The sequence below is a fragment of the Pedobacter nutrimenti genome (genome assembly GCF_032678445.1).
Lineage (GTDB): Bacteria > Bacteroidota > Bacteroidia > Sphingobacteriales > Sphingobacteriaceae > Pedobacter > Pedobacter nutrimenti_A.
Window position 1 is genome coordinate 346029 of the sequence record NZ_JAVTSQ010000006.1, and the last position, 57671, is coordinate 403699.

The 57671-nt window shown below is 40.0% G+C and carries 47 protein-coding genes and 1 tRNA gene (2 of these 48 cut by a window edge); 20 read left to right on the forward strand and 28 right to left on the reverse strand.

Annotation, left to right across the window (positions count from 1 at the left end; genetic code table 11):
* The 11 genes from R2S08_RS13005 to kynU all read right to left on the reverse strand — a co-directional run.
* Positions 1-178 carry the beginning of an acyltransferase gene (locus R2S08_RS13005; protein ID WP_316835590.1) on the reverse strand. 824 nt of this gene lie to the left of the window's left edge, so 178 of the gene's 1002 nt are visible here — the first part of the coding sequence; the start codon lies at positions 176-178; the stop codon falls past the left edge of the window.
* 25 nt (positions 179-203) lie between these two features.
* On the reverse strand, positions 204-1505 hold the full coding sequence (locus tag R2S08_RS13010; protein WP_316835591.1) for a nucleotide sugar dehydrogenase: 1302 nt from the start codon (positions 1503-1505) through the stop codon (positions 204-206).
* 12 nt (positions 1506-1517) lie between these two features.
* Positions 1518-2048 carry a UpxY family transcription antiterminator gene (locus R2S08_RS13015; protein WP_316835592.1) on the reverse strand — a complete coding sequence of 177 codons (531 nt, stop codon included), beginning with the start codon at positions 2046-2048 and terminating at the stop codon, positions 1518-1520.
* Positions 2049-2205: 157 nt separating this feature from the next.
* A complete protein-coding gene (locus tag R2S08_RS13020) occupies positions 2206-4467 on the reverse strand; it encodes a polysaccharide biosynthesis tyrosine autokinase (RefSeq protein WP_316835593.1) in 2262 nt (753 codons plus the stop codon).
* A gap of 25 nt (positions 4468-4492) precedes the next feature.
* On the reverse strand, positions 4493-5257 hold the full coding sequence (locus tag R2S08_RS13025; protein WP_316835594.1) for a polysaccharide biosynthesis/export family protein: 765 nt from the start codon (positions 5255-5257) through the stop codon (positions 4493-4495).
* 263 nt (positions 5258-5520) lie between these two features.
* Positions 5521-5865, reverse strand: coding sequence for a helix-turn-helix transcriptional regulator (locus R2S08_RS13030; protein WP_316835595.1), 345 nt, complete (start codon positions 5863-5865; stop codon positions 5521-5523).
* 91 nt (positions 5866-5956) lie between these two features.
* Entirely contained in the window at positions 5957-8383 is a 2427-nt protein-coding gene (locus R2S08_RS13035) for a glycoside hydrolase family 2 protein (protein WP_316835596.1), read from the reverse strand.
* Between the two features lie 259 nt (positions 8384-8642).
* Positions 8643-9047 (reverse strand): hypothetical protein, encoded by a 405-nt coding sequence (locus R2S08_RS13040; RefSeq protein WP_316835597.1) that lies wholly within the window; start codon positions 9045-9047, stop codon positions 8643-8645.
* Positions 9048-9104: 57 nt separating this feature from the next.
* Positions 9105-9425: a helix-turn-helix transcriptional regulator gene (locus tag R2S08_RS13045; protein WP_316835598.1), complete on the reverse strand. Its 321-nt coding sequence runs from the start codon at positions 9423-9425 to the stop codon at positions 9105-9107.
* Positions 9426-9845: 420 nt separating this feature from the next.
* Positions 9846-10811, reverse strand: coding sequence for a tryptophan 2,3-dioxygenase family protein (locus R2S08_RS13050; protein WP_316835599.1), 966 nt, complete (start codon positions 10809-10811; stop codon positions 9846-9848).
* A gap of 15 nt (positions 10812-10826) precedes the next feature.
* Positions 10827-12125 (reverse strand): kynureninase, encoded by a 1299-nt coding sequence (gene kynU, locus R2S08_RS13055; protein WP_316835600.1) that lies wholly within the window; start codon positions 12123-12125, stop codon positions 10827-10829.
* 332 nt (positions 12126-12457) lie between these two features.
* Between kynU and R2S08_RS13060 the strand changes: the two genes are divergently transcribed.
* Both R2S08_RS13060 and R2S08_RS13065 read left to right on the forward strand, forming a co-directional pair.
* Positions 12458-12952: a DinB family protein gene (locus tag R2S08_RS13060; RefSeq protein WP_316835601.1), complete on the forward strand. Its 495-nt coding sequence runs from the start codon at positions 12458-12460 to the stop codon at positions 12950-12952.
* Between the two features lie 187 nt (positions 12953-13139).
* The gene (locus tag R2S08_RS13065) at positions 13140-13727 is read left to right on the forward strand and encodes a GNAT family N-acetyltransferase (RefSeq protein ID WP_316835602.1); all 588 of its coding nucleotides are present in this window, start codon (positions 13140-13142) and stop codon (positions 13725-13727) included.
* Between the two features lie 71 nt (positions 13728-13798).
* Here the strand turns inward: R2S08_RS13065 and R2S08_RS13070 are convergent, their stop codons facing one another.
* The gene (locus tag R2S08_RS13070; RefSeq protein ID WP_316835603.1) at positions 13799-14926 is read right to left on the reverse strand and encodes a glycoside hydrolase family 76 protein; all 1128 of its coding nucleotides are present in this window, start codon (positions 14924-14926) and stop codon (positions 13799-13801) included.
* Positions 14927-15100: 174 nt separating this feature from the next.
* On the opposite strand from R2S08_RS13070, the gene R2S08_RS13075 reads away from it, so the two are divergent.
* Positions 15101-16072: a glycoside hydrolase family 43 protein gene (locus R2S08_RS13075; protein ID WP_316835604.1), complete on the forward strand. Its 972-nt coding sequence runs from the start codon at positions 15101-15103 to the stop codon at positions 16070-16072.
* A 37-nt stretch (positions 16073-16109) separates the two neighbouring features.
* Here R2S08_RS13075 and R2S08_RS13080 read toward each other — a convergent pair whose 3' ends face one another.
* The 6 genes from R2S08_RS13080 to R2S08_RS13105 form a co-directional block, all read right to left on the reverse strand.
* Entirely contained in the window at positions 16110-17453 is a 1344-nt protein-coding gene (locus R2S08_RS13080; RefSeq protein WP_316835605.1) for a TlpA disulfide reductase family protein, read from the reverse strand.
* Positions 17450-18970: a redoxin family protein gene (locus tag R2S08_RS13085; protein ID WP_316835606.1), complete on the reverse strand. Its 1521-nt coding sequence runs from the start codon at positions 18968-18970 to the stop codon at positions 17450-17452. The genes R2S08_RS13080 and R2S08_RS13085 overlap by 4 nt, the downstream gene beginning before the upstream one ends.
* A gap of 25 nt (positions 18971-18995) precedes the next feature.
* Complete coding sequence (locus R2S08_RS13090; RefSeq protein ID WP_316835607.1) at positions 18996-20459, reverse strand: RagB/SusD family nutrient uptake outer membrane protein; 1464 nt, start codon at positions 20457-20459, stop codon at positions 18996-18998.
* Positions 20460-20471: 12 nt separating this feature from the next.
* Positions 20472-23996 (reverse strand): SusC/RagA family TonB-linked outer membrane protein, encoded by a 3525-nt coding sequence (locus tag R2S08_RS13095; protein WP_316835608.1) that lies wholly within the window; start codon positions 23994-23996, stop codon positions 20472-20474.
* A 257-nt stretch (positions 23997-24253) separates the two neighbouring features.
* Complete coding sequence (locus R2S08_RS13100; protein ID WP_316835609.1) at positions 24254-25462, reverse strand: FecR family protein; 1209 nt, start codon at positions 25460-25462, stop codon at positions 24254-24256.
* Between the two features lie 71 nt (positions 25463-25533).
* Positions 25534-26130, reverse strand: a complete 597-nt coding sequence (locus R2S08_RS13105) for an RNA polymerase sigma-70 factor (protein ID WP_316835610.1) — start codon at positions 26128-26130, stop codon at positions 25534-25536.
* Positions 26131-26209: 79 nt separating this feature from the next.
* Between R2S08_RS13105 and R2S08_RS13110 the strand changes: the two genes are divergently transcribed.
* The 3 genes from R2S08_RS13110 to R2S08_RS13120 all read left to right on the forward strand — a co-directional run bounded on the left by R2S08_RS13110 (position 26210) and on the right by R2S08_RS13120 (position 31545).
* A complete protein-coding gene (locus R2S08_RS13110) occupies positions 26210-26665 on the forward strand; it encodes an NUDIX domain-containing protein (protein ID WP_316835611.1) in 456 nt (151 codons plus the stop codon).
* 253 nt (positions 26666-26918) lie between these two features.
* Entirely contained in the window at positions 26919-30074 is a 3156-nt protein-coding gene (locus R2S08_RS13115) for a TonB-dependent receptor (RefSeq protein WP_316835612.1), read from the forward strand.
* A 19-nt stretch (positions 30075-30093) separates the two neighbouring features.
* Entirely contained in the window at positions 30094-31545 is a 1452-nt protein-coding gene (locus R2S08_RS13120) for a RagB/SusD family nutrient uptake outer membrane protein (protein WP_316835613.1), read from the forward strand.
* A 50-nt stretch (positions 31546-31595) separates the two neighbouring features.
* Here R2S08_RS13120 and R2S08_RS13125 read toward each other — a convergent pair whose 3' ends face one another.
* Both R2S08_RS13125 and R2S08_RS13130 read right to left on the reverse strand, forming a co-directional pair.
* Positions 31596-32882 (reverse strand): MFS transporter, encoded by a 1287-nt coding sequence (locus R2S08_RS13125; RefSeq protein WP_316835614.1) that lies wholly within the window; start codon positions 32880-32882, stop codon positions 31596-31598.
* Between the two features lie 261 nt (positions 32883-33143).
* Positions 33144-33734, reverse strand: a complete 591-nt coding sequence (locus tag R2S08_RS13130) for a TetR/AcrR family transcriptional regulator (RefSeq protein ID WP_316835615.1) — start codon at positions 33732-33734, stop codon at positions 33144-33146.
* 178 nt (positions 33735-33912) lie between these two features.
* Between R2S08_RS13130 and R2S08_RS13135 the strand changes: the two genes are divergently transcribed.
* From R2S08_RS13135 to R2S08_RS13195, 13 genes are all read left to right on the forward strand, one after another.
* Complete coding sequence (locus R2S08_RS13135) at positions 33913-35217, forward strand: divalent metal cation transporter (protein ID WP_316835616.1); 1305 nt, start codon at positions 33913-33915, stop codon at positions 35215-35217.
* Between the two features lie 249 nt (positions 35218-35466).
* Positions 35467-36321, forward strand: a complete 855-nt coding sequence (locus R2S08_RS13140; protein WP_316835617.1) for a hypothetical protein — start codon at positions 35467-35469, stop codon at positions 36319-36321.
* A 191-nt stretch (positions 36322-36512) separates the two neighbouring features.
* Positions 36513-38249 (forward strand): glycoside hydrolase domain-containing protein, encoded by a 1737-nt coding sequence (locus R2S08_RS13145; protein WP_316835618.1) that lies wholly within the window; start codon positions 36513-36515, stop codon positions 38247-38249.
* Between the two features lie 107 nt (positions 38250-38356).
* Positions 38357-39262 (forward strand): LysR family transcriptional regulator, encoded by a 906-nt coding sequence (locus tag R2S08_RS13150; protein WP_316835619.1) that lies wholly within the window; start codon positions 38357-38359, stop codon positions 39260-39262.
* 84 nt (positions 39263-39346) lie between these two features.
* Entirely contained in the window at positions 39347-40090 is a 744-nt protein-coding gene (locus tag R2S08_RS13155) for a FadR/GntR family transcriptional regulator (protein ID WP_316835620.1), read from the forward strand.
* Positions 40091-40142: 52 nt separating this feature from the next.
* Entirely contained in the window at positions 40143-42284 is a 2142-nt protein-coding gene (locus tag R2S08_RS13160) for a heparinase II/III family protein (RefSeq protein ID WP_316835621.1), read from the forward strand.
* Between the two features lie 6 nt (positions 42285-42290).
* Positions 42291-42632: a cupin domain-containing protein gene (locus R2S08_RS13165; RefSeq protein WP_316835622.1), complete on the forward strand. Its 342-nt coding sequence runs from the start codon at positions 42291-42293 to the stop codon at positions 42630-42632.
* A 27-nt stretch (positions 42633-42659) separates the two neighbouring features.
* A complete protein-coding gene (locus tag R2S08_RS13170; protein ID WP_316835623.1) occupies positions 42660-43532 on the forward strand; it encodes an alpha/beta hydrolase in 873 nt (290 codons plus the stop codon).
* 18 nt (positions 43533-43550) lie between these two features.
* Positions 43551-44840, forward strand: coding sequence for an MFS transporter (locus tag R2S08_RS13175; RefSeq protein WP_316835624.1), 1290 nt, complete (start codon positions 43551-43553; stop codon positions 44838-44840).
* A 2-nt stretch (positions 44841-44842) separates the two neighbouring features.
* Complete coding sequence (locus R2S08_RS13180) at positions 44843-45595, forward strand: 3-oxoacyl-ACP reductase family protein (protein WP_316835625.1); 753 nt, start codon at positions 44843-44845, stop codon at positions 45593-45595.
* An 84-nt stretch (positions 45596-45679) separates the two neighbouring features.
* The gene (locus R2S08_RS13185; protein WP_316835626.1) at positions 45680-48727 is read left to right on the forward strand and encodes a TonB-dependent receptor; all 3048 of its coding nucleotides are present in this window, start codon (positions 45680-45682) and stop codon (positions 48725-48727) included.
* A 2-nt stretch (positions 48728-48729) separates the two neighbouring features.
* Positions 48730-50124, forward strand: coding sequence for a RagB/SusD family nutrient uptake outer membrane protein (locus R2S08_RS13190; protein WP_316835627.1), 1395 nt, complete (start codon positions 48730-48732; stop codon positions 50122-50124).
* Between the two features lie 153 nt (positions 50125-50277).
* A tRNA-Lys gene (locus tag R2S08_RS13195) sits at positions 50278-50353 on the forward strand.
* A gap of 111 nt (positions 50354-50464) precedes the next feature.
* On the opposite strand, the gene R2S08_RS13200 is transcribed toward R2S08_RS13195, so the two are convergent.
* Both R2S08_RS13200 and R2S08_RS13205 read right to left on the reverse strand, forming a co-directional pair.
* Positions 50465-51352, reverse strand: coding sequence for a TraB/GumN family protein (locus tag R2S08_RS13200; RefSeq protein ID WP_316835628.1), 888 nt, complete (start codon positions 51350-51352; stop codon positions 50465-50467).
* Positions 51353-51384: 32 nt separating this feature from the next.
* Positions 51385-51750 (reverse strand): helix-turn-helix domain-containing protein, encoded by a 366-nt coding sequence (locus R2S08_RS13205; RefSeq protein WP_316835629.1) that lies wholly within the window; start codon positions 51748-51750, stop codon positions 51385-51387.
* A gap of 74 nt (positions 51751-51824) precedes the next feature.
* Here R2S08_RS13205 and R2S08_RS13210 point away from each other — a divergent pair, with 74 nt between their 5' ends.
* Complete coding sequence (locus R2S08_RS13210; protein ID WP_316835630.1) at positions 51825-53222, forward strand: MFS transporter; 1398 nt, start codon at positions 51825-51827, stop codon at positions 53220-53222.
* 42 nt (positions 53223-53264) lie between these two features.
* Here the strand turns inward: R2S08_RS13210 and R2S08_RS13215 are convergent, their stop codons facing one another.
* From R2S08_RS13215 to R2S08_RS13240, 6 genes are all read right to left on the reverse strand, one after another.
* Positions 53265-53660, reverse strand: coding sequence for a hypothetical protein (locus tag R2S08_RS13215; protein WP_316835631.1), 396 nt, complete (start codon positions 53658-53660; stop codon positions 53265-53267).
* Between the two features lie 20 nt (positions 53661-53680).
* Positions 53681-54454 (reverse strand): class I SAM-dependent methyltransferase, encoded by a 774-nt coding sequence (locus R2S08_RS13220; RefSeq protein ID WP_316835632.1) that lies wholly within the window; start codon positions 54452-54454, stop codon positions 53681-53683.
* Complete coding sequence (locus R2S08_RS13225; protein ID WP_316835633.1) at positions 54421-55155, reverse strand: DUF2071 domain-containing protein; 735 nt, start codon at positions 55153-55155, stop codon at positions 54421-54423. Before R2S08_RS13225 ends, R2S08_RS13220 begins: the two co-directional genes overlap by 34 nt.
* The gene (locus R2S08_RS13230) at positions 55155-55529 is read right to left on the reverse strand and encodes a DoxX-like family protein (protein ID WP_316835634.1); all 375 of its coding nucleotides are present in this window, start codon (positions 55527-55529) and stop codon (positions 55155-55157) included. The genes R2S08_RS13225 and R2S08_RS13230 overlap by 1 nt, the downstream gene beginning before the upstream one ends.
* A 72-nt stretch (positions 55530-55601) precedes the next feature.
* Positions 55602-56351 carry a LytTR family DNA-binding domain-containing protein gene (locus tag R2S08_RS13235; RefSeq protein WP_316835635.1) on the reverse strand — a complete coding sequence of 250 codons (750 nt, stop codon included), beginning with the start codon at positions 56349-56351 and terminating at the stop codon, positions 55602-55604.
* A 1-nt stretch (position 56352) separates the two neighbouring features.
* A protein-coding gene (locus R2S08_RS13240) for a sensor histidine kinase (RefSeq protein ID WP_316835636.1) crosses the window boundary here: on the reverse strand, positions 56353-57671 show its 3' portion. It continues 292 nt past the right edge of the window; 1319 of the gene's 1611 nt are visible here — the last part of the coding sequence; the start codon falls outside the window, past its right edge; it ends in the stop codon at positions 56353-56355.

Consider the following 57671-nt stretch of genomic DNA (forward strand, 5'->3'; position numbering starts at 1 on the left):
AAATCACAAATCCGCTAATCATAAAGAACAGTTCAACGCCGTATTGACCATAGTCCCAATCGTAACTACTGGAATAGTGATGACCAAAATTGAGTCTGAATTTAGTTGTATAATGGAACAGAACTACATTTAACGCAGCTATACCTCTTAATACATCGAGTTCTTTTAAGCGTGGCATTTGACATTCAGATTTAGAGTATATTTTACAACCTCATATTCACCACAGCATCTGGCAATACAGATTTCAGATCATACACAACCGTGTTTTCTTTGCACATTGCCGAGATGTCCATACCCTTGAAATCTTCGTGTGCAACTGCCAATACAATAGCATCATAAGTTCTTGTTTTGGATTCTCCGTTTTGACAAATTACACCATATTCCTTTTCTACCTGACTTGGATTTGCCCATGGGTCATGGATCACGACTTTAATCTGGTATTCCCTTAGTCTCCGTACAATATCAATAACTTTTGTGTTCCGAACATCAGGGCAATTTTCCTTGAAAGTAAATCCAAGAATTAATACCTCGCTCTGATAATTGTGCCCCTTCGCGACCATTCTTCTAACCAATTCATCGGCTATATATGCGCCCATTGCATCGTTTACTCTTCTCCCTGCGAGGATGATTTCGGGGTGGTATCCCATCTCCTGTGCCTTCTGCGCTAGATAATAGGGATCGACACCAATACAATGTCCGCCTACAAGCCCTGGTTTGAATTTAATAAAATTCCATTTTGTTCCGGCAGCTTTCAATACTTCTCCCGTATCTATCCCAAGACGGTTAAAGATCATGGCAAGCTCATTAATAAAAGCGATATTAATATCCCGCTGCGCATTTTCGATAACTTTTGCCGCTTCGGCTACTCGTATAGAAGAAGCCTTGAACGTACCTGCTGCAATTACAGAATGGTAAAGTTCATCTACCTTTTCAGCCGCTTCCGGTGTAGAACCAGAGGTGACCTTTAAAATCTGGCTTACAGTGTGCTCCTTATCTCCCGGATTAATTCTTTCGGGGGAATATCCCGCAAAGAAATCTTTATTGAACCTCAAACCAGAATACTTTTCCAGTACAGGCACACATTCATCTTCGGTTACTCCAGGGTATACCGTAGATTCATAGATCACGATATCCCCTCTCTTCAGTACGCTTCCGACCATTTTGCTGGCCGCCATTAATGGTCTCAGATCCGGATGTTTGTTTTTGTCTACCGGAGTGGGTACTGTTACGATATATCTGCTGCATTTTCGCAGCATTTCAGGTTCGTTGGTACAAAACAATCCTTTTAGTGTGGTACAATCATTGGTGAGAACAGATTGCAGGATATGCTCCTCTACTTCTCTGGTTTGGTCAAAGCCTATTTTCAAATTTGCAATCCGTTCCACACTGGTATCAAAACCAAAAACCTTATATTTTTTGGCAAATTCTACCGCAAGGGGAAGGCCAACGTAGCCCAGTCCGATGATACCTATTTTTACCTGATCTGCTTCTGGTTCCTTTATCATGGTTATCGGTGTCTAATTAATCAGTTCGAGATTGGATACCGGTATTTTTGTAATCAGCGCACAATGCAAACAGTCTATAACGACCAGAACATTTTTGCCCCTTACCTGCAGGATTTCTCCCTGCTTCTGTGTCATTACACCTTCTTTAATAATAACGCGGTCACCGGCACTGAGCTGTTGTAAACTGACCGCTTCCAAACTTGGAAATAATTCGAGAAAGCATTTTATTTCGTCAATTACCACATCTCTGATCTGGGCAGGTTTTCCCATATAATAGACAAAATTCATAACCCCTGTAGTGGTTCTCACCTTCAGGTCTTCTTTAGCGTTAATTTTAACAAAAACATAAGAACTAAATAAGGGTAGCTCTACCTCCTTCACTCTGTCTGCCCATTGATTCTTGACCTTTCTCACTGGACAATATGCCGTAATTCCTGCCATTTGCAATTCCCTTTCAATCTTTTTCTCCCACCGCGCTCTGGTATAAATCACAAACCATTTTCGTTCATTCATGAGTTTGTTGATAGAATTTAAATTTTCCATAATATAATTTAGGTTAAGAAAGATCTGTTCTGCTTACACGGCTTCGCCACCTCACTTACATGAAAATTTTAATTTTAAAAAGATGATGTTTTCTCTTTCGTAAATCCCGAAGGACTACCTTGAACTGGGATGGTTATTCCCGGGTATCTGGTTATAATTATGCAGTATAGGCATATCTGCCATATCTGTACATGTTCTTGTTTTCTTTTCTGGCATCATTAAATACCAACAATGGATTTTTTAATTTTTTATGCTCGCAGATGTCCTTGAAAATTCCAAGGTCGGCCTTCTGTGTAAAATTATATCTTACCATATAAATACTCGCGTCGGCAAAAGTTGACAGACTGAAGGCGTCGGCGACATGGCCTACAGGGGATGTATCTACAACGATATAATCAAAACGTTTTCTCAATTCGGCAAACAACTCCGATACTTTAGGCCTCATAAGTAATTCTGCTGGATTGGAAGGAATTTTCCCACATCCGATCGTGTATAAATTTGGGGAAGATGGAACCTCCATTAAAATATCTTCCAGTCTGATTTCTGAAGAGCTTAAGTATTCTGAAAGACCGGTCGTGGCTTTGAGGTCTAAATTATTCAGCAGGTCTGGTTTACGCAGATCAAATTCGAGCAACACAACTTTTTTGCCAGACAGGGTGAGTGTAAGGCCGAGATTAGTTGTAAAAAAGGTCTTTCCTTCTCCTTTAGTACTGGATGTGACGAGTAAGACCTGGTTGCTATTGGTTTTGTCAATAAAATTGAGGCTGGTTCTGATGTACCGGAACAATTCAGCCATAGTGGTGCTCTGATCGCTGTGAACCAGTAGAGGGTCTTTTCGACCATTATGGCTGAGCTCTCCCAGGATTAAGGCATGCCCGGTGCCATATTCTACATCAGATAAATCTCTTACCTTATTGTTCAACTGAGTTCTTGCATACACAAAAGATACAGGTAGCAAGAGTCCGCATAAAATGCTGATCATGTAAATCAATTGAACTTTTGGTTTAGCTGGTGTAGAATTATATGCAGGTTTATCAATAACTTGTGATGTAGGGATTGTTGCAGAGAGCGAAAGTTCGGTCTCTTCTCTTTTTTGCAGAAGGTAATGGTAAAGCGTATTCTTAACGCTTTGCTCCCTGCTCCTTTCAATCAATCCCCTTTCAATAACTGGTGTTTGGTGGAGCCTGGATTCAAATTGTGCAGTCTTATTTCTCAGACTTGATCTTTCCAGATCCAGCCCCCGTTTAATAACCCCCAGATTTTCCAGGATTTTTCCTTTGAGACCGGTGAGCTGGTCTGAAATATTAACCACCAGGGGGTTATTTACTCTGACGGTTTTGAGTAATCTTTCTCTTTCTATCTGGAGGTTGTTGTATTTGTCGGTTAGGCTCATTAAAGTCGGGTCTTTTAATCCGAGTGTGGTGGGTACCAGATCAAATTTATGGTCGCCTCCGTTTAAATAGCCAATGATCGACTGTACCAGCGAAATCTGAACGTCGCTTGAGGCCAGTTGCTGTCCATATTCTCCGGAAGATTGAAGGTTCATCTGAGCATCGCTGTTCAGTTCTGTAACCCGGTTATTTCTTTTGTAGTTTTCTACGTCTTGTTCTACTCCTGTCAAGTCTTTAGTTAAATTTCCCAGTTTACCGTCTATAAATTTTATAGTATTTAATGCCATGATGTTTTTATTCATCACGTTTTCCTGATTGTAAGTGTCAATCAGCCTGGTGAGGATGTCGACGCCTCTTGCAGGGATTGCATCCAGTAAACTCAGAACAATTGTATTTGCATCTTTAACCACAGGTAAAACAGTTAGTGCATTTAAGCTGTAGGCTTCAGCGGATTTACGAAGATTGACGAAACTAATGTCCACCGGCTTATTCATGGTGTTGAAGGCCTCAGCTTTCGTGATCTTTATACTGTATTCTGGCCGACTGATGACCTGGTTATAACGGTACACAATTTTACTGCTACTGTCTCTAAGGACAAACTTGTCATCCGCAATGCTTTGTACAGAAAGTTTTTTTAGAAAGGCTGGCTCATTTAACCTAAGTACAACAACCTGGATGGGCAGTGTTTTACCATAGAGTTCCTTTTTCTTAAAGGGCAGCCGATAGCTATACTTCACCTCTAAGCCCAAATCGTATAAAACTTTGTATATTAAGTCTTTTGACCTCAGTACCTCCATTTCATTTTCAACTGTTTTAGATGACCTGAACATGTTTAGGTCGCTAAAAGCAGTACCTTTTAACAAGCCGTCTCCTTTGGCATCATCCTGGATCAGCAGAGTGCTGCTCACTTTATAAAAAGGTACTGTAGTTTGAAGATAAGCATAAGCAACTCCAATACATATGATTACTGAGATCAGAAAAATGTACCAGTATTTAATGCACCTGGTAAAGAGTTGATTCAAGGCCATGGTCTTTAAATTTTATATCAAAAACTTATCTGTGTAAAAATGCAGTAGCCAATACGGCAATTGCAGATATGGTGGCCACAATAAGTGGCATAGAACGGCTGCTATGACTGTATTCTACTGATTTGGCTTTGTCGGGCTCTATATAGAGAATATCATTTTGTTTTAAATAAAAATATGGGGAGTTTAGTACATTCTGATGATTGAGGTTAACCCTCACCATGGTACGCTTTCCATCAATTTCTCTGATGAGCAGCACGTTTTCTCTTTTACCATAAGGTGTCATATCGCCCGCAAGTCCCAAGGCTTCAAGTAAATTAATCTTCTCATTGGGAATGGTAAAAGTTGAAGGATGGTTAACTTCGCCAATAACAGTTACTCTGAAATTCATAAATTTTATATTGACAATGGAGTTGACCACATAACGGTTAAGTTCTTGTTCAACCAGGCTTTGGGCTTGTGCGATGGTGAGTCCTTCTACTTTGACCTCACCGAGCACTGGAAATTTGATCCGGCCACTCGCATTGACTCTATAGCCTTGCTTTTCATAGAACCCGTTCATATTGACCGACGTTGGGTTTGCAGCAAACATGACATTCGATTCCGGACTAGTACTATTCACGTCGATACTTAGTACGTCATTCTTTAAAATCTTGGGTTCACCGTCATTTACGATTGTGCTGATATTATCACCTTGCGTCTTTAAATCGCTGAAGTAGACCAGATTTCTTTGTCTCGCACAGCTGGTTAATAAAATTAACAGCAACGAACACCAGATATAGTTTGATTTCATAACATAAACCTCCTGTTGACATTAGTAGTTACACCGATTAAAAATCAATAATTAAATCTAAACACTAATTCGCTTAAAAAATTGAATTTCAAACAATTGTGAACCATATTGTAAATATTCTACAGGTAATTACACACTTTGTGTATAGATGTTTATACAACCTTGGAATGGATTACCTGGTCAGTGAGAATATATCCGGTATAAAAAGTGAAAAAGCCGTTGGTTAGGCGGCTTTTTCGATTGGTGGCCTGGTTGTGTTGTGGTTAATTTGCAACTTTTTTATACAGCAGGTTATTTTCCTGGAGTGTGACAATTAATTTTTCCTGCAATTCATTGACCATGGTTTCCATTTTCCTGAATTGTGCATCACGTAGTCTTCTATCCTCTTCCATTTTCTTTGTTTCTTCTGTATCCTCAAAAAATAGCGACGGACGAACGTCAAAATAATTGGCTATTTCTATAAGTCGTGCGGTATTAATATCGGTGATACCTGTTTCTATTTTAGAATAAGCGGGAATAGATATCCCAAGTGCCTCGGCCAGGTGCCGCTGTTTCTTTCTCGAATTTACCCTAAGCATTCTTATCTTATTTCCAATGTCTTTCATCATTTTAATTTAATTTGTATAACCGGCAGCATCCACTGCCGGTATATACGTTATCTAACTTATCATTCATAAAAAACTAACAATTCATAATCGCTTACTTGTGCTGGTCAATAGCTCCCTGAAACATACTTCTTTCTTGTTCAGGGATATTGGCTCCAAATTTCTCAAGATATGCTTTGGCAGCGGGAACATAGTTTGCCCAGTCCTGTTGGTTGTAGAATCCAACCGTTTTGGCCCTTAGTAGAATTTCTTCTCCGGGTGCTCCATAAGGTTTAACCCTCGCTTCTATTACAGTCCAATCTGTATTTCCCTGGTTCATCAATGGTTCCATTTCTCCCTTCAGGATCATATTCATCATTGCTACAGTATATTTACGGTCTCCCATCACCTTCTTGAAAGCATCAGCATTCGTATTCATCAGGTTAAACCCCGCATCTTTTGTACTCTTGGTAAACTGAACTACATTATTGATATCTTCCTCAGATAATGGCATCTTAAGCGAAGAAACATAAGCGGAACCTGCAAGCAGGGCTCCAGGTTTATCTCCTGCCTGCATAGCCATCATCGCCATTTTTTTCAGAAAGGAAAGGTCACGTTTTCCGCCGATATACTCCTGTAACATAACACTGTACGCGATACCCGGCTCGGTAAGATCTGCATTTTGAGCGGTAACACCATAATTGGTCGTCATCTCGAGGGAAGAATCGCGACGAGAGACCTTTAAATCAGGGTTTAGCTGACTATGGATCTTCCTCATTTCAGCAAATGGGATTTTAACCACCTCACGATCGTAGGTCATCAGTCCATTCTGTTCACCTTCCACGTCAAAAGGCTGCGTATAAATCGAACCGGATAACCCCTCCTTTTCCATCAACTGTAAATGCTGGTTCATGATGGTGTATTTTGCTTTGAGTGCTGCAGGTTTTTCCTGGATATAACCCCAGGCAGATCCTGTTAACCATTGGTGATCAGGGATGAACACCCCTATTCCTCCAAATTCTCCGCATACCTGTGCTTTTCCGGCTTGTTTAATGGGCATCATTGGATCCGGGTAGCTGTGTACATCGGTCATGTCTGCACTAACGTAAGCATTTGGAGACGGAGAGCGCAACTGCTCATTCACATAGAGCAATTCGCCGGAGTGCCCGTTAAGAATTCTGGACGGATCTGTCTTTTTTACCCATTCACTTAGACGTTGCTGATCATATTGCCCCCATTTCTCGTTGAAAAGTACCCAGGCAACGATCGAGGGATTGTTGTGCAACTGAGTCATTTCATCTAAAGCACCTTTTTCGAATTCCTCTTTACTACCTTCCGGCAAGCTCTGATTAGGATTCACAAAATCCTGCCATACCAACATACCAAGCTTATCTGCCCAATAATACCATCTGGCCGGCTCCACTTTGATGTGCTTGCGGATGGTGTTAAAGCCCATTGCTTTGATAGCCTTGATATCAAAAGCAAGGGCTTCATCAGTAGGTGCTGTATATAGGCCGTCTGGCCAAAATCCCTGATCAAGGGTACCCAGGTTATAATAAGGTTTGTTGTTCAAAAAGATCCGGTCTATGCCTTTTGCATCTTTACCAATGCTGATCTTACGCATCCCAAAATAACTCTTCACTTCATCCTTTCCCAGCTTTACTGTTAAGTCATATAAATAAGGGTTTGCGGGAGACCAGAGTTTTGCATTTGGTATTTTGAGCACTATGCTTCGAGTGCGATCGTCATCCTGAACTTGTTTCAGAATCTCGCACTCGCTACATCCCGAAACAACAGCCTTGATGGAGATCCCCGCCTGCGCCGGGATGACGGCAGAAGTGGTTACTCTTAAACTCAGTACACCCTTATCAATATCAGGTGTCATTTTCAAATCTACAATCGATACAGTTGGCACTGTCTCCAGCCATACGGTTTGCCAGATCCCGCTGCTAGGTGTATAATAGATATTCTGTGGATTCAATACCTGTTTTCCATGAGGTCCTGTTCCTTGATCGGATGGATCAAATACTTTTACAGTCAACTCATTAGAACCAGATCGCAGCGCATCCGTTATATCAAAAGAAAAGGCTGCGTAACCACCTTTATGCTGGCCTACTTCTTTTCCGTTAACAAAAACTGTAGCCTGCCAATCGACTGCGCCAAAATGGAGCAACGTCCTCTCACCTGTTTTAGGACTAAAACTGATGTTCCTTTTATACCATAGATTCTGTGTTGGCAGCAAAGTTTTCTTCACTCCTGACAATGCAGATTCGATTGGATAAGGAACCAGGATCTGGCCTTCAAATGCCGTGGGCTGTCCGGTATCTTTAGGAGTAATTGCATAATCCCATAATCCATTCAAATTTGTCCAGCCTGTCCGGACCATTTGTGGTCTCGGATAGCTCTTTAATGCGTTTTCAGGAGATACCTCTTTTGCCCATCGGCTTTGGATGGCAACAGGTTGCATTTTATAAACAGTTTGCGCATTTGCACTTATTGCCGCTGTTCCTAGTAGCCACAACAGATGTGATTTCATTTTCATTTTACAATATTTGGTTGTCATTAATAACTTTCATATCTGTTCAAATAATTGAAAGATCAAAAGACAAACCTATAGAATGAAATCAGTAAAAAATTGGACTCTGTGAACGATTCGTTGGACTCTGTGAACACTTTTGACCAAAATCGGTCATTTTTCGATAAATTTCAGAAAAAGGCTCAATTTAAATTCGGGATCGGATCACCTACAGAAAACAAAATTTTTAGAAGAAAATGGTATCAAAATTAAGGTCAAAAATCCATTAAATCTTTTTGGGAATTCGGGGAATTGATTTGTAGTTCACTAAAAATTCAATAACGATATCCAACCGATCCATCACCAGGTAAACCATTCCGGATCTGAACTGGTCAGGTCGGCTGTCTTTTTCCTGTTTTCGAAGACCGGGCCATTCAGGATCAAATTTGATGATCAAATCAACCGCTGTGATTTGCTGAAGTTTGATGAGCTCTCTTCTGATTGCAGTAAGTTCCTTTGCGGCTTGTTTTTGATTGTTATTGGCTATGGCATCAAAGATTTCATCTGTTAGTGTCTTATACGCCCAGTCCAGATTTCTCATAAAATATTTCTGGATAGGTTTGTGTATGTTCTCTATTTCTTTAAAAAGTGCTGTAAACAGATTTAGTCCGCTTTCTTTTGGCTGCATCATATATTGATCGGTTAATTTAGAATAAAGGTAGCGGATAAAGTTATCAAAAAGATTTGTTCAACGTTTTCCCAATACACGTGCCTCATCATATAAGGCTATTACCTTGCCCTGTAGAGCAGCTATCTCTTGCTCTCTTTCAGCTATTTTAAACCTTAATGATTCCATTTCGTTGACCGATGGCTCTTCATTGAGCAGATATGCAACAGAAACTCCAAAAAAAACAGAAATTTGTTCAAGTCGGTTGATGTTAATGCTTGTACCACCATTCTCTATTTTGGATAAGGCAGGACTGGTGATCTGAAGTGCCTCTGAAACCTCTCTTTGTGTCATGTTTTTTTCCAGTCTTAACTGTTTAATAATTTCTCCTATTGTTTTCATCGCTATTGTCCCTCTTACCCGATAAAGCTTTGATTAAATAATTATTTCAACGCTATCAGGTCCATTTAAAATAGTTTATTTAGTTATATTACTATAATATACGAGAAACAGGAACGAAAAGATTTTATCAGAAATGCAACATCAAAAATACTTTCATGAAAATGATATTTTGTTGCTTTGCTTGAAGTGAGTAATTAAACTGACGGCAATATGATTTCCTTTCCATTTACGCTTCCAGAATAACAAAGAAGGCCGGAAAGTTGAATCATCAACACTCCGGCCCTACCTCTCGACTTACTCTCCCTATAGAGTAAAATTTTTGGTTAACCGTCTGCTTTGTTTTGAGCATTGAAACTAATTTAATGATAATCACATTCCGTAATCTCATTCAACTTGTTCATTGTTATTGGCTGGATCTGATTATTTCGTTTTGGCTGATTGCTTCAATGCACTGATCACCCAGCCTTTACCCCATTCATCTATTTGTTCTTTTGTCCATAAAAAGGGATAGAAGATCCGTTTCTGAAAACGCGGTGGCAAATATTTCTGCCAGTTGGTTCCACCGGTAGCTGCGATATCAACAGGGTCCCTCTCCAAATATCGGACTGCAGATTTATAATGAGAAAGTGGCCATTCCACGTTTACAAACAGGTCCAAATACTGCAATTCTTCTGCAAGCTTGCTCACGTCATGTCCGTCAGCGGCAAATTTCTGGTATAGAGCGGCAAAATTGGTTTCCTCCCTCTCTTTAATCAGCTGCAAGAATTGTTCCGCATATTTATTCATGAACTGTTTCAAAGTAAGGGTTTGTTTGCCTGTTGCAAGCTCGGTTGCCCCATACTTCCAATAAATATGTTCAAATTGTTCTTCTATTGAGGCATTGGCCAGTTCCTCTCTTTTGTTCTTATCTATCAATCTGTTAAAATCAGTTGCGGATATTTCTATCATACGATACTGCCCGGATTGAAAACCGCTGGCAGGTAATAAAGACATACGAAACTTTAAAAACTGCTCCTTTTCCATTCCATTTACCATCACATCAAATGAAGTGGTCAATGCATTAAAATAGGCGTTTATACGCTTTACCCTTTCTGTAAAAAACGCTACTGTCAAAGACGGATGTGAAGCGACCTGTTTGAACTCATGCAGGGATAACTTAAAATAAAGCTCTGTGATCTGATGATACATGATAAATATCTCTTCATCAGGGAAAGGAGTTTTAGGACTCTGCAGACTAAGCAGGGTATCCAAATGAATATAATCCCAATAAGTCAGGAAATCGGCATACAATAAGCCATCCAGATAGGCAGACATGTCCTGCCCCATTGCAGTATATTTTTCCTGAAGCTTGTTCAGCTTTTCAATAATTTCAGGTGTAAGTTCCATGATCAGATTTTAAACTTATGCTTTTGAATAATTTAATTCTTTGCAAACTGAAAGCAATAGTTTTCCCGTTTCAAAGACATCCTCGAAAGAATTATACAAAGGTACGGGACTTAACCTGATGACATTGGGTTCACGCCAATCGCCAAGGACATTATTGGCAACAAGATGTTCAAAGATCTGTTTGCCGTTTTCTTTAGCAACAATAGAGAGTTGAGCACCGCGGTCCTCTTCGGTTAAAGGCGTAATGACCTTGTATTGTTCCTCTCCGAGCTGATGATTGACTTCATTCAATATATAGCAAAAGTAAGCTGTAAGCATTTTGCTTTTAGCTCTTAGTGGTGTCATAAATCCTACCTTTTCAAACATTTGGAGGGAGGCATGATATAAAGCCATTGGCATGATCTGCGCTCCGCTTAGTTGCCATCCGTCAGCGCCGATCTCTGGTACAAAGCCTTTTTCCATTTTAAAACGTCTTGCTGCCTCATAGCCCCACCAACCTGCAAATCTATTCAGACTCTTGTCGTTAAAATGCTTCTCATGTACAAAAATAGCGCTAATGCCACCCGGACCTGAATTCTGGTATTTGTAAGAACACCAGCAAGCAAAGTCTACGCCCCAGTCGTGGAGTTGCAATGGCACATTCCCGGCCGCATGGGCAAGATCAAATCCTACTACCGCACCTATGGCATGGCCTGTTTTGGTAATTGCTTCCATATCATACAATTGGCCGGTAAAATAGTTAACCCCTCCAAAAAGCACTAAAGCAATTTCATTTCCATTGTCTTTTATCGCTGAAACAATATCTTCAGTTCTCAAAGTATACTCACCCTCTCTTGGGGAAACTTCTATGATTGCTTCTTTCGGATCATATCCATGAAATCTTACCTGGGTTTCTATGGCATACTGATCAGATGGAAAAGCACCTGCCTCCATAATGATCTTAAACCTGTTTTTATTTGGCTTATAAAAACTGACCATGAGCAAATGCAGGTTCACTGTCAGTGTATTCATTGGAGAAACTTCGTCCGGATGGGCACCTACAAGCGGTGCAATCAATTTCTTTAGTTCTCTTTGGTAAAACATCCAAGGGGTCTCTCCTCTGAACCACCCTTCCACAGCCAGGTTCTCCCAGTTGGTCATTTGCCGGTCCAAAACTGCACGTGCAGTTTTGGGCTGAAGACCCAGTGAATTCCCACACAGATATATAAATGGTTCTCCATTTTGTTGCGGAAATAAAAATTCATTTCTCATATGCCCAATCGGGTCATTTTGGTCAAGGTTTTTGGCAAAAGCCAGGTTGTTTTCAAAAATCATTTTAAAAAGCTTAATTATATTATAAAAGAGTGCTGATAGCCTGAAGCTGCCAGATGCAAATTAATAAACACGAAAGTTGGTCGAATTAGGAAAGCCCAGGTGATACCTGGATTAAGAAGGTCTGCTGATGATATTTTTTAGAATATTTATCATTTGTATAATGCTGACAGCTAAAGTACTATTAAAATGTCTTTCCAGCAAACATCTTGATTGCATTTCCTAATTAATGCTAAGATTCTGGCGTAAATCCCCCCCTATTTTGTCATTTATACTTGTTTGATCTCCCGGTATTTGTTCCCAACTTTAGGTATTCAAATTAATAAATGACCATCATGGAAATTAAACCTAAAAGTACCCGTTTGTATGCTTTCTTAATTCTTTTCGATATGCATACCAAGTTTTTTAAAAGTGCATTGGAGGGTATCTCTGATGAAGATGCTGGAAAACGTATGGACACCAAAGCTAATCATATAGCATGGCTGGCAGGTAGTCTTGTTCAGCAGAGATTTGATTTGGCCAATCTATTAGGAGCTGAAGAAAAATCAGCAGCCGATGATCTGTTTAAAAATAACAAAGGTATCCAGGACGATACGATCTACCCTTCTCTGGATACATACAGACAGGATTGGGAGAAAATATCACCAATTTTAAGAGACTTGTTAATGAACAGTAGTGAAGAACAACTGAACAAGATACTGGAATTTCCAGGAATGAGCTTCTCCATGTTTGAAATGATTTCCTTTAACACCTATCGTGAGGCTAATATGATTGGGCAAATTGCCCTTTGGCGCAGATTATTGGATTACGATGGCATGAAATATATGTAACCCAGGTGTTGCATAGACATCAGAACAAATTATCTCACAATAAATTGCTATTTTCATAATTTAAAAGTAAATTTGATTCATTGTCACTCAAACTTAACTATATCTAAACTTTATTTATTGATATAACAGTATTAACTGAGGAATTATGTCGTTAAGGCGGGATTTCTAAAAGTCAAATAATAGAATTATGATTAAGGCAAAGCGTAAAGACAAAGAAAAGATTATACAAATCCTTACAAAGGCATTTGAACAGAACCCAAGAGTAAATGACCTGGTTAAACAGGACAGCAAAAAATTACATCGCATAGACCGTCTGATGAGGTATGCGTATAATGTATGTTCTGTATTTGGAAAAGTATTGGTTTCAGATGATGGTAAAGCTTGTGCTTTAATCTTGTATCCGGATAGGAAACAATTGTCTTTAAAGGGTGCCTATTGGAAAGTGGAACTTCTTTTGGGAACTGTAGGCTTTAGAAGTGCACTGAAAGTTTTGGCCAGAGAAGCATTTGTGAGTAAACACCATGAGCGTCACAGTTATTATATTTGGTTTATAGGGGTAGATTCTGAGTATGTTAATATGGGAATAGGCACTGATTTTATGGATGAGCTGATTGCAGATGCAGATAGAAGAAAAAGACCTATTTATCTCGAAACCCATTTACCCCAGAACCTAGCCTGGTTCGAGAAATTTGGATTTGAAGTTTTTCGTGAAATTAAGTTAGATTCGCCTCTTTACTTTCTAAGGCGTAAATCGTTTCATTATTTCTTAAAGTAAAAACCTGAAACCTACAAGTTGCAGTTAATTTGGAGGTTTTAGGTTAGAGCCATAACATTGTGTAATTGTTTCTAATTTTTGGATGATAATAAAGCCAGTCTTGCATAAATCTCAGCCATGCCTGCCTGGTCAATTAATGATTTCGTGTCTTTTTTACCCAACAGACCTTGTTCATCCCTTTCTTTTTCCCAAATCTGCAAGGCGTCTTGTTTGTAAAAATCAATCCAATCCTTATTATGGTCAATTTGATAAAGTGCGACATAGCCTCTCAGCATAACCGCATTGAACCAGTAATGAGAAGGGAGCCGATCTTTCTTATAGAAATAATCTTTAGCAGCACCTGCAATTTTTTGAGCTTCAATAAGGTATTTCTTCTCCTTGGTTATCTCATAGAGTAGTACATTAGATTGAAGCATGGTACCCGAATTATAAGTATAAAAGGCTTTATCCAGCTTTAAGGAAGAGGTTTTAATGTTGTCGTAGAACAGGCCATCTTCAGACTGTAAGGTTTTGCTGGTCCAGGTGTAGACCTCTTTAGCGGCTTTCAGGTAGCGTTGTTCTTTGGTGGCTTTATAAAGTTCGAGTGCAACCAATATGGCCGGCCCGTTGGAACAAGTATTTTTAGTAGAATGGTCTCCTTCCTTCCAGTAGAGCCCTCCGCCAGCTTGCTGGTCTGCACCAGACAACATAAAGGTATAGATCATCTTTGCTACCTGCAGGTATTTAGGTTTACGGCTTCTTCTGTAAGCATCAAGATAAGCAATAGCAATCCACTGATTGTCGTCATAGAACCTTGAGCTCAACCGCTCAGAAGTTACATAATCCTGGTAAGCTGCAGGTTTCTTTTTATTGTAATATTGGTCTATGGCTTTTACCACTGGTCCCATGTATTTCTTTCCAGGATGTAACCGTTCCATTTCATTAGCAGCCTGTACCAGCGCACATAACGGCCATAACCAGGAATGAATATTTTCCCTGTGCACCGTATCTGTAGTTTCAAAATACAATCCAGTTTTCCTGTCTGTAAAATAACTGTTGATGTTTTTGTAGGTCTCTTCTGCCTTCGTTTTATAATTAAGATCCTGTACAGCAACGACGCTTGTTTTGGGAGAAGGATGGATATGGTGCTTTTGCTGGGCCGTGGCCAGGCCCGAAATCATTACACCAAGCGATAAAATACTTAGCTTTTTCTTGTTCATTTTAGTTTCAGTTGTGTTACGTTATAGTGTGTTATTTATAATAGCTCAATATTTAGTAAAACGTTTTATATTTGGTTTCAAAGAAGAAAACTACGACTTTTAACTTGAAAAAGGAACTTTTTATATAAACAAAATTGTCATAGTGACAATTTTTATTGACCTAAACCATTTATCATGAAACGAATCCTAGTCCTCCTGCTTATGCTGCAAACGGCAGCTCTTACCTATGCCCAAAAACAAGGTCCGGGAAAAACATCCGGCAATCCTATCTTTCCAGGATGGTATGCTGATCCCGAAGGCGCAATATTTGATAAGACTTACTGGGTATACCCTACCTACTCCGCTCCTTATGATAAACAGGTGTTTTTTGACGCATTCTCCTCAAAAGATTTACTCACCTGGACCAAACATGCTAAAGTATTAGATACAGCAAATGTAAAATGGGCTAAACGTGCAGTTTGGGCACCTTCCATTATTCAAAAAGACAGTCAGTATTTTTTGTTCTTTGGGGCAAACGATATTCAGAATAATCAGGAAAAAGGGGGAATTGGTGTAGCGGTATCCAATAAACCTGAAGGCCCTTTTAAAGATTATCTTGGACATCCCCTGGTGGATCAGTTCCATAATGGCGCGCAACCGATTGATCAGTTTGTTTTTAAAGACAAGGACGGTAAATATTACCTGATATATGGTGGCTGGAAACATTGTAATATAGCCAGGTTAAAAGATGACTTTACAGGCTTTTTACCAATGGAAAACGGCCAGGTGTTTAAAGAAATCACCCCTGAAAATTATGTAGAGGGTCCTTTTATGTTTATCCGTAAGGGGAAATATTATTTTATGTGGTCTGAAGGCGGTTGGACAGGTCCGGATTACAGCGTAGCTTATGCAATTTCCGATTCTCCTATGGGGCCTTTCAAAAGAGTGGGAAAGATTTTACAACAAGATCCTAAAATAGCTACCGGCGCTGGCCACCATTCTGTAATAGGCTCTGCAAAAAAAGACGAATGGTTTATTGTATACCACAGAAGACCACTAGATCAAACAGATGGCAACGCAAGGGTAACCTGCATCGACCGGATGTATTTTGATAAAGATGGTTATATTAAACCGGTTGTAATGACAAATGAAGGGGTTAAACCTTAAAAAACATCCCTGCCAGCTTGGCAGGGGATGTTTTATTTTAGAGTAATTGGTTAATTGCTTTAACAGCCTCTGCCGATGAGGGAGCTGGCGCATCCATATCCGCCACCTTAAAGTTTTTATCAATCAACAGTATTCTCGGAATGCCTACAATATTGTAAGCCTGTAACTTATTTCTATCAATCAGCCATTGCTGTCCCACTGCTTTACGGCCCTCCACGCTCTTCTTCCAAACCTCAGCTGTATCATCCAGGGAAAGAGAGACAAAAACAATATTAGGATTATCTTTATATTGTTCCTTCAGTTTTTCAAAATATGGCATTTCATGCATACAGGGGCCACACCATGTAGCCCAAAGATCCACATATATAACCTTTCCTTTTAAACTGCTTAATTTTACAGGCAACCCGCTCAGATCTCTTGCAGTAAAATCAACGGCCTCATCACCTTTTCCGAAGGAAAGCAACTGCTGTAACATTTGATTCGCTGCTTTTTGATAAGGAATCGTTTTAATTTGTGTGATTTTTTGCTTGAATTTTGCGAGTTCAGATTTGTTTTTGACTTTTCCCATCTCTCCAACCAATTCTTCTGCCCTATACCAATCCTTAATGGGCTGGGCAAGTTTAGCTTCCGTTCTGTTGTTGATCAAATCGGCAGCGATATCCCTGTACACAGTCATTTTCATCAATGAGGCATCCACAAAATTATGGCTGTAAGCCATTACTTTTGGCTTTATCGCTTCTTTATAGTGTAAAGCATATGTTTCAGCTTCATCACCTTTAAGCTTAAGGATCATACCATTATAACTTTCTCCGCTCAACAAACTATTGATCAGATCTGCTTTAATTCTGGCCGTTTCCAAACGTCTGAATTCCGTTATTAGTCCGGTTGTGCCCATCAGTTCTTTCCTTCTGATTTCTGCACTTGCCTCTACTGCCCCGATAGTCGCTTCGGGTGTGCTTTTAATCAATTTTCCCGCCTCAAGGAAAGAACCACCTTTAGGAAAAGGTGTATTTCTCAGGTAATTATTAGCTTCCGCTCCTTTTCCAGTAAAAGAAGCGTTTCTTGGATTATTTTTATCGATAACAACTTCCATGTGATCACCTGGGCTTAAATACAAAGTATTGCGCCCCAAACGAAAGTAATTCGCTGTCTTTACCGGAAAACTAATTTTAAAGCTGGCATCTTCTCCCGGGATAATGATCCGCGCAGCTGTAGGCGGCAATAAATATTGAAACTCTGACAAGTCCTCTATATTCACCTGATTACTAAAGTTTTTAAGCTTTCCACTTAAGGTGACCATACCTGTCTTTTGTTGGGCAAAACTGGTATTCTGTACAAGCAGGAATAAGCCAATGGCTACAATTTTAAATCTATTTTTCATGCCTCTTTACCATTTTTAAGAACCAGATTGATCATCAGTTCCAAATCTTCTTCATTGTCACCATCTGTTCTAAAGTTAGAAAAAATGACACGTCCGCTTTGATCAATCAGGAAATTAGTTGGGGCTCCTCCTCTATTGTCCAGATTTCCTTTAACCCTATCTTTTACATCGGCAATTGGTGTAAAGCTATAACCGCTGGATTTCATAAATGGAATAACATATTCATCTTGTTCCGGAACGATATTAATGCCAATGTAATCGACCTGTTGTCCTTTAAATTTACGGATTACGTTTTCAAAATGAGGAAACTCACCTCTGCATGGTCCACAACCTGGAAACCAATACGTCAACAAAATAACTTTACCTTTATAGTCCGCTAAGGAGGCCGATCCGGAGGTTAAATATTTTTTAAGGGTAAATGGTGTCGCTGGTTTTGCTTTGGCATCAATCGCTTTCCAGATGTCCCCGTCTATCTCAGCTGCTGACTTTCCCGCTTTGCCTCCATACACCACAAGTTGCTCCTTAATGGCCACCGAAGGTGATTTTGCAAAGGCATTGATCAGCGTATCATATCCCGCAGCCGGGCTGTAAGCAATTTCCGCTGCCTGCGCTTTAAACAACAACAAAGTGTTATTTGAACCGAAATAGCGGGGTAGCTTAATACTATGGATAATGTCTAAAGCTTCTTTTGATTTCTTCTGCTCCAGCAGGGATCTTGTTTCTACAAAACTTCCAGCCGTTTTCTCTAATTGTGCCCAGTTTTGTCCCTCTACCTTTTTAGCACCGAGTTCTTTGGCCAATTCCTGCGCTCTTTTGGGATCTTCTTGTAAAAGCAGGTCATAGTAAGAAGACATACCACTGGAAGACCAGCTAAATTTTTCAGGAGCATATGTGTTTTTTAATACCTCAAATCCTTTTAATTTATCTGCCTTCTTAGGAGAACGTTGCGCAAGCCAATATAAGGCCTGAGCACCACGTTCACTTGTTGGAAAGTGTTTCACCAGTTCATCGGTAAGCTGCAGGTATCTTTTCCGGTCTACTGTGGCAAAAGAACCAGAATAATAAAACGCATAATCTGGATTCTCGGGCTCTGCCGCTGTCGCTTTGGCAAGGTATTCACGTCCCTGATCGAACTGTCCCCATCTTTCCGCATCAATCCACAGATCACTCCAGGCCTTAGCTAATTTCGGATCTATTTTAACCGCTTTTAAAAGATATGGCCTGGCTTTCGGGCTTTCCTCATCCGCATAAGCTGCTCCAGCAGCATAAGGAACCACAGCTGATGTAGGGAATTTTTTCTGCCAGGCTTCATATTGCACCAGTGTCTGGGTATTCTCTATTCCAGCAGCTTTGATATATTCTTCGTGAGCTTTTAAATCATTTGGATTGGCTTCAACAGCTCTTTTCAGCTTTGTAAGAACAGCCGGATCTGTTATCGTTTTAGTTTTTTCCTGCGCAAAGAGAGAGAGCGGAAGCATCAAGGCTGCAGCAACAGAAATTCTTAAGATTGTTTTCATCTTTATGGTGTTTTAAATAGGTTAGTTAATAAGTATTTTGTTGAATTTGACCCTTGCTGGCATCCATTTCAACGCCATTAATTGGTACCAGGAGACGCTTGGCATCCAATGTATAGGTTTTTGGTGAATTGACATCTACAGCTCCGATGGACACATTGAAGAAATCACGGGTTACAGTTACATTATCTCCCGGGTAATCATTTACACTAAAACGGCGAATATCATACCAGCGCATGGCAAAAGGCATTTCCCTTCTTCTTTCTTCCAAAACTTTTTTAATGGCCTCGTCTTTACCGCTTGCTGTTAACGGAATATAGGTACTCATTCGTTTCAAACGAAGGATATTTACAGCATCCATTGCGCCGGCAGCGTCTCCTTTGCGTGCCAGGGCTTCTGCTTTATTTAGAAGCACCTCAGCAATGGTTGGCCCGTCTGGCAAATATTTTCCATCACTAAATACAGTATATCTGAATGCAGCCGGAGTAACAACAGACATTCTCCTTCCACCATTTGGAATCATAAAACTTTTATAGCGGAGATCATTTTGTGTATCGTATAAATTTAACAGAGCCGTACTTGGAAGGTACCACTGAGAGGCTGTATAGGTATAACGGGTATAATAGAATTCCGGCCAGTACAGAAATTTTGCCGGTTGCCAGTCATTTTGTTCTACATAGTTCAACGTTGCCGCCGGACTGGTGTAAGATTTAGAAATACCTGGTTTCAGGGTTTTGTAATCTACCAGTTTTGCATTTATACTTCCAAGTGCCTGTGCAGCCTGTTCCAGGCTTTGATCATAATTACCCGTGAATAGGTAGTAGCGACTCATAAATGCCGCAATCGCCTTTTTACTCACTCTCCATGCTCTTACAGGATCAACATCATCGTTAGCTACCTTTTGTGCCTCTGCGATGTCGGAAAGAATAAAATCGTAAGTCTCTTTCAGTGTTGCCCGTTTAAGCGGCTCCGTATAGTCCACTGTTTTCTTTAAAGGAAGGCCCATAGAGCCTAAGTTGGCATCGCTGTAGGGTGCACAATAATAATTGGCCAGTACCCAATAAGAATAGGCACGAATAAAATAAGCATCCGCTCTTACGCGTTTACGGATAATCTCATCGCCGGTAACCTGGTCAATATTGGCCAGTATAAGGTTTGCAGTGAATATCTTTTTATACTCTCCATTCCATAAAGCATCTGCTGCAGCGCCAACTACCCCGCTCACACTGTTTACATAGTATTGCATGTTATCAATGGTGAAGGCAGAAGGATTGTTCTTGTACAATTCTTTAGTAATTTCTGCATCGTCAGTAGAATAAGTTGCAGTAAGACTGGTGACATAGGCAAAGGCAGGTGCATAGTCTACTAGTGCCTCCAATTGTTCTACCGTTTGGATACTGGCTTGTTTTTTAGGTTCTTCCGAAAGGTATTTTTTACACCCTGCAAATAGAATCAACCCGGTAATTAAAATGACTGATTGTATTGTTTTCATGTTGTTCAGATCTTAAAATTGAAGGTTTACACCGAATGTATAACTTTGCTGTGGCCTGTCTGTTCCAGGCAACCAGTCTGGATTATAGCCTTTGCTGTTCGCGTGCCAGATCATACCCAGATCCCTGGTTTGAGCAAAAACTCTAATATTATTGATATTAAGTGCTTTTGTTATCCTCTTTGAAAGTGTGTATTCCAGCGTCAGTTCTTTACATTCAATATACGAAGAACTTTCAACCAGACTGCTCAGATTTGGCGCATAACGGTCCCAACGATAAGTACTGGTTTCATTTGGAAGAGCAAATCCAGGAAGGTTTGGGTTACCTGCCAACACTTCGCTGATGTATTTATTGACAAAGGTCTTCCCGGAGCCCACTGTGGCAGCATAATCAAAAACAGGATTACGGTATACCCCACCAAGCGTCCCAATGAAAACAGCTGTCAGACTAAAATCTTTAACTTTGATATTATTAACCCAACCCAATGTGTGCGGTGGCGTTGAAGTTCCTTCATATTTAAGGAAAGGCAAACCAAGTCCTCTATTATATGGGGCCAGGTCATTGAAGGAGATCAGACTTCCGTTTGGTCCTGCAACTTGGGGCACACCGTCTTTCATGCCTCTGTACTCAAAGGAATAAATGGAATTTACTGGCCTGCCTTCTACAAATGCACCACCTATCATCTGGAATACATATAGCGATGGATTAAATAAGCTATTGATATTGTTGTAATTATAAGCGTAATTAATCGAGGTCGTGTAATGAATCGGGGTATTTGGAATATCCACGTTTGTACCCAACGTGATCTCAATACCTCTGTTGGTTATCCCTGCGTTATTGAATTTTTGGCTGGTTGTTCCGGTGGCAGCAGGCAAAGCCACAACACCAATAATTCCCTCACCCTTTTTATTATAGAGATCTATAGTTCCGAACAGTCTGTTATTGAATAAAGCAAAATCAACACCTAAATTTGTACTGGTTGTTTTCTCCCAGCGCAAAAATGGATTTCCATTATCTGCAATTGTTGCCGTAATGGTTCCAGTACTAGAGTTCAAACTCGTACCAACATTTAACAAGGCTTTTGTCGAGGTAGAGCTCTCCACGTTTCCATTTTTACCATAAGTTAAACGGAGTTCCAGGCGATTAACAGACTTCATGTTGTCCATAAAATCCTCATTTTTCAGATTCCATTTTGCCCCAACAGACCATAGTGGAGACCATCGTAATTTTGGATCATCGGTAATAAAATTGGACGCATCACTACGAATACTTCCGCTTAAAGTGTATTTACTATCATAAGTATAAGAAGCGTTTCCGTAGAATGAAACGAATTTATTTCGTTTCCAGCCAAAAGTTGTATTTCCACCCGGAACAGTTACACCAGAATTACCTTCAAAGTCTGTGAACTGATCCAACGAACTTCCATACCCGTATGGAGGAACCGTTGCCTGCAGTTTATCTTCTGAATATCCATAGGCATAAGGATTGATCCGGGTATTTAAGGTTGACTGGGAAATTTCCATACCCGCAATAGCCGAAATACTATGCTTGGATCCAATGGTTTTATCAAAATTCAACTGATTACGCACCAGAAAACTTTCTAAATCTGTATTGGGTAGGTCAGATGTTGATCCATCATCATTAAGTACGGTACGACCTTTTAAAATGCCTCCTTTTGGAATGTATGATTTTCCTACAGTTTTTGTATTATCATTGTATTCGGTCATGCTATTCACCAGACTTCTTACAAAAAAAGTACTTTCATCATAATAATCTTTGTAATCTACTTTAGCTCTTTCATATTGGAACTTAGTATCAAAAGTTAAACCCTTTGTGATTTTCAGATTCAACCCTGTCTGTATTCTCGCACTTAGATTCTGGTTTGTCAGTTTTCTTCCATTGACCTCACGCAGCAGGTTATAAGACCAATCAGAATAAGGAAATTTTGAAGCAGGAATCAGGCCGAGTTGTTCACGGTTATACGTATTTAGGTTGGTTGCATAGCTTCCATCTGGATTGAGCAGCATCTCATATGGAGAAAGATCCTGAATTTCAGCTATAGTTGCACCACTGCTTTCCATTCTCTTATACTGGAGATTGGCAGAAATGTTAAAATTCAAAAAGCTGGCCAGTTGATAACTGTTATTGAAGTTTAAATTGAATCTGTCGTATTTATTTTTTACATAATTACCTTTGTTTTTTTCATAAAGTATAGAGGCATAACTCTTTGATTTTTCTGTACCTGACTGTAGGTTCACATTATACTGATCGAGAATTGCATTTTGCAGCAATAAGTCTTTAATCTGCGAACGGTTGCTTATTTTGCTTAAACGGTCAAGCCCGGCATTCATATCAGCAGTACTTAAGGTTCCATTCTTATTGGCATATAAAAGTTCCTGTGCCAGGGTTAGCGAATTGGAGATATCCCCAAATGAGCCGGAGTAAGGAAAAAATGTCCAGTTGTTGTCAAATGCTTTTCTTTCATAAGCCACCTGATCTGCAGAATTGGCCTGGGTAAGCACCTGATCCAGATTGAGTTTATTGGAAATACGCGTAAAAACATTCGCTTCTACTTTGAGTTTGCTCGTTCCTTTTAGTTTTTTGGTTACAATCACAATAACGCCATTGGCTGCCCGTGCGCCCCAAATTGAAGCAGCAGCGGCATCTTTCAACACGGTAACAGATTCAACGTCATTTGGGTTGATGTCAGAGAAATCACTTGCTGATACCGGAAAACCATCTACCACGACCAGCGGACTTTTATCTGCATACAAAGAGGTATTTCCGCGGATCAGAAAATCTACACTACCGTCTGCCCGTTCTTTGGCTTGCATACCCGCGACCATGCCTTGTAAGGCGGTAGATAAGTTTGAAACAGGTCGGCTATTCAATACATCCCTGCCAATCTGGGTAAAAGAACCTGTTGCACGTTCTCTTGATATGGTTTGATATCCGGTAACCATCACCTGTTCCAATTGCGCAGGATTAGGTTCCAATGTAACATTTACCATTTTCCTGTCTTTTACCGGCTGCTCTGCCGAACTGTATCCTACATAAGAAAATGTAAGGATATCATTATCGTCTACCAGGATCCGGTAAGTACCGTTTTGATCTGTAATGGCGACTTTTCCGCTTTTTCGTGCTTTAACACTTACACCAGGCATAGGGATCCCCTTTTCATCCAATACTTTACCAATAATTTCATCCTTTTTTATATAGTTCATAACCCGGTTAAAAAGGTTCACTTCCTTTAGCGTAATGAGGATCGTCTTATCAGAAATCAGGTAATCAAAGGGTTGCCCTTCTAAAGAGCGCTCCATGACCTCTTCTATTGAGGCTCTGTCAATCTTAATATTTACTGGCTTTGCTTTCAGCAGCCAACTGTCGTTGAAAAGGATCTGATATTTGCTTTGTTCTCTAATCTTTAACAGTACATCTTTTAAAGACGCATTTTTTTCCGAGAGCGTAACTTGCTGGGAATAACCAGCTGCAGTAACCTGCAGACAGGCGATGGTTAAAATGATTGCAGTGAGTTTCATAATTAAAATCGTTTTAGATTTTAAAAACCGGAGGCACCGGCCATTCTTCTTTGGGCCATGCAGGTTATTGCATAGAATAATGAATTCCATATCTTTGGAAGGTTAAGGTGGTTGATTGTTTAGTTGAATTTGCGTTTAATTGCGGTCTTGCTGCCTTAATAGAACCGGACTGCGTGGCTGCGCAGCCGGTTTATTTTTCTGGAAATTTCTTCTTAAGAGTTTCCGGCATGTCTATAGTATCGCTGTTACATAGGCATCTATTTTTTAATCGAGGTTTTTAAAACATTATTTTGCACTTTAAATTTCACATTTGCAGTAATTTCAAGCATTTGCAAAACACGATATAGAGACTCGTTCCTTGATATATAACCAGTGAGGCGAAGATCTGGAACACCACTATAATCAACACTGATATTATACCACCGGTTGAGTTGTTTAAGTATATTGCTTAACTCCATGGCATCAAAAAGAAAGTTTCCATTTTTCCAGGCCATCACTTCCTGGAGATTAGCCGGTTTTACCATAAGTTTTCCCAAATTTAACTCCGATTGCTGGCCAGGCTTTAAGACCACATGCTCCGCATGTGATGCCTTCGGGAAACCGGAAACCTGAACAGAGCCTTCAATCAGTGTAGTTTGTACAAATGTATTGTCACTGTATCCATTGATATTGAAATGCGTGCCCAAAACTTTGGTTTCCTGAGCCTCATTCTTAACGAAGAATGGCCTGGCTTTATCTTTGGCAACTTCGAAATAGCCTTCTCCGGTCAATTCAACACGTCTTTCCTTTTGAGAAAAATGTATAGGAAATCTTAGCGACGATGCAGCATTGAGCCATACTTTGGTGCCATCCGGTAAATTGATCTGGTAAGTTCCCCCTTTTGGAGTTTCTATGCTATTGAATTGATCGTTGCTTATTTCGGCTGGCTGGTCAGTAACTCGGTAAACAAGATTTCCCTCCTTTGTTTTACTAATAGAAATACCGCTTTGTTCAGCAAACCTACCGTTTGCTATACTGTCAAGGGTGATCTTTTTCCCATTAGATAATGTGAGCGTGGCCACATTTCTTCCAGGCGAAATATTCGCCGTGGCATAGCGAAGTTCCTCATCATCTGTTTTCTTTCCCACAACAAACCAGATACCAACGGAGATCAGTAACAACACTGCAGCTACAGATGCGTACAACCACTGCTGTTTCGATCTTCCCATTTTCAGCACCTTCGGTGCGCCATGTATCCTACCTTTTACCTTAACCAATGCATTTACTGGCGGAAAGGCCTTAAGACCAGCAAAATAATGCTCCTGCGCTTCTTCACTATTTAATTTTTTAAACAGGCTTTCGTTGGCAGGGTCATCATTGATCCATTGCCTCAGCTCTTGCTGCTCTTCAGGATCAAGACTCTTATTCATGTATTTTGTAATTAAGCCAGCAATTTTAAAGGAATACTGAACTTTCTGTTCTTCCATATGAGGTACCTGTTTTGTATATAGAACAGGAACACCCCTTATTTTATCTAAAGGTTTTTAAAATATTTTTATTATTTCCAGAAACCGTGGATAATTACAGCTGCACAAAACAAGAAATCCCTTTGGGTAAGCCTTTCTTTTAACAGAGATAAACCCCTCATTTTTTGATTATTGACGGTACTCACCGAAATACCAAGTTTAGCTGATATATCTTTAGGCTTAAGGCCTTCTAAAAAAGTCATTTTTATGATGCGCTGACATTGTTCGGGAAGAGTCTCAATAGTAGAAACGATATTATGAAGGACTTCTGCCTCTATAATACCATGCAGAATACTCCGTTCAACGCTTAGGTCTTGTTTAAGGACATAATTCTGATGCTTCTGCTTAACTTTGCCCTTTTCCAGGAAATTAAAAGCAGCATTTTTAACTGTGATGTAAAGGAAAGAACGGATGGATGGGAAATTATCAAAGTCAGCATGCTTTTCCCATAATTTCACGAAAGCTTCCTGTGTTATATCTTCAGCAGCAAAGTGATCATTTACGATCCCTTGAGCAAACACACATAATGGACTGTACAAATGATTGAAGATCACATCAAATGCGCTTTCATTTCCTGCCGTAAAGTTGGATACAATTGAGAGACCATTTTGTTCTGGCAGGGTGTCCATGGATAAATTGAAGTGATTTGATTGTGCTAATATAAAATATAACAAGATATAAACCATCAGAAGTATAATATATTTGTATATGGGCAAAAACAGCGCTGGAATATTACTTTACAAAAAGAATCTGGGCCAGATCCAGGTTTTATTGGTACACCCAGGTGGACCTTTCTTTAAAAATAAGGATGCTGGCTGGTGGACCATTCCCAAGGGAGAGCCTGAAAAAGACGAGGATCTATTGCAGACGGCATTAAGGGAATTTGAAGAAGAAACAGGCTATACTCCTTGGGGAGATTTTAGGCAATTGAGTCCAATAATTCAAAAAGGTGGCAAAACGGTGTATTGCTGGGCGGTATCTGGGGATCTGGATACATCTAATGTAATTTGTAATATGTTTGACCTGGAATGGCCTCCTAAATCGGGTAAGATTCAACAATTTCCAGAAATAGATCGGGCCGGGTGGTTTGATCTTGCAGAAGCCCGGCTGAAGATCAACGAGCGTCAGATTGGCTTTTTAGATGAATTAATGAGCTTGGCTTAAGATTTTTGTAATACAGTTTCCAGGATCTATTTTACATCTGACGGAAACGATTCCGTAAATAAACTGGTTAAAACTTGAAAACTGTTCAGATAATCAACTTATGTTTGATTATGGACCCTATAAGTCCCAGATACATTCTAACCTAAATATTTACCAAATTCAAAGCCCTATGAAAATAACGGACGGCTCCTAGTCTTTGCTGATTACCAACAGCACTAACACAAAAACATTAAAAAACTTATCACCTAAAATCATGAAATCAAAACTTTTACATTCGAAAGTATGTAAGGTTGCGTTTTTACAAATTGTTTTCAGTTTACCCCTGATCGGAAATGCATGGGCCAAGCCGGCTCCTGATCCTGCACGCGGTAAATTGGGCAATGGTATCTCTTTCAACGCAACCCGCAATCAGCAAACAATCACTATAACAGGAACGGTTACCGATGAAAATCATCTCCCACTGCCGGGAGCAAGTATCAAAGTAAAAGGTACAAATACAGGGACATCTACCGACATTAACGGCCGGTATTCCATTGGAGTTCCAGACATTAACTCCGTACTGATCGTTTCTTCTATCGGCTTTAGTCCAAAGGAGATCACGGTAAGAAATCAGACCAAAATAGATGTACAATTAACTTCAGATTCCAAAAACCTGAACGAATTGGTTGTAGTAGGTTATGGTACCCAGAGAAAGAAAGATGTAACCGGTTCCGTTGCCTCCGTAGGTTTAACCAATGTAGAGAAAACACCTGTTTTTGGAACAGCGCAAATGTTACAAGGTCAGGTTAGCGGTGTACAGGTAACGCAAACCAATTCTCAGCCGGGAGCCTCATTCAGCGTACGTGTAAGAGGAACAAACTCTATCAATTTTAGCAGTGATCCCTTGTATGTTGTAGATGGTTATGCAGGTGCAGATATTACCGCACTGAATTCCAATGATATCGCTTCTATAGACATTTTGAAAGACGCCTCTTCTACCGCAATCTATGGTAACCGGGGAGCAAATGGAGTTGTCATTATTACAACCAAATCAGGTTCAGCTGGTAAAAATGTAATCAATGCAGATGTTTATTCTGGCTTTCAAAAAGTAGGGAAAACGCTTGACATGATGAATGCCAGTGAGTTTGCTACTTATTTGAATAAGGTAACCACCTATTTGAACCAAAACAACACCACACAAACACCTATCCCCTACACACAAGATCAGATCAATGCTTTAGGTGAAGGAATGGACTACCAGAAAGCATTATTCAGAACAGCACCCATCACAAATGCAAATGTATCTATGATGGGTGGTTCCGATGGCACCAAGTATTTGTTGAGCTTTAATTATTTCGACCAAAAGGGAATTATCTTAAATTCCGGTTACCAACGGGGAACAATGAGGTACAATTTTAACCGGGCGATAAGCAAAAAGATTAATTTCGGCTTGAACTCCCAGATCTCCTACGATAAGCAAAATCTGGCCAATGTAAATACAACAGGTGGTGCCGGCGGAGGCACATTGCTTGATGCCCTGAGGATCAATCCAGGTGTTCCAATTTATGACGCCAACGGTGCTTTCACCTATCAAAACAGTCCGGCGGGTTATACAAACACATTGGGCAATCCGATAGCAGCTGCTACTTTAAATACAAACTCCATCACTAACCTGCGCTTGTTTGCCAACGCATTTGCAGACTATGAATTTATTAAGAATTTTAAACTTAAAGTAAGTGTTGGTACAGATGACCGTTTCTCTAAAGAACAGACTTTCAGGCCAAATACAACCTTTTTAGGGGCAAGTACAAATGGCTACGCCCAAATTGTTAACCCTCAGAATTTAAGCTGGTTAAACGAAAACACCTTAAGTTACAATACCATCTTAAATAAGATCCACTCGATCAGTGCTGTAGTTGGTTTTACCTATCAGGAATTTAAGTTTAGCAGCAATACAACAACTGCAACGGCATTAACCACAAACAATTTAGGTACAGATAATTTAAGTGTCGGAGGAAGCACAACAGCAACATCAACTGCAAATAAGATTGCACTCGCCTCCCTGCTCGCGAGGGTAAATTACAGTCTGATGGACAAATACCTCGTTACACTTTCCTACAGGAGAGATGGGTCTTCTCCATTAGGAGAAAAATATAAATGGGGGAACTTTGCATCGGGAGCTTTGGCATGGAGGGTTTCTTCAGAAGAATTCCTGAAAGACAATGAAAAGATCAGTGATCTGAAATTAAGACTTGGTTATGGTTTAACAGGTAATTCAAACATACCCGCATATTCGCCTTTACAACAATATTCTTTTAACACCTATTATTCTAACGGCCGCATCGTAGGTGCATCGCCAAACAATATTGGAAACCCAAATTTGCAATGGGAAACCACCACTGCTTACAACGCAGGTCTTGATTTAGGACTGTTGCAAAATCGGATCAGTTTTACAGCAGATTATTACAACAAGAAAACCACCAAATTATTATTTAACCGCACTGTACCATCAACAAGTGGTTTCACAACCGTAATTGATAATATCGGCGCCGTACGTAACAAGGGCTTTGAATTTTCCCTGAACACACAAAATATTCAATCGGAGAAAGTAAAATGGTCTACCACGCTTAACTTTTCAAGAAACATCAACGAAATATTAGACCTTGGAGGTGTAAATTCACAGTTAACAGGTAATGTGAGTTCGAGTCTGTATCCTGGCGGAAGAAGTGCCGCTATTCTACAGGTTGGCAAGCCAATAGGCTCCTTCTATGGCTATGTTTTTGACGGGATCTGGCAAAGTGGCCAGGAGATCTCGCAAAGTGGCATCACCACCCCTGTTAAACCAGGAGACCCAAAATATAAAGACTTGAATGGTGACCACTTAATTAACGATGCAGACAGGACCATTATCGGTCAGGCATTACCTAAATTCTCTTATGGAATATCCAACAACCTGACTGTAGGCAAGTTTAACTTATTTATTCTCTTACAAGGTGTGTATGGAAATCAGATCTTAAACGAAAATAAGATAGAAAATGAAAACGGAACCTTGTCTGACAATAAACTGGCCTATGTATTGACCAATAGCTGGAATGGAGAAGGCACCAGCAATACCCTACCAAGTTTAGGCAGTACATTAAGAAGAGGACTTGGTCCAACAAGCGATATTTTGGAAAGCGGAAGCTATCTGCGTTTTAAAACAATTACATTGACTTACGACCTTCCTCTGCCAAAAATGTCTTCTGTATTCAAAACGGCCGGCGTCTATGTGACTGGACAGAATTTGATTACGATCACTAAATATTCAGGATATGACCCTGAGGTGAACTCTTATTCAAACTCTGCAGGAAATTTCACTTCCCTGGGAACGGACTACAATCCTTATCCGAATATCAGGACGTATACCCTGGGATTAAGACTTGGTTTTTAACCTTTAACAGAACAATCAGATGAAAAAGATATTTATAGCTTTAGCTTTAGCACCTCTGTTTTTTGCCTCTTGCAAAAAAGCTTTGGAAGAAAAGCCTTACAGTGTTTTAACACCAGTTAACTTTTATAAAACAGCTGCTGATGCCCAACTCGCCATAAACGGTGTACTGAGCCAGTTGCAACCACAAGCCTACTATCAGCGAACCATTTATTTAATTACTGAACTGACTGGAGACGGTCTTGTCCCTTTGCTCACCCAAAATCAGGAACGTATTGATTTATATAAATTACAATATACAGCATCTAATATTGAGATCCAGAACTGGTGGCAAAACAGTTACAAACTTATTAGCCGGGCAAATGATGTCATAGCCAATGTTCCAGGAATTGCAATGGATGATGCACCGAAAAACAATATTATAGGTAATGCCATGTTTCTTCGTGCCATGGCTTATTTTGACCTGGTAAGAAGTTTTGGTGATGTGCCGATAGTACTGAAACCCATCCAAAGCCTGGAAGATCCAAATCTTTACCCGGATAAATCCCCTGCAGCAAAAGTGTATGAGCAAATCATTTCGGATCTCAAATTCGCAGAAGCCAATTGCTATGCAGAGAACAAGATTAGCATTAAAGGAATGGTCTCCACTGGCGCCGCATCTGCAATGCTTGCCAGGGTTTATTTGCAACGCAGCAGCACCACATTTGCAGATGTTAATGACAGCCAGAATGCGCTTACCTCATGCAATAAGGTCATCAATACAGGCATTTATAAACTGATGACTAACTATTCAGATGTATTTAACTGCGACCTTAAGTATTTTCCAACTCAAACAGAACACATCTTTGACGTGCAATTTGGAGATGACAACAGCACAACCCAGAACATTATTATCAGGATGTTCTCTCCTGCTATTGTAAAGGGTTCCGGATCATTTGTTGCCAACCTGAACCTGTTCAACAACACCTACACCAAAGACGATGTGATCCGGAAAAACTGGAACGTATCCAATACGGCAGCAAGCACTACGGTTACACCTTATGTCTCTAAATTTAAAGATCCTAAATGGGTTGCGGGTACAAATAACTCCCGGGTAAATTGGATTGTTCTGAGGTATGCAGATGTATTGATGATGCAATCTGAGGCAATGAACAATGTAAACCCGGCAGATCCAGCTAAATTTAATGGCTTAAATACGGTTAGAGCACGTGCAGGTTTGACTTTACCGGCACAACAGCTAAGTCTTGCCAATACACCTACATCTGCTGCATTTGTAGATTCCCTGGTTAAAGACCGTTCACGTGAGCTTTGCATTGAAGGGCACAGACGCTGGGACCTGATCCGTCTTGGAAAATATAAAGAAGTTGAAAAGGCAGTAAATAATGTTACTCTACAGGATTTCCAACTTCTTTTTCCAATTCCATCATCAGAATTAGATGCCAATAAAAAGTTGAAACAAAATACAGGATATTAGACTTGTACAATGGAAAAAAGCCCTCAATGAATTTCATTGGGGGCTTTTCTTTAAAACTCTGCTGATATTAATACTTCTTCAGCTTCCTCTTTAGGCAAGAGCGGTCTTTCATTCGCTCTCTTTTTAGCAACCTCATTCACCCGGTACATCAGATAAATACTGATCAATGATATCGCAAAGACCACATAACCCACAATATCGTAATTCTTCAAAGGACTGAATTTGTTGTCCTGGTATACGATCGTACCTGCTACTGCAGCTCCAATTCCACCGGCAATTTGCTGCAGAGAAGCATTGATACTCATAAATGCCCCTCTGTCTTCCATTTCCGGTACTGCGCTCATCAAAGCCTGAGAAGGAACCATCCTGCCCATAACCCCCATCATCATCATCACATTGAGCACAAGTACAATCCAAAACGGTGTTATAGACAAATTGGTATAGATCACACAAACAGCAATCATCCAAAGGCAAGCCACAGCAAACAATTTATACTTGCTTACTTTATCACTTAAACGCCCAACCAAAGGCATAACGGCAAGCGCACTTACGCCTGATACCATGAACAGTAAAGGAAGTTGTTTTTCTGTAACATGCAGATTATTCACTGCAAACACACTTCCAAATGGCATCATCATAAAGCCACCAATCGACAATACAGCTGTAGCCATAAACCCAATCCTGTAATCCCGTTTAGATACCGTATGCCATAAATGTGTAAAAGCAGATTTATCGTGTTGCAGTTTCAGGTGCTGAGTCACAGGTTTAAGTGTAATTGCAATAAATACAGCTACCAACACAGCCATTCCAGCAACCATTAAAAAGGGTGCTTCCCATCCCCATAGATTAGCGATATACAATCCGATAGGAATGCCTAAAACCTGGCTTGCACCAAAACCCATCGTAACAAATCCCATTACACGGCCTCTTTGTTGTAAAGCAAAAAGGTCAGTAATGATGGCCATAGAAATGGATCCGATTACCCCACCAAACAATCCGGTGATGATCCTGGCCGCAACCAGAACCTGGTAAGACTGTGCAACGCCGCAAAATATTGTTCCAATAATGAAGCCGCTGTAAAAAAACAGCAAGAGTTTTTTCCGGTCAAAACGGTCGGCAAAACCTGCCGTAAGAAGGCCAGAGATTCCTGCGCTAAAAGCATAGGCAGAAACTGCTACTCCAAAATTAGAGGGTTTCATATCCAGGGATTTGATCAGCAGGTCGCCTAAAGGCGACATCACCATAAAATCCAGAATAACCGTAAATTGGGTAATTGCGAGAATAAATATAACGGCTTTCTGATAGCCGGTAAAAGGGATAATTTCGTTCTGTTTCATTTAAATCATTTTAATTCATGGCATTCATAGCCGTGTTGATTAATCAATTCGATAATTTGATGGTGTTTTAACTCATGGGATATGACCCTGAGTACATAGTCCTCGTCGTCCAGATCTACATTCCATTCTTCAATACAATCGTGTGTATTCAGAACAGGCTGTAGGCTCAATTTATCTGATTCGGATCTTATATCAGTTTTAAAAAGTAATATGTGATCAAAATTTTCCATTTTCTTTAATTTAGTTAAACAATTAATTGATTCACCGCTTAAGAGCTTTAACCACCAGATCAAATGCCTGCCAAAACATCTCATCGGTTAATTTGAAGGGTTTCCCTCCCAGACTCTGTCCTTCATTGTTAAACTTAATAAGCGCATAAAGGGGTGCAAAGGCTACCGACCAGTACACTTCCAGGGGCATAGCATTGATCTCGCCCCTGGCAACAATGTTGTCCATAAATTTCCCAAACACATTTTTTAAATCTTCTGCAAATGCTTTTAAGAACTGCTCCTGATACGATGAGGTTCTTACTTGTTCAAAGAATAAACTGATGGACTGATTTTCTATCATATAGTGATAACGATTCAACCATTGTTGACGTAAACCAGTCTCAAAAGAAGACTCCGGATCAAAATCTTTCAGCATAGCATCTCCCATCTTCCTGCCCAACTCCGTAGCCAGAGATGAAAGAAGATCTTCTTTGTCCTTATAGTATATATAAAGTGTGGCCACAGAAATGCCACATGCTTTGGCGAGCTTGTTTATACTAAAATGTTCAAAGCCTCCCTTTCCAATAATTTCTATCGCTGTCTTTTTAACCAGATTCTCTTTATCAATATCTCTCGCTCTCATATTTATGAATTAACAAACAAATATAAGTGAATATTCATTTACTTATGAAATCTATTTTAAAAAAGCCTCTACTGTAACTTAGAGGATGTTATTTAATAAATATTACGAAGAAATGGGATGAAGTGATTTAAAACTTTATCTTTAGTTATATGTCTATAACGCCTATTTATCCTTCTTTATGAAACGGACCCCAGCCAAGAACGGTAAGTTAAATAAAATCAGAAAGTTTTTCAGTGTACTTGGTCCCGGCCTTACTACAGGTGCAGCAGATGACGATCCCTCTGGAATAGCAACCTATTCCCAAACTGGCGCTCAGTTTGGCTACGGTCAATTGTGGACTGCATTATATATGCTTCCGTTTATGACCGCGGTACAGGAAGCTTGTGCAAGAATTGGTTTAGTTACCGGTAAAGGACTTGCAGCAGTTGTCAAAGACCATTATAGTAAAACAGTACTTTATATCGTAGTGGGGCTAGTTGTAGTGGCAAATACCATTAATATTGGAGCAGATATTGGAGCAATGGCCGCAGCAGCACAATTGCTCATTCCTTCCGCTCCTTTCGTGATCCTAATGCTGTTCTTTACAGTATTCATTCTTGTTCTCGAAATCTTCACCAACTATCAGGTATATTCCAGAATATTGAAATGGTTGGCCATTGCCCTGCTCGCCTACCCCATCACTGTATTTATTGTAGATCAACCCTGGGGAACAGTATTAAAGGCCACAATCACCCCTCATTTTGAATTTAATTTTGCGTTCCTGTTCATCATCACCGGAGTTCTGGGAACAACCATATCTCCTTACATGTTTTTTTGGGAAGCTTCTCAGGAAGTGGAGGAAGAAAAAAGGGATCATCTTTTTAAAAATGGAAAGCCCAATATTGGCTGGGCAAATATTCATAAAATGAGGCTTGATAATGGTACGGGCATGATTGTTTCTGAAATTACCACCTGGTCCATTTTATTGGTTGGTGCAACTGTTTTGCACAATAGCGGCGTTCGTGATGTGAAAACAGCAGCCGATGCAGCCAAAGCTCTGGAACCTTTGGTCCACTCCTTTCCACATGCAGGCTATCTTTCAAAATTGATCTTTTCCATTGGTATTATCGGGCTTGGTCTTTTAGCAGTGCCTGTACTTTCAGGTTCTGCAGCGTATGCTGTGGCAGAAGCTTTTAGCTGGAAGTCCGGATTAAACTTGAAGCTGAAAAGAGCTCATGGCTTTTATGGCGTGATAACAATAGCAACGTTAATTGGTTTGACCATCAATTTTGTGGGTATTGATCCGGTTAAAGCCCTGGTTTATGCTGCTGTATTAAATGGTGTTGCAGCTGTCCCTTTATTGTTCCTGATTGCCAAAATAGCGGCGAGTGAAAAAATAATGGGTGAGTTTAAAAGCGGTTATCTTTCTAAATTCCTGTTATGGTTCACTTTCATTGCTATGGGTGCAGCAGCAGTGGCCATGTTTTTTACCTTGGGACAATAACACTGATTGATTGTTTAAAAATATGTTTTTTGATCTCGCTGAATCTTTCAGATTCTGAGGCTCCATCATGAAAACATATTTTTCTGGGTGCAGACTGGATTGGGTGCAGACCGATATGATTCCATTCCTGGATTATTTTCTTTCTTGCCTTTGTAAAGGTGATCGTACTAACACCATATATTTTTTCTAACGAACACCTTTAGATTCCAAAAAAGAATTAATTTCGCAGAAAAAACAAACCTCCTACCTATGAAAACAAAAAAATTAGCGTTAACACTTTTAAGTGGTATAGCACTTTCATGCGCTGTTCAGCCTGTACATGCTCAGTTTTTTAAAAAGTTAAAAGACAAAGTGAACTCTACAGTTGATCAAAAAGTTGATGATATTTTATCCGGCAAGAAAACTTCCTCCGCGTCTAATGGAGTTGCACAGGCTGTTAGTGTATCAGACAATGACAAAAAGTTTTTTGAAAAAGCAGCTTTATCTTATAATTTCACTCCTGGAAAAACCCTGATCCTGGAAGATAACTTTTCTGCTGATGCCACTGGTAATATGGCCCGGTTATGGAAAACAAGTGGTTCCGGATCAGTAGAAAAATTTGAGACCCTGGATGGTCAATGGCTCAGCTTAAATCAGTATACTACTTATAAAGTAAAAAGTGATAAAGCACTTCCTGCAAATTTTACAATTGAGTTTGATATTGCTACACATAGCAATACAGATACGGATGATTTGGGCAACATAAGCTTTGGTTTTGCCCATGATAATAATGCGACTAAATTCATCTCTGATGCCTATAACGACAATGGGATTATGAGCACTGAAATCAGATACTCGGGCAAAAGCATCAACAATGCCAGCAGCGAAACAAAAATTAACAATACCCTGGATTTCCCTCTTTCTGGTTATGCCATTGGAAAAATGCATGTCGCCATTTTGGTAAAAGGCGAAACAGCACAAGTCTATCTGGATAAAGTTAAAGTTCTGGACACACCAATGTTTCTAAAAAGCACTGGCAATAAATATTTTTACATCAGTGCTCCTTTTAAATTAGGTCATGATGCCCGGATTGGGTTCAGCAATTTTAAACTGGCTGCACTTTAATATCTGCGAACACGTAAGTTCGAAAAAACTGTCTTCTCAGAATTTCGAACTTACATGTATCACATAGATTTTCGCTTACAACTCCTCATCTTTCTCAATTCATCGCACTCATACCGTTAAATCAAACGGTTGCGCAACAAATATCGTCCTAAAAAAGATTAAGCCTACCCTGTAATAATTAACTTAGGCTTATGAAACGTCTTATTTTTATTTGCCTTTCCTGCTTGTGCTTCAATAATATCAAAGCCCAGGATGCAAGTTTAGCCTTGCAAAAGAAACCAGTATTAAACGCGCAAATTATTGATGATCAGTGGCGCAAAGTACCCGATGGATTAAATGTAAGTTTTGGTTCATCCAATACCCGATTTGCCAGAGAATTGCCCCCGGGAACAGCTATAGAAAAAGTATGGGAGACAAAAGCCTGGAAAGGCGAAAAAATTCATACACAATTGCTGTTATGGTCAAACAAAGATGTGAGCAACATCAGCATACAGCTTTACGATCTAAAAGATGAGCAAGGTCATTTCATCAAAAAAGAAAACATCAACGCTGGAATGGTAAAATATGTGATCACTGACGAATTTAGAGACGGTTGTGGTTATCGTAAAGCAAAAGATTTCGATTCATCCTATGTTGCAGAAGCCATTGATACCAGATTAAGCGCTACCCCACTGCAAAAAAACAATACACAACCAATTTGGGTGAGTGTAAAAATACCTGCAAGCACCTCGCCTGGCCTTTATAAGGGTGTAATCCAAATAAAAGGAGAAAAAGATTACCGCTTACCAATAACTATAAAAGTATTAAATAAAATGTTGCCCGCCCCAGGCAAATGGCATTACGATTTAGACTTATGGCAACATCCGGCAGCTATTGCCCGCGTTCATAAATTGCCCTTGTGGAGCAAAGAACATTTTTCAGCAATGAAAGCATACTACCAGATGCTGGCTGATGCAGGACAAAAAACGATTACAGCAAGTATAGTTAATGAACCTTGGGGCCATCAAACCTATGACGATTATCCAAGTTTGATTAAATGGACCAAGAAAAAAGATGGCAGCTGGACATACGACTATAGTTTATTTGACCAATATGTTGCTTTTGTAATGGAATGCGGAATTAACGAACGTATCAATTGTTACAGTATGGTGCCCTGGAAAATCGCCTTCAGCTATTATGACGAAAATCTGCAAAAGGAGGCTGTTTTTACAGATGCCATCGGCACACCAACCTATATTAATTTCTGGAAAACCATGCTGGTCGACTTTACAAAGCATTTGAAACAAAAGGGTTGGTTTAGCAAAACCTATATTGCGATGGATGAACGACCAATGGAAGCCATGAAAGCAGTGATCAAATTATTAAAAGAAACGGATAAAGGCTGGAAAATTGCTTTGGCTGGAGAATATCACCCTGAAGTAGAGCAGGATATAGACAACTATTGCATCGCTTCGAAATGGGATTTCCCGGCAGCAACGCTACAAAAGCGTAAGGAACAAGGCAAAATCAGCACATGGTATACCTGTTGTACTGAGCCGTATCCTAATGCCTTTAGTTTCTCCTCGCCAGCAGAAGGTGTTTGGATGGGTTGGTACACTGCACGTAAAAACATGGATGGTTATGTACGTTGGGCTTATAATAGCTGGACAGAAAATCCCTTAGTGGATACCCGTTTCAGGACCTGGCCTGCTGGCGATACTTACCAGGTATACCCTGGGCCACTAAGCTCCATTAGGTTCGAAAAATTAATAGAAGGTGCCCAGGACTTTGAAAAAATACAACAATTAAAAGCGCTGTACTTAAAAAGCCATCAAAGTCAAAAACTAGAAGAACTCAATAAAGCATTGGAAATTTTCGAAATAAAAGCTTTAGGAACTACCACAGCCGATCAAATGCTAAAAAAGGTTAAGCCATTACTGAACCTATAAGCAGAATTCATAAACAAGTAGCGTCTACACCAGATGGTCACTACTTGTTTATGGATTATAAAAATGATATTAATCCTATATTTGCATTCTATTTATAATAGATCTATATGGTAAATCTGGAATGGTACCGAACCTTTAAAGCAATCTACGAAACAGGCACACTTACAGGTGCGGCAGAATCCCTCTACATCTCGCAACCTGGAGTCAGCCTGCACTTAAGCTCGCTTGAATCTTATGTAGGCTATAAATTATTTGACAGGACTTCCCGCCGGATGGTCTCTACGGAAAGAGGTAAAATTCTATATAATTTTATACAAGAAGCCCTGTGTAAACTGGAAGATGCAGAACAACATTTCCATAGAAGTACAGAAAAAGACACCCCCACCATCAGCATCGGGATGTGTTTTGAAACTTTTCAAATTACACTGGAGCCCTATCTGCCAGAACTCCCCTTCAACGTGATCATCAAATTCGGTGAATATCCTCAGATGATCAGTGATTTAGATAACGGCGTTCTCGATCTGATCATTACACCACAGAAGGACAACAACAAAAACATAGAATACAGGCCATTCTCTAAAGAAACCATTGTACTGGTTGCAGGAAAAACGACAGACACTTCTGGATTTGAAGAGATAATAGATGGCGATATCAAAGAACTGGAAAAGTGGCTGAAACAACAAAAATGGTATGGAACTACTGGTGATATGGAACACCTCATCCGCTTCTGGCATGCCAACTTCTCTAAACGCCCCGATTTTAAACCCAATTATATTGTTCCTAACCTAAACTCCATTGTACGCTGTTTAACTGCAGGTGGAGGTTTAGCCATTATACCAGATTTCCTCTGCAAAAAGGAAATTGACCTGGGCGAAGTGAAACTCGTTTGGGAAGGCAGACAGAAAATTGAGAACACACTCTATTTCGGATGTAGAAAAGGAACCATCTACGGCAAAGAGATCCAGCTGATCAAGGATGTCTTTGAAAAAGAAATGGCTATGGAAATCGATTAGAAATTAAAATGTTAAATATTTCTTGGATTTTATCTTTTAATACTTAGATTTGGTTTACCAATTAATTGGTAAACCAAATATTGTATGAAGTCGTTTATAGAAACTATTAAATCTATTGAAGTAGAATCGCCGGTTGATAAGATCATTGGTCAGTTAAAACAGTTAATTACCTCAGGTCAGTTACAACCAGGTGATCGCTTGCCCGCAGAAAGAGTACTTGCCGAGAAATTTGGTGTGGGAAGAAGCTATGTTCGCGAAGCCATTTTAAAGCTGGAGTTTTATGGACTGTTAAAAACCAATCCGCAAAGCGGCACCTATGTAGCGGGGTTAAGTATCAAAGTGATGGATAGCATCATTACCGATGTAATCAAATTCAACAAAGAAGATTTTAACGCCCTTCTGGAAGCCCGTTATTACCTGGAGCTAGATGCCGTAAAACTTGCTGCAGAACGCCGTACTGAAGAAGATCTCGTGAATTTAAAGGAAGCCCTTTTAGATTATGAGAATAAGATCAACAGCGGAATGGATGCTGTAGAAGAAGATATGCTTTTTCACATCAAAATAGCCAAAGCCTCTAAAAACTCCGTCATAGAATCCATGATTCTTATTCTGATCCCCGACCTTATTAAAAACATCGTAGAGAATAAGATCTGTGGCGAAAACCGTGGTAAGGCAGCTATTCCAGAACACAGAAGCATTTTAAAAGCCATAGAAGAACAGGATATTGATGCTGCAGAGAATGCAGTGGCAGCACACCTGAATGATATGTTTCAAATCAGCAGGGCCGGCTATAATGCAAACCAACTCATCCAACCTAAAACAGACTGATATCGCCCATGATACGATAAGTATTATTTTAATATAACCATATCCATTTAAAATGATGAACTACTTTAACAAGCTGGTACTGTCCTCCTTTTGCCTTATATTTTCCGCGGCAACACTGCAAGCGCAGGTTCATCCGGCCATTATGATCACCAAATCTAATTTGCCTGCTCTTAAAAAAGGTGTCATGGATTATCCCTTACTTCAAAAATCTTATAAGAAAGTCCAGGCAGATGCAGATAAAGCCTTACTTAGCCCCATCAGTGTACCATTACCAAAAGATGGAGGCGGTGGATTTAGCCATGAGCAGCACAAAAGGAACTACACCAACATTCTAAACTGTGGTATTGCCTATCAAATTACGGGCGAACAAAAGTATGCCGATTATATCAAAAATATCCTGCTAAAATACGCCCAGGAGTATGAAAAATGGCCTTTACACCCTAAAAGGAAAGAAGGACATGAAGGAGGAAAAATATTCTGGCAAAGCCTGAATGACTTTGTATGGCAGGTATATACCATCCAGGGCTATGACATGGCCTACGACGCCATCCCCGCATCAGACCGGGCAACCATAGAAAATCACTTATTTATGCCCATGCTAAAATTCTTTACCGTAGACTGTAAACAGACTTTCGACTGGATCCATAACCATGGAACCTGGGATATCGCGGCAGTAGGCATGACAGGTTATGTATTGAATAAACCAGAATACGTTCAAATGGCCATTAAAGGCTCTAATAAAGATGGTAAAACTGGTTTTCTAAAACAGCTGGACCAATTGTTTTCGCCCGACGGTTATTATACAGAAGGCCCCTATTATCAGCGTTATGCCCTCCTTCCTTTTGTTATCTTTGCAAAGGCCATTAACAATTATCAGCCAGAGTTAAAAATATTTGAATACCGGAACAAATTGCTGTCTAAAGCCATAAATACCTCCCTGCAACTCACCTATACCGATGGGACTTTCTTTCCAGTGAATGACGCTATAAAAGATAAAACCTATCAATCTGCAGAATTGGTGTACGGTACAGACATCGCTTATGCAGATATTAAAGCGGAACCGCAATTGCTGGACATCGCACAAAAACAAGGAGAAGTCATTGTATCCGACGCAGGTTTAAAAATTGCTGCCGATCTTGCAGCCGGGAAGAGTAATCCATTTGTCTATACCCCGCAATTGATCACAGACGGCGCTAAAGGCGACGAAGGTGGAATCGCCTTACTGAGGTACGGAAATAATGACGACCAGCAATGCGTTTTGATTAAAGCCGCATCACAGGGAATGGGTCACGGCCACTTTGACCGGTTAAACCTGCTCTATTACGATAATGGAACAGAAATATTTCCAGATTATGGAGCAGCCAGGTTTATCAATATAGAAACCAAGAAAGGCGGAGATTATCTGCCAGAAAATAAAACCTGGGCCAAACAGACGGTAGCACACAACACTTTAGTGGTAGACCAGCAATCTGATTTTAAGGCCAGTGCAGAAAAAGCACAACTGGAATCTGCCGAAATCCTATATTTCAGCAACAGCAAAGACCTGCAAGTGGTAAGTGCAAAAGAAGCCCATGCTTATCCAGGGGTAGAAATGATCAGAACGTCCGCATTAGTCAAAGTACAAGGCTTGGAAAAACCACTTCTGATCGATGTTTTTCAGGCAGTTTCCAATCAGGTTCACCAATATGATCTTCCCTTTTGGTACAAAGGACACCTGGTTGATGCTTCCTTTAAATACAAAGCGGTGAGCAACAATCTACAGGCCCTGGGTACAGACAATGGCTATCAGCACATCTGGTTAAATACGGCACAAAAACTGGATAAGGCAGATGGTTATCTCACCATACTCCAAAATAAAAGATTTTACACTATCCATTTTGCTACAGATGCACCTGCAACGGTAAAACTGCTTTCACTTGGGGCCAATGACCCGGATCTGAGCCTTATAGAAAGTAAAGCTTTTATGTTCTCCCAGGAAAATGTAAAACAGCAAACCTTTTTCAGTGTTACAGAAACACATGGCAAAGTGAATTCCGTAAGTGAAACCACCACAGGAGCATCAAGCCAGGTCAGTGATCTAAAACTTCTGAATACAGATAAAAACCAGGTAAAAGTCTCCTTTAAAGTAAAGGATCGCCTGTACAATTACCAAATCAATTATACAAACAAAGAAAATTTCATAGAATTTAAATAACAGGTTATGTTACAAAGCAGTTTATTTCAAATAGAATCAGAAACACCTTGGGAAGATCTTGGAAATGGTATCCAGAGGCAAATATTTGGATACGATGACAATATCATGTTGGTTAAGGCCAAATTTGAAGCAGAGGCCGTGGGTGTGCTTCATGAACACTACCATGCACAGGTTACTTTTGTAGAAAGCGGTGTTTTTGAAATGACCATTGGTGAAGAAAAGAAAATTATAAAAAAAGGAGATGGTTTTTATGCACCACCCCATGTCATCCATGGATGTGTATGTATTGAACCAGGTGTCCTGATCGACGTATTTAGTCCACACCGGGAAGATTTCCTTAAAAGCTAAACTAACCTACATAAATATAAGCTAAAGATGAAAACCATATTTCTAATGATCTGCCTGATTTGGGCGGGGCAGCTGAGTATTGCCCAGGAATTTAAGAAAGTAAGTTACCCGGAAGGTTTTACCGAACAGTTAAACCTGGTGTACACCACCGTGAATGATTGGGAAGGAAAACTAGACCTCTACCTCCCTCCTTCGCAGAAAAAAGGCAGTCCACTGGTCATTAATATCCACGGTGGCGGCTGGAACAAAGGCGTTAAAGAATCACAAACCGGCTTTTCCGCATTCTTTAACAGAGGCTATGCCGTAGCCAACATTGAATACCGTTTAACCGGAACAGCAACTGCACCTGCTGCTGTAGAAGACACCAGGTGTGCCTTGATCTACCTCATCAGGAATGCCAAGAAATTCCATATCGATGTAAACAGAATCGTAATTATGGGCAGCTCTGCTGGTGGACATCTTGCCCTTATGGGCGGCTTACTGGAGAACAATCCGATCTTCGACAGCAATTGTCCAGGTGTAAAAAACATTAAAGTAGCTGCTATTATTGACAAGTTCGGGATCACAGATGTTTGGGACTGGGCCTATGGTCCTTATAAAACCAGTACCTCTGCAACCAGCTGGCTGGGCGACAAAGCAAAGGATCAGGAATTTGCTAAATCCGTATCTCCGCTGTACCAGGTAAAAAAGAACAGTCCGCCAACCTTCATTGTACATGGCGATGCAGATCCGATTGTCCCTTATCAGGAATCAGTGGCCTTAAAAGCCAGATACGACGAATTGGATGTTAAATGCGAATTCATGACCGTTAAAGGAGGTTTACATGGTAAATTCTCTAAAGAAGACGACGAAGAACTGACCAGAAGAATCATGGCCTTTTTAGACAGTACAGGGCTTTAAACACAGAAAGAAAGCAACATGAAGATCAAAGGATTAAGATGGTATATTATTGCGCTGATTGCTCTGGCAACCGTGATCAATTATATCGACAGAAGTGCAATCAATATCATGTGGCCCTATATCTACAAAGATTTTGGAATCGCCGATGCAGATAACAAAAGTGCGCTGGCGCTCCTCACTACATTTTTTATGATTGCTTATGCTCTGGGGCAAACCTTTACAGGAAAACTGATGGATGCCGTGGGTACACGCATCGGGATGACCATATCGATTATTGGCTGGAGCATCTCCATTGCATTACATGCCTTTGCCAGATCCTTACTTTCCTTTAACCTCTTCCGGTTTATGCTGGGCTTCAGCGAAGCCGGGAACTGGCCGGGTGCTACAAAAAGCAATGCGGAGTGGTTTCCTGCAAGAGAAAGGGCCATTGCCCAGGGTATATTTGGTGCTGGCGCCTCTCTGGGATCTGTGATCTCTGCTCCCATTATCGCACTGTTGTATGTCGCTTTTGGCTGGAAAATGACTTTTGTGCTGATTGCGGGGCTTGGATTGATTTGGATCATCCCCTGGTTGTTCATCAATAAAGCAACACCAGATAAACACAGTTGGCTTACAGAAAAGGAACGGAACCATATTTTAGATTCAGATCCAGGATCTGAAAAACAAACAGAAGAAGCACCTGTTCTTGGCTGGAAAGAACTTTTGAAATTCAGGAACACCTGGGGTATCATTATGGGCAGGTTCTTCATTGACCCGGTTTGGTGGCTCTTTGTAACCTGGCTGCCTACCTTTCTGAAAGAACAGTTCCTTTTTGACATTAAACAGATTGGCGCCTTTACCTGGCTGCCCTATCTCTTTGCAGCTGCAGGTAGTTTGCTGGGTGGTTATCATTCTTCCCGTCAAATCAAAAAAGGTATTCCAGCTGTCAAAGCAAGAAAGAATGCCATAGCTATTGGCTGTTTTTTAATGCTTCTCGCACTTGTGGCCATTCTCTATTTCCTGGATACCCTAAAAGACAGACCAGGCCTGGCCATGGTTTTAATTGGCATCACCCTATTTGGTTTTCAATTCCTCATCGGAAACCTGCAAACCTTACCCAGCGATTATTTCAATGGTAAAAATGTAGGTACCATAGCCGGAATGGGTGGTACAGCCGCTGTAGCAGGCACCTTACTCACCACCTGGGCAGTTCCCGTCATCACACAAACCAGTTATGTGTCCTTTTTTGTACTTGCCGCAGTGCTCGTACCCATCACCTGGTTCTGTGTTAAATATATAACCTCAAAAAAATACATTCTTAATTTATGAATATGCGTTTAAAAGACAAAGTAGCAATTGTAACCGGTGGATCCAGAGATATTGGCAGAGCTGTTTCCATACAACTGGCCAGACAGGGCGCTAAAGTAGTGATCAACTACCACAGCAATATAGAGAATGCCAACGAAACCCTCCACCAGATTGAAAAAGACGGCGGTGAAGCCATCATTGTAAAAGGCGACGTTACCAAATCAGCAGATATAGCGCAATTGATTGCAGAAAGCCATAAGGCTTTTGGAAGCAACATAGACATCCTGGTCAATGTAGCCGGTGGTATGGTAGCCAGAAAAGCCACCGCCGAACTTGATGAAGCTTTCTGGGACCAGGTCATGGACCTCAACCTGAAAAGCGTCTTTCTCGTTTCCAAAGCCGCCATACCCTCAATGGGCTCTGGTGGTTCCATCATCAACCTGTCTTCACTAGCTGGAAGAGATGGAGGTGGTCCTGGTGCAAGTGCCTATGCAACCGCAAAAGGGGGTATCATGACCTATACCCGCGCCCTTGCAAAAGAACTTGGTCCGAAAAATATCCGCGTTAATGCGGTGCTTCCCGGAATGATCGCTACCACTTTCCATGATACCTTCAGTAAGCCCGAAGTAAGGGTAAATGTAGCCAATGCAACTTTACTGAAAAGAGAAGGTACAGCAGAAGAAGTCGCAGACCTGGTGGTTTATCTCGCTTCTTCAGAATCCAGCTACCTCACCGGAACCAATATTGACATCAACGGAGGATTGAATTTCTCCTAAATACAAAGGGGCTGCATGAGCTTGCAGCCCCCTATAAAATAGCGCCTCGCCAGACCACAACTAACCAATATAAACCTAATCATTATGAATGCTAAAGTTTACTTTAAGAGCATTTTGCTTGCCGTACTGTGTTGTTTTTTATCAAAACAGCAGGTATATGCCCAAACTAAGGTTACTGTTCAGGGTATTGTTAAAACATCGGACGGGGCAGCTTTACCAGGCGCTTCTGTAAAAGTTAAAAACTCCAAACAGGGTACCGTAACAGATCCATCAGGCGGTTTTAACCTGACCGTTCAACCTGGGCAGGTGCTGGAAATCAATTACCTCGGTTATCAGCCGCAGTCTTATACCGCTGTAAAAAGCGAAACCATCTATATTACCCTTCTGGAGCTTCAGAATACGATGGAAACCGTAGTCGTTATTGGCTATGGTACACAGAAAAAATCATCTGTCACCGGTGCGGTAGCCAAACTGAACAATGACAACCTGAACCAGATCCCGGTAGCCAGGGCAGATCAGGCACTGACAGGCAAACTGGCAGGCGTACAAATCCAAACCACCGACGCCACTGTCGGCGCTGCCCCGGTCATAAAAATCCGTGGTGCAGCCTCTATCACAGCAGGTACAAATCCCCTGATCGTGATTGATGGCTACCCGGTCCCAACAGACCTCTCCGCCGTAGACATGAACAATGTCCAAAGTATAGAGGTATTAAAAGACGCGGCCTCAGCAGCCATATATGGTTCAAGAGGTGCCAATGGTGTCATCCTCATCACCACAAAATCCGGTAAAGATGGTAAAACCGTTTTTGGATTTAACAATGCCACTGGCTTTAAAAGCGTGTATCGCCGTTTGGATTTTCCAACGCTATCCCAATGGGCAGACCATGTCAAATCAGTAAACAATGGAAAACTATCACCAGAAATCCTTGCCGCACAGAAATTTGATGTCCCAACAGATCCGCAGGATATTGTATTCCAGACCGGTTTGTTCCAAAATACCCAGGTTAATCTGAGTGGTGGTAGCCCAACCGTAAAATACTATGTTTCCGGAGAAGCACTCTATGACAAGGGCGTTATTCTGAAAAACGACTATAAAAGATATGGCGGACAAGCCAATATCGACATCACCCCCAATAAGAAATGGAAAATTGGCATCAGCCTAACCCCTTCTTATACGGCCCAGAATACCCCTACTTATAAACTACATGACCTGCTCCGTTCCTTTGCAACCTGGCTGCCCTTATATGCAACAGACACCATTTCAAAATATACAGGCCTGCCCCTTGGCGCAATAGTCAATCAGCGTGCGTTCGATCCTTCTACAAATCCAAAATACAAAGGCATCAACCTGTCTGCAACCGCCAATAACAATGGCTATACCAATCTGGCAGGTATTGAAAACACCACTTACACCTATAAAACACTTGCCAATGCCAATGTACAATATAATTTTTCCGACGCGCTCTCTTTAAAAGTATCCGGCGGCGCATTTATCAGCAACTCCAGCACCGAGTTTTTTCAGAAATCCTGGGCAACAAGAGATCCTAACTTACAAGGAAGTGCAGTAGCACAAGCCTCCACAAAGGGTACGCTGGCCAATACACAAACCGTTGACCTTTTAAATGAGAACATCCTGAACTATGCCAAAAGCTTTGGGAAACACGATCTAAATGTGATTGCAGGCTTCACCGTACAATCCACAAAGATCAGCAGCAGCAATTCTGCAGCCACCAATTTTGCTACAGATGATATCCCAACACTAAATGCAGGAACCTTAAGTGCTTTAAGTTCAACAGAAGAACATAATGCATTGGCCTCCGCCCTCTTTCGCGCAAATTATGCCTACGACAATAAATACCTGATCTCTATCGGATCCAGATGGGATGGCAGTTCAAGATTTGGCGCCAACAACAAATGGGGCTACTTCCCTTCAGCCTCTTTGGGTTGGAGAATCAGCAATGAAGATTTCTATACCAAAGGAGCCTTTGTCAACGACCTGAAAGTCCGCGCAAGCTACGGGGCCACCGGCAACAACAACATAGGAAACTATAAAGCCTATGCCAATGTAAATACAGTTGGCGCTATTTTAGGCGATGCCACCAGCTTAGGTTTCAACTCCAGTTTTTACGACAACCCCAATTTAGGATGGGAAAGAAGTTTCAGTTTCAATGGCGGAGTAGATATGGCCTTTCTAAAAAACAGGTTTACACTCACTGTAGATGCCTATAAATCCACTACCAAAGACCTCTTATTTTTTCTGCCAATCAATACCATTACCGGAAGCAGCGGTGTATGGGTAAACAGCGGAGAAGTACAAAATCAAGGACTCGAGTTTGAATTGAATGCAAAAATTCTCGACCAGACCAATCTGAAATGGAACGTAAGTGCCAACGGCGCCACCAATAAGAATAAAGTAAACAACATCGGCAACAGCAATACCATCATTAGCGTTGGCGATCCAAAAAGACCCAATTACTTTATCGCAAAGGTAGGCAATCCATTGGTTCAGTTTTATGGCTACGAGTATGACAGCGACATCCAGGTTGGTGGCAATTACTGGCCTACCAATGTGCATTCCGACCGGATAATTGCCCGTGATATCAATGGCGATGGCGTAGTCAATGATCAGGACCGTGTTGTTTTAGGACAGCCGACCCCTAAATTTACCTGGGGCTTAACCAACAACCTGAAATATAAAAACATAGACCTGAGTTTTGTATTGCAGGGTTCGCATGGCGCAAGTGTTTTTAATGCCGATCCAAACTACTATGAAACCCAGTTCTCCGCCACCGGAACTTCCGCCTACCTCTCCCTTCCTACCGCTTTACAAGCAAAAACAAAGTATAAAACAGAAAGCCGCTATGCCATAGAAGATGCTTCTTTTATTGTACTACGGAATGTCAATATAGGCTATACTTTTTCAGATAGAGTGATGAAAGCCATTAAGGCCTCCAACTTAAGGATCTATGTATCTGCAGCGAATCTATGGTACAAATTCGCCAAAGGCTATTCAAGCTATAACCCAGAGGGCGTAAACGAATATACAGATGATCCCCTTAAAAATGGCTATCAGCGCGGTGCAGCTCCGGTAACCAGAAATATCACATTTGGTGTAAATGCTAATTTTTAATTATGAAAACGAAGATCTTCATCGCCTTAATACTTACAGTAAGTTTGGGCAGTTGCAAAAAGTTTCTGGATGAAAAACCAGTATCCAACCTGATCGAGCAAAATTATTACCGCAATACCGACGAAGTAGAAACCGGTGTGATTGCCTGTTATGATGGACTCCAAAAGGTATATGACATAGAATTTAAGCTCACAGAAATCAAGGCAGACAATACTTCTGGCGTATCTCTTGAAGGAGATTGGGGAGCCATCAAATTCTTCAGAGATGGTTCTTCCAACTTTTTCCTCCTGGATTTTTGGCAACGTTCCTTTAATACCATCGCCCGCTGCAATCTCGTGCTTAAATACCTGGACAGAGTAACCGATCCTGTAAAGAAAAAATATTTTGAAGGAGAAGTCAAATTCATCCGTTCACTCATGTACCTGAACCTGGTGAGGCTATATGGCGATGTTCCCCTCCTGACAGCTTCGATCAACTTTGATGATTTCGAAAAATTTAAACGCATCAGCAAGACCGAAGTATACAACCAAATCAAAACGGATTTACTAATCTCTGTAGATAACTGCCCTGTCAACTGGCCAACCGCGCAAGTGGCCAGGGTAACTAAAGGTGCCTCCCAGGCTTTACTGGCAAAGGTTTATCTGACCCTAAAAGAATATGTCCTGGCTAAAGCACAATTGGAGCCACTAATAGGCGCCAATTATAAAGGCAATACCTATCAGCTCAATCCAAATTATGCCGCAATATTTAGCACAGCTTCAGAAATGAGCAAGGAAATTGTATTTGCCGTTCGCTATAAAGCAAGCGCAAATGGAGAAGGAAATTCCTTTTCATACGAATACAGCAATAACGGAGATGCCCGTAATGTTAAAGCTTCAATTCCATATCAGACTTTATTTGAACCTGCAGATGTGAGAAAAGCCAGCACCTTCAATTCGGCTAATGGCTTATGTACAAAATTTCTGGACCCAACTGCACCTCAAAGAGATGCCGGCAATGATTTCCCCGTGCTCCGCTTTGCCGATGTGCTGTTGATGTATGCTGAAGTTTCCAATGAAATCCAGGCTGCACCTGATAATACTGTATTGCAGCCACTCAATGAAGTCAGAATAAGGGCAAATGCAAGTGCTTATAACCTCAGCTCCTTAGGGTCTAAAGAAAATGCAAGGGCTTTGATCTTTAAAGAGCGGAAACTAGAGTTTGGATTCGAAAACCAGAGATGGTATGACTTGGTACGAATGGATCAAGCCACCACAATTTCCATCTTGAAAGCCTACCTTACCGAAACCGGAAATCCCGGTATCGACGTACCAGCCTATAGGCTTATCTTCCCTATTCCGCAAACAGAAATTGATTTAAGCAAAGGCAATCTTACCCAAAACCCAGGTTTCAATTAATAAAGGCTGTCATGTTAAATAAAAAACCATAACACAAAACACTAATAATTAAACAATTAATAGGTTTAAAGTACAATAGGGCAATATTTTTTAAAATAAATTTAACATGGCAGCTAAATTTTTCTATCTTTGCAGCCTCTTCAAAAGGAGAATGATTCCGTAGCTCAGCTGGTAGAGCATTACACTTTTAATGTAGTGGTCCTGGGTTCGAATCCCAGCGGGATCACCAGATTCAGAATCAAAAAAAACAAAACCCTGCAGTCAAATGACCTGCAGGGTTTTGTTTTTTACAGAAACTCTAAAATCACCTATAAAATTGAAAACAAATTAAAAATGAATGTTAGCGCTTATTAAGGCTTATAGGATGCAGTGTATATCCGTACTTACGCAACAATGCAATTAACCCAGACCTATATTGCAAATGCCCTAGACCTACCGCAATAAAGCAAGAACCCTCCTTGATTTTACTAATGATCTTCGGAACCCATATTTGATTTCTTTCTACTGTGCCATCCTTAATCTCTTTAATTTTGACTTCTTCTGACAGTTTCATGTCTGCCTGCATAGATTTGATGTAAAGTGGCTCATCAAAAATTTTATCACCTCCGAGTGTATCGATATCCACTTTAGATTCAATTAAGTATACAATAAGCCTAGCCATAGACTTATAATCTGCTTTTTTCGCTGATTCTGCCATTTCAGTTGGCTCATCAAGGCCAAAAGTCTTTTTGCTCAAACTATCCATCATATAGGATTGGATGTAATCATCAAAAAAAAAGCTTTGATTCTTTGTCTGTTCATTATTAAGCATTAAAACTACCTCCAACATTCCACTCAGGGAGGCTTCATTATTATGCTGTCTAATACCACCAAAAGGAGATTTTGTAAAAAAACTATCCACCAGCAAATATTCCTTTTTTGTAAAAATAGAATCCAAGGGTGGTGTTTTAATATCTGCATCTGCAACTACTCCAATGGGATGTGCAGATTTTTCAAATATGCCGAAATTACATTTGCCAATAACCTCTTTTAATTCAGGAAAACTGTCTATAAGTTTAATACTCACAGTATGAAAAGTTCCAAATAAATATGACTTTGATTTTAGTCCACCACCCGTTATCTCCCAAAGGGCAGATTCTTTTTTCTGGGCGCGAACTAAGTTAGACGAGAACAACAATAAAACTATAACTACTTTAATTATATTTTCTAACATTAGTTTAGGGCTCATTAACAATGATTTAAAGTGTAAGTTTATATAATTCATTTACTATTCACACAATGCGTATTTCCCCATTTGTTGATCAATTCAATAATCGGAACGAGGGTTAGGCCAAGTTCAGTTAATTTATATTCTACTCTTGGTGGCGATTCAGCATAAGCAGTGCGTAAAATAATACCATCGCGCTCCAGTTCGCGCAGCTGTACGGTAAGTGTTGCCTGTGTAATATCAGGCATCATCTTTTTAAGTGTTCCAAAACGCTTAGGGCATTCCAATAAAATAGCATTCAGAATCAACAGCTTCCATTTGCCGCCGATAATACGGAGCACTTTTGTCATCGGACAGTTATATTCACCTGTTTCCTCTTTTTCAAATGGTTGCAATTCAACATTCGTATCTTTTTTCATACCTGGTATCTTTTTTTAAACTACTTGTAGTCCTGTTTAAAAGGCTTCACTTTTGCTGGCTAATTTAATTAAAAATGGACAGACAAATTTCAAAATGGTTTCTATTGACAATTATCTCTTCTTCTATTTTTTTAGCGGTAATTGATATTTTTATTGTTAATGTAGCCCTGCCCTCTATACGTAAAGGTATCAATGGTTCTGATGGAGATATCCAACTCGTTATTGCTTTATACCTGCTTGGTTATGCTGCCTTTTTAATTACCGGAGGCCGGGCGGGCGATCAATTCGGGAAGAAAAAAGTTTTTCTTTTAGGGATGATTGCCTTTACCCTTGCGTCTGCCTTTTGTGGCATTTCTCAAACGGCTTTCCAGTTAAATACAGCCCGTATGCTGCAAGGCATAAGCGCAGGTTTTATGATCCCCCAGGGCATTTCTTATATTCAGGTGCTTTTTCCAAATCCAATAGAGCGTATTAAAGCCATCAGCATTTACGGCAGCATTGCGGGTACGGCCTCTGTTATCGGGCAATTTTTAGGTGGTCTGTTACCTGATCTACATTTTGTAGTAGCGGGCTGGCGTCTCCTTTTCTTAATCAATGTACCACTAGGTTTGGCTTCTGTTTTGTTTGCAATAAGATTCCTGCCCAAACAGCGCAACCTGACCACAGAGAAATTTGATTACTCGGGTGTTGTGCTCCTCACGCTAACTTTAATGGCTTTGATCTATCCTATGATCCGTGGGCGGGAACTAGGCTGGCCAGCTTGGAGCCTGATTTGCCTCGCCGCATCAATACCATTGTTAATTTTGTTTATTTATGATCAGAAACAAAAACTCCGCCGGCAACAATCTCCTCTTATTGATATGGAACTCTTCGCTTTCAAAGATTTTAACATCGCACTTTGTGCTGTATTGTTTTATTTTATGGTACAAGATTCTTATTTTCTACTCAATGTAATCCTACTGCAAACAGGTTTTGACATTAGTTCTACCGAGGCTGGTTTGTTCTTTGTATCGCAGGGACTTGGTTTTGTGCTTGCATCACTAATTTCAATTCGCCTGGTACCCAGATATGGCAAAAAAGTGTTGCAGGCTGGTGTACTGATCATGATTGTTGCCAGCGGGGCGCACATCCTTGTATTTGATTCAGTCAACATCAACAGAATTATAGCTTATCCGGTTTTGTTTATATACGGGCTGGGTTGCGGTTCTGTACTTCCTTCGTTAATGACAATGGCTTTAAAAAGCATACCCACAAAATTTGCTGGCGCTGCTTCTGGTACTTATGCTACATTTCAGCAAACTGCTATCGCGCTCGGTATCGGGGTTATTGGCGGTTTATTCTTTTACCTGGCTGGCGAAACCCCTTCTATCATTACTTATCTAAAAGCTTATCAAACCGCCATGTTTGTCAATATGTTCCTGCTGGTTTTGGTTGAATTATTTTTGGTATTACTCCCTGAAACGAAAACTTGAACAGGGCATTACCAACCTAAGACCAAGGTCTATTGAATGTCATCAATTAAAATATGCAGCAAAGAATACTAGGCTCATATATCCCCACATAATTATGAAAAGAATATGAACTGTTGTCTCAAATAATTTACCTTTCCATAGAACAGAAGAATATCCGAAAAACTGGATAAATAATCTAAGCAGCCAAAATATGCCCAGCCCAAAGGATATTTTCTGACCAAGATGAGTATGGATAAGCTCTTCTGCCGAGGTCAGGCATAAAACGCCCATTAATAAAATAATTAAAGCAATAAAAAATGTATGCACATAAGTCATTTGCCGGTTGATTAAACTTAACGTGCTCAATTCCTTATCCCAATTGAAGTATTTGGGGAAAATGACATGAATGATTGAAAGAGGAATGAGGATGAACCCTATGATTTTAATATGAATTTCCATTCTATGGATGATGTTATAGCTTAAGGTTCAACATGGAAGACAGACATGAATGGTGTAAACTTGGTTTCATCAAAAGTTCCGAAACCTGCTTTTGTGAAAGCACTTTTCCAAGTTGATCTGGAGAAAAAATGTGTAAATCCAATAGAAAAGGCTAAAAAATTTGGAAAGTCCCTTAAATGCTCTACCATGATTACCTTGCCGTTTGGCTTGCAAATGCGAAAGCATTCCTTCAGAAAAACAACCTTTTCTTTGTAACTCCTGATTTCGTGGGCAGCAGACAGAAGAAAAATAATATCCACCGAATTATCATTTAATGGAATTGTGCTTGTTTTAATCTCAACAGTATTTGGGTAGGTTAAGCTGACTTTCCTGGCTCTTATAATAGCAGGCTCGGTATGCCTTTTCGGGTCATAGAAGTCAAATACTTTTAGGTCCGATTGTGGGAAATTGCTTTTAATAATAAAGCTTGTTTCATCAAATCCTGCGTTGATGTTCACGATGCTTCCTGGATTAAGATCTACTGCAGAATTTTTAAGCCAGTGGAAATTATAATATCCAGAAAAATCATATATATAGGCCGAAACCATCAAAGGCATGATCAGGCCATAAAGAAAAGCTATTACTACTATCCAAAACAACTGATCTGAAAATCCAATTGCCGCATGGCTAATAATTAATAATGCTAAAGCACTCAATCCCAACACATAAAAATGCCGGTTAAAACTTAAGATATTAAAAACGCCCTGAAAACTTTTTCTCTTTAGCTCCATTGTTCCGTCTTTCCTTTCTTCCAATAATATGGAATGTTTTTGATAATAAAGGCATTAGCCAATATTGGATTTCTCAAGTTCAATGCGCGTAAAAATTCAAAATCGTAATCTATAACTTTTACTGGTTTTGGTATCCAGTTTTCTCTTACACCTTCAATGATTAAAACTTCTCCAGTTTGTTTGTTATACGTAAAAGTGAAGGGTAAAGGGCCTGCAAACTTCCTTGCTTCCTTCCAATCGTTAAATGGAGACTGTTCAGGTAAAGGCACTTCTTCGGCCTTTCCCAGCGTTATCCTGAATTTTGATTTAATTGAAGCTATTTCCAGTGTGTTGGTTCGGTCAATTTGGTTGATATCTGTTGTTGTATACTTATAATGGGTAAAAATATTGCCCATAAATTCCATTCTCTTTTTATCCGTTTCAGATTTCAGGATGTATAAACCACGCAAATTCTTTCCACGACTATTGGTATAGCGAACAAATACGCGGTAACCGATTAGAAAAAAGTCATTGCCTATAATTTTAGGGAAGCCCTTTGGCCGCAATGCCTTTGTTTGTACCATAGCGACTGCTATAAATGCCCATTCGTCCTGAAAGATATCTAACTGCAAACATTCCGGGATAAGATTTTGTAGCTGAACTTTTGGAATTGCAAATGTCAAAACAAGTGAGCTTTCAAAAAAAGCTTCAACAGCAAATGGATGGTTCTTTAGAAATGAAAACATCAGGTTTTTTGAGTACTTTTCTTGTGGAGAACAAATTCGTTATAGTAAACCGTCAAAATTAGCATACCTGCAAATATAGAATTGAATTTGCCCCACAGCAATAATTCAGGAACAAAAATAAATTCAAGCGTATTCATGGCTGCGATAATAATTATCTGTGTTATTGCATTTAACTTACTTTTAAATTTACTTAGAATCCATATAGCCATCATGATTTCCAGTATCCCAATTATTGCTGTGAGCGATCTGGCATATTCACCGCCTAAGAAGGTTGAGACGATCATTTCATGCCTTGGAACAAGGTTTAACACCTTACAGAATAAGCCATTAATTAGCCAAATGAGGGCGATACAGTAGTTTAGTATGTTATGCATTATTGAATTTTTCACTTTATTAATCATGCTTTTAACTGCGGCTGCTCAGAACAAACAAAAACATCCTATCACTTATAGCTGTTGCAAAGCTTGTTTTACAGTGTCCTTGTTTGGCTTAGAAATGGGTATTCTTTCTCCAGACATTAACAGTAGAATACCACCGTCTTCTTTTAACCAGCTCTTTACGTATTTTGGATTAACTAAATGGCTTTGGTGAGTTCTTAAAAATCCGTTAGGGCGCAGTAAGTCTGCATATTCTTTAAGTGATTTAGAGACCAATATTTTTTCATCACTCGCAAGGAAGAAGTGCGTATAAGTATTGTCTGCTTCACAGCGTATAATTTCTGATAAATTAATATACCTTATTTCGCTTTGCATCTGTAAGGCAATTTTACTAACGTTCGTTTCTGGTTTTTTTAATTGTTGCAGTAAAAAATCAAGCTGTGAAGTTTGTATTTGCGTTACCAATTTGTGTTCTGCTTTATATACCGCATTCATTAATTCTTCAATATCAATGGGTTTTAAAAGATAATCTAAGGCGGCAGATTTTACAGCCTGTATACCATATTGGTCGTAAGCAGTAACAAAAATAACTTCGAAATTACGCGTTGGAAGCTGTTTCAATACATCAAAACCTAGTTGCTCGCCCATTTGAATATCCAGAAACACCAAATCAGGCGTATATTTTTCAACCACATCAACCGCATCACTTACATTTTGCGCTGTTGCGATTATAGTTACCTGCGGACAATGCTTTTCAAGCAAAGTCCGTAGGTTTTCTAAGTTGGAAATTTCGTCATCTATTAAAACTGCTCTCATCATATTACAGCCAATCGGTTAATGTTAAGTTTACTTTAGTGCCAGTAGTAGTTGATTTTATAACTAAAGTAAAGCGATTTTCCTTATAAATACTATTTAATAGTGCTATTCTACTGCCACTTAATAGAAGCCCCAAACCATTGACCTTTTTTTCTGTATCAAATCCATTTCCATTATCGGTAACAGTTAACACCAAATCATTCAGTTTCCTAGTAAATGTGACCATAATTTTTCCATCGGAAGCTTTTTTCGACATACCATGCTTCACTGCATTTTCTACAAAAGGTTGTAGCAGCATACTTGGTATTTCTATGTTATCTAAGCCCTCAGAGTGGTTAATTTCGTACTTAAAGCCAAACCGCAATTGCTCCATCTGCAGGTAATCGTCTAATAAAGTTTTTTCTTGTGATAAACTAACCAGTTCCTTATCATCAAGTACGTTACGAGTTAACCGGGCAAACTTAGATAGATATTTATTGGCATTGTCTATTTCGTTTTTGTTCATCAAATTTTGAATGCCGGAGAGTGCATTAAATAAAAAATGAGGGTTTAACTGGGAACGAATGGAGTTAAGTTTAAGCTTCGCAATATTTTTTTGCTGCTCTTTTTCTGCCAGTTTTTTTTTGTTTCTCTTTTTGATGAAGTAAAGGATCACCAAAAAGGCCAACCCAATAGAACATGCTATGATAAGCATGTATACCAAAAGTTCCTTTTTGGTATAGTTTTCTTCATCTAATGTTATAGAAAGAGTATGTCTGGTTGTATACTTTTCTATGTCTTCTGGTGTGAAATTGCAATCCATGCATCCAGTCCATTTAATCAATGGCTGAATAATAATTTCATAATCTCCCGACTTTTTAAAAATGCTTTTGTCAATTTTTACGTAAGGTGAAAACTCATGTTCTTCAACTAAACCACCATATTGCCAGGCAGTTGATTCGAAAATTATCTTATTTGTTTGCTTGTCTTTTATTGAGGTATAGTAGAGATAATCAATATCTGACCTGTCTTTTACAATGGTGAATTCGTCGTCTTTTTTAGTAAAAGTAAGCTTTGTTCTTTCTTTAGGGTTTGTTATCCAGCTGTAGTCAAAGCCTTTATCAGTTGCGAACCGCTTTGAAAAGCCTTTGATCTTTGCTCGGGGAATAGGCTTCCCGTAAAAAACAGTTGTGTAAACATCCTGAGGTTTTTGAATATCATAAGTGATTATTGTAATGATTTTATCTCTTATAGGGAATATACCAAAAGTGGCAGAGCGGAGTATTTCATCTTCCCCCCTGTCGACATCCTTCAGTTGCGCTATATCGATCGGCTTGTTTACGA

Bases quoted from the DNA above. Each gene is read 5' to 3' on its own strand.
- R2S08_RS13035 (WP_316835596.1), bottom strand. From the start codon at position 8,383: ATGAAAATGAAATCACATCTGTTGTGGCTACTAGGAACAGCGGCAATA.
- R2S08_RS13030 (WP_316835595.1), bottom strand. From the start codon at position 5,865: ATGATGAAAGACATTGGAAATAAGATAAGAATGCTTAGGGTAAATTCG.
- R2S08_RS13190 (WP_316835627.1), top strand. From the start codon at position 48,730: ATGAAAACGAAGATCTTCATCGCCTTAATACTTACAGTAAGTTTGGGC.
- R2S08_RS13095 (WP_316835608.1), bottom strand. From the start codon at position 23,996: ATGAAACTCACTGCAATCATTTTAACCATCGCCTGTCTGCAGGTTACT.
- R2S08_RS13080 (WP_316835605.1), bottom strand. From the start codon at position 17,453: ATGAAAAATAGATTTAAAATTGTAGCCATTGGCTTATTCCTGCTTGTA.
- R2S08_RS13010 (WP_316835591.1), bottom strand. From the start codon at position 1,505: ATGATAAAGGAACCAGAAGCAGATCAGGTAAAAATAGGTATCATCGGA.
- R2S08_RS13200 (WP_316835628.1), bottom strand. From the start codon at position 51,352: ATGAGCCCTAAACTAATGTTAGAAAATATAATTAAAGTAGTTATAGTT.
- R2S08_RS13230 (WP_316835634.1), bottom strand. From the start codon at position 55,529: ATGCATAACATACTAAACTACTGTATCGCCCTCATTTGGCTAATTAAT.
- R2S08_RS13215 (WP_316835631.1), bottom strand. From the start codon at position 53,660: ATGGAAATTCATATTAAAATCATAGGGTTCATCCTCATTCCTCTTTCA.
- R2S08_RS13090 (WP_316835607.1), bottom strand. From the start codon at position 20,459: ATGAAAACAATACAATCAGTCATTTTAATTACCGGGTTGATTCTATTT.
- R2S08_RS13045 (WP_316835598.1), bottom strand. From the start codon at position 9,425: ATGAAAACAATAGGAGAAATTATTAAACAGTTAAGACTGGAAAAAAAC.
- R2S08_RS13170 (WP_316835623.1), top strand. From the start codon at position 42,660: ATGAAAACCATATTTCTAATGATCTGCCTGATTTGGGCGGGGCAGCTG.
- R2S08_RS13105 (WP_316835610.1), bottom strand. From the start codon at position 26,130: ATGGACACCCTGCCAGAACAAAATGGTCTCTCAATTGTATCCAACTTT.
- R2S08_RS13225 (WP_316835633.1), bottom strand. From the start codon at position 55,155: ATGTTTTCATTTCTAAAGAACCATCCATTTGCTGTTGAAGCTTTTTTT.
- R2S08_RS13130 (WP_316835615.1), bottom strand. From the start codon at position 33,734: ATGAGAGCGAGAGATATTGATAAAGAGAATCTGGTTAAAAAGACAGCG.
- R2S08_RS13050 (WP_316835599.1), bottom strand. From the start codon at position 10,811: ATGGAACTTACACCTGAAATTATTGAAAAGCTGAACAAGCTTCAGGAA.
- R2S08_RS13060 (WP_316835601.1), top strand. From the start codon at position 12,458: ATGGAAATTAAACCTAAAAGTACCCGTTTGTATGCTTTCTTAATTCTT.
- R2S08_RS13155 (WP_316835620.1), top strand. From the start codon at position 39,347: ATGAAGTCGTTTATAGAAACTATTAAATCTATTGAAGTAGAATCGCCG.
- R2S08_RS13140 (WP_316835617.1), top strand. From the start codon at position 35,467: ATGAAAACAAAAAAATTAGCGTTAACACTTTTAAGTGGTATAGCACTT.
- R2S08_RS13160 (WP_316835621.1), top strand. From the start codon at position 40,143: ATGATGAACTACTTTAACAAGCTGGTACTGTCCTCCTTTTGCCTTATA.
- R2S08_RS13150 (WP_316835619.1), top strand. From the start codon at position 38,357: ATGGTAAATCTGGAATGGTACCGAACCTTTAAAGCAATCTACGAAACA.
- R2S08_RS13040 (WP_316835597.1), bottom strand. From the start codon at position 9,047: ATGATGCAGCCAAAAGAAAGCGGACTAAATCTGTTTACAGCACTTTTT.
- R2S08_RS13165 (WP_316835622.1), top strand. From the start codon at position 42,291: ATGTTACAAAGCAGTTTATTTCAAATAGAATCAGAAACACCTTGGGAA.
- R2S08_RS13120 (WP_316835613.1), top strand. From the start codon at position 30,094: ATGAAAAAGATATTTATAGCTTTAGCTTTAGCACCTCTGTTTTTTGCC.
- R2S08_RS13115 (WP_316835612.1), top strand. From the start codon at position 26,919: ATGAAATCAAAACTTTTACATTCGAAAGTATGTAAGGTTGCGTTTTTA.
- R2S08_RS13145 (WP_316835618.1), top strand. From the start codon at position 36,513: ATGAAACGTCTTATTTTTATTTGCCTTTCCTGCTTGTGCTTCAATAAT.
- R2S08_RS13205 (WP_316835629.1), bottom strand. From the start codon at position 51,750: ATGAAAAAAGATACGAATGTTGAATTGCAACCATTTGAAAAAGAGGAA.
- R2S08_RS13185 (WP_316835626.1), top strand. From the start codon at position 45,680: ATGAATGCTAAAGTTTACTTTAAGAGCATTTTGCTTGCCGTACTGTGT.
- R2S08_RS13135 (WP_316835616.1), top strand. From the start codon at position 33,913: ATGAAACGGACCCCAGCCAAGAACGGTAAGTTAAATAAAATCAGAAAG.
- R2S08_RS13065 (WP_316835602.1), top strand. From the start codon at position 13,140: ATGATTAAGGCAAAGCGTAAAGACAAAGAAAAGATTATACAAATCCTT.
- R2S08_RS13100 (WP_316835609.1), bottom strand. From the start codon at position 25,462: ATGGAAGAACAGAAAGTTCAGTATTCCTTTAAAATTGCTGGCTTAATT.
- R2S08_RS13085 (WP_316835606.1), bottom strand. From the start codon at position 18,970: ATGAAAACAATCTTAAGAATTTCTGTTGCTGCAGCCTTGATGCTTCCG.
- R2S08_RS13125 (WP_316835614.1), bottom strand. From the start codon at position 32,882: ATGAAACAGAACGAAATTATCCCTTTTACCGGCTATCAGAAAGCCGTT.
- kynU (WP_316835600.1), bottom strand. From the start codon at position 12,125: ATGATTTTTGAAAACAACCTGGCTTTTGCCAAAAACCTTGACCAAAAT.
- R2S08_RS13015 (WP_316835592.1), bottom strand. From the start codon at position 2,048: ATGGAAAATTTAAATTCTATCAACAAACTCATGAATGAACGAAAATGG.
- R2S08_RS13235 (WP_316835635.1), bottom strand. From the start codon at position 56,351: ATGATGAGAGCAGTTTTAATAGATGACGAAATTTCCAACTTAGAAAAC.
- R2S08_RS13210 (WP_316835630.1), top strand. From the start codon at position 51,825: ATGGACAGACAAATTTCAAAATGGTTTCTATTGACAATTATCTCTTCT.
- R2S08_RS13110 (WP_316835611.1), top strand. From the start codon at position 26,210: ATGGGCAAAAACAGCGCTGGAATATTACTTTACAAAAAGAATCTGGGC.
- R2S08_RS13075 (WP_316835604.1), top strand. From the start codon at position 15,101: ATGAAACGAATCCTAGTCCTCCTGCTTATGCTGCAAACGGCAGCTCTT.
- R2S08_RS13070 (WP_316835603.1), bottom strand. From the start codon at position 14,926: ATGAACAAGAAAAAGCTAAGTATTTTATCGCTTGGTGTAATGATTTCG.
- R2S08_RS13020 (WP_316835593.1), bottom strand. From the start codon at position 4,467: ATGGCCTTGAATCAACTCTTTACCAGGTGCATTAAATACTGGTACATT.
- R2S08_RS13175 (WP_316835624.1), top strand. From the start codon at position 43,551: ATGAAGATCAAAGGATTAAGATGGTATATTATTGCGCTGATTGCTCTG.
- R2S08_RS13025 (WP_316835594.1), bottom strand. From the start codon at position 5,257: ATGAAATCAAACTATATCTGGTGTTCGTTGCTGTTAATTTTATTAACC.
- R2S08_RS13180 (WP_316835625.1), top strand. From the start codon at position 44,843: ATGCGTTTAAAAGACAAAGTAGCAATTGTAACCGGTGGATCCAGAGAT.